The organism is Mycoplasmopsis agassizii, from assembly GCF_002272945.1.
Classification (GTDB): domain Bacteria; phylum Bacillota_I; class Bacilli_A; order Mycoplasmatales; family Metamycoplasmataceae; genus Mycoplasmopsis_B; species Mycoplasmopsis_B agassizii.
Genome location: NZ_NQMN01000001.1, coordinates 251,945 through 309,615, shown reverse-complemented (window position 1 = coordinate 309,615; position 57,671 = coordinate 251,945). Strand labels below are relative to the sequence as shown.

The window sequence follows — 57,671 nt, the reverse complement described above, 5'->3', positions numbered from 1 at the left end:
AAAATTGATGATGTAATTCATATAAATATTAATGACAAAAAATACAACTATATAATTAAAAATATTTTGTTAGATGATTCAAAAGAATTCGTTGTAAAAATTATCGAAGAATCAGAAAAAGCTCCTTTATTACCTAATACAAAAATTAATGTTTCTTTCACAAATGGTGAACAAAAAATTTATGAATTATTTTTAAAATAATTTTGAATAATCTAAAATTAAAACATGAATGATTATATTAATTTCTTAAATGAAACAAGCACTAGATTTAGTTATCGAAAACTTTTTATTGAACTTTTAAAAACAACTGAAAAAAAATTAAATAGTAAATTACCTTTTCAAGTTGATGTCTTAATTACTAATGCTGAAACGGTAAAAGAATTGAATAAAGAATATCGAAATAAAGATAAAACAACTGATGTTTTATCTTTTCCTTTTGCTGATCAAGAATTTTTAAGTTTTTTGAACTATTTGCCTCTTGGACAAATAGTTTTTGATATGGAAAAAGTTAAATCCCAAAGTATTGAATATAATCACAGTTTAAAAAGAGAGTTTTCTTATTTATTTGTACATGCTTTATTACATTTAAATGGTTATGACCATCTTGAAAAAGATGAAGAAGAAATTATGAATAATTTAACTGAAGAAATTTTAATGGTGCACAAAATAAGTCGCTAATTTAATTAAATATGTTGCTTAACAATTAATTATTAAATATATAATAGTTAAATGAAAAATTATTATAGTGAATTAAAAATCCTTTTAGAAAAATCATATAGTCCATATTCAAATTTTCCAGTTGCAGCAATTATTGTCTTTAATGACAATCAAATTTACAAAGGTGTAAATGTTGAAAATGCTGCTTATCCTTCAGGTTTATGTGCTGAAAGAAGTGCCTTATTTGGGGCAGTTGCAAATACAGACTTAAAAGTTGGAGAAGTAAAAGAAGTGCATGTTATTAGTAAAAATAATGAACCTGTTTCTCCTTGTTTAGGATGTCGCCAAGTTATGACTGAATTTATGAAACCAGATAGCAAAATATATCTTTATTCATATGATGGAAAAATTGTTAATGAATATTCATTAAAAGAACTTGCACCTCATCCTGTTGTCATGAATGATATTGCTTGAGCTAAAAAATAATGAAGATTTTATTTGTTTCAATTGTCGGTAGACCTAATGTTGGTAAAAGCACTTTGCTAAATCAAATCTTAGATTATGATTTAGCAATTGTCAATAAAAAACCACAAGCTACTAGAAATGTAATTACTGGTATTTTAAATACTGAAGATAATTATCAAATTATTTTTAGTGATACTCCAGGAATTCATAAACCAATTTCAAAATACGGAGATAACTTAAATAAAGAAGCACTTAATTCTTTAAAAGAAATTGATTTAGCTGCTTTTTTAACACCTGCAAATGAAGAAATTTCTACAGGTGATATTTTTATAATTGATCACTTAAAAAATACTAAAAATAAAATAGCTATTATTACAAAAGTTGATCTAGAAAATAAAACAGAAATTTTAAAAGCTAAGGCAGATAAATTAAGAGAATTAGGTTTTAAAGATATTTTCGCAATTTCTAAAAAAGACAATACATCAATTACAAAATTAATTGATGTTTTAAAATCGTTTGCTTATGAAGGTGAGCAACAATATGATAGTGAAATTTTTACAGATATTAATCAAAGATTTATGGCAAAAGAAATCATTAGAGAAGTTGCTATGAATCATTTAGATCAAGAATTACCTTATTCAATTTTAGTAGATATTGATCAATTTAGTGAAACTGATAATGAATTTGGTGATCAAAGTTTTATTGAAATTAGATCAACTATTTATGTTAATAAAGAAAGCCAAAAAGGCATTGTAATTGGTAAAAACGGTAAGTTAATCAAACTTATCGGAGAAGAAGCTAGAAAAGCCATTTCTGAGCGTTTCAGCGTAAAAACAAAGTTATTTCTAAATGTTAAAGTTAAAAAGAACTGAGTTAATAATGAAGAATTCATTAATAAAATGGGTTTATAAGTTATATTATTAAATATGAAGGAAATTTTATATAGTCAAATTGCTAACCAAAAGTGAGAATTAGCAAGAAGAGAACGCTTTTTATTGATCAGCATTATCTATCAATATTACTTGATGGATAGAAGTTTAAACTTAGATGATATTTTCACTAAATTTGATCTAGATGAACGTGAATTTAGAATCATGAAGATGCTTGTAAGTAATGAAGAAAAATTAATTTCTGCACTAGAATCTTTATTATCTGAAACCTGAAGTTGAACAAATATTAAACCACTGATTAGAGCAATTTTAATGGTGTCTGCTAATGAAATTTTAATTGGAATAAAAAATATTGTAATCAGTGAAGCAGTGGAAATTTCAAAAAGTTTATTAGATCAAAAAGAAGTAAATTTTGTTAATGCTTTATTAGATAATTTTGCTAAAAAAATTAATAAATAAATATGCATAATGAAATTATTTTAGCTTACAAAAATAAATATGATTTAGTGGCTTATTATAAAATTATTAATAAAAAAAACGCCTTCTTTTTTTCTTATGCATTAGAAGTTTTTTTGAATTCAAATATTCAATTATTAATTGAATTAGAGCATTTATTTTTTATTTTAATTCAACAATGAAGTGATGAAATTTTTCAAAATATTTTTGATCTAATTATTAAAAATATGAAAACAAAATTTCAAAATTTAGACTATAAAAATTTATTGCTTTTTTTATTTAATCATTGCAAAATAAAAAACCTAAAAAATTCAAAAAAATTTAAAGTTAATCAGGACTATTTAGATAACGTAAAAATAATGAGAAATAGTTACAGTGATTTTTTAAAAAGTATCGAAATTAATGAAGGTTTAAATAGTAGTATAAAGGAATTTTTATGGAGAATAAAATAATGACATTATTAGAATTTCTAATCAGTTTAGGATACAGCGAATTTGAAGCAAAAGGTCTTATTTTATCAATGAGAGTTAGAGTGAATAATTATTATGAAAATTCACTTAAATTTAAAATTAGTGCAAAAGATAAAATCATAGTTAAAACTTCTAAAGAATATGTTTCAAGAGGTGCAGATAAATTAAAAAGTGTGTTTGACAAATTTGATATTGATGTAGAAAATAAAGTTATTATTGATGTAGGTGCTTCTACGGGTGGTTTTACTCAATATCTTTTAACTAAAAATCCTAAAAAAATTTATGCACTTGATGCTGGCACAAATCAACTTGATTATTCTTTAAGAATACATGAAAAAGTTGTTTCTATCGAGAAGACACATTTTAATAAAATTGGTGAACTAGATTTTAAAAATGAAATTGAGTTTTTAATTGCAGATGTTTCTTTTATTTCCTTAAAAAAATTAGTTCCTATTATGAAAAATGATTTAGTAAATTGTAATGATTTTTTACTTTTATTTAAACCACAATTTGAAGCTAAAAAAGAAGATGTTTCTGAAGCGGGTTTTGTTGAAGAAGCATTGCATGAACGTATGATTAATGATTTCATAATGTTTGCAAATTCTTATGGCTTTGATATTGAGCGAGTAATTGAGAGTGAAGTAAAAGGCAAAAAATCAGGAAATCAAGAATATTTTATTTACTGTAAAAGAGGTAGTGGTGAAAGATATTAAAACTCATTTTCCAATGGCAAATAAAATAATCTATTTTGATTCAGCAGCAGCTAGTTTAAAGCCTATTTCAATGATTGAAGCAGAGCATAAATACTATACAGAATACGGAATCAGCACAAGAAGTGCCGATACAGAAATGGGAAAATTTCTTTCTTCCGAAGTAAATAGATTAAGAGTAAGAATTAAAAATTTAGTTTCAGCAAATGAAGATGATCAAGTCATCATTCATTCTGGAACTACTTTTGGTTTAAACCAAATAGCCTTCATGATTAGTGACAATTTAAAGGAAGATGATGAAATTATTTTGGCGCAAAATAATCATTCTTCAAACATTGTTCCTTGATTTAAATATGCTGAAAATAAAGGTGTTAAAATAATTATTTCAAAAAATATTTTGAATGATATTTCAGATAAAACTAAAGTTATTTCTTTAAGTCAATCTTCAAATAATTTTGATAATGAATTTGATTTTCATGAAGTTGAAAAAATAGCTTTAGAAAAAAATATTATATTGGTTAATGATGCTGCACAAGCAATTGTTCATGAAGAAGTTAAGTTAAAAAATAATCAAATAATTATTTTTAGTGCAAATAAATTTTTTGGTCCAACTGGTTTAGGTTTTTCAATTATTTCAAAAAATGTTTTTAATAAAATAAAACCTAAAATTTTTGGTGGTGGTTCTACAAATGACATTTTGTTTAAAAAAGATAGCAAAAATATTGACATTGTTTTAAAAGAAAATATTGATGGATATGAACCTGGAACATCTAATTTAGCAGGAATTATGGCAATGCATGGAGCATTAGATTTTGCTGATAAATTTAATACTTTAGAAGCAAAAAATAAAATTATTGAACTCTCAAATTATTTTGTGGAGCAATTAAACAAAATAGATAAATATAAAATTGACATTTATCAAAGCAAAGATAAATTTATAGTTTTATTTAATATTAAGAATTATCATTCTCAAGATATTTCTTCATATTTAGCAAGTAAAAATCTTTATGTAAGACAAGGAAAATTTTGTTCTTATTTAAGTTTTGATAATGAAAATGATAAATCATTTGTAAGAATTAGTTTTGGTATTTATAATACAAAAACAGATGTTGACAAATTAATTTATGAATTAAAAAATGGAGGTGATTTTTTTGTCATCTAATAAAAAATATTCTCGTGATGAAGCTAGAAATATTATTATGAAAAATTATTCTTCACAAGAATTAGAAAATAAAAATCTTAATCATGAAAACGCACATGTACAATATTCAGATACTTGTGCTGATAAATTAATTGCTACCTTTGAAATTGAAAATAATATTATTAAAAATATTGAAACCAATTTATCAGGTTGTGCAATTTTTAAATCATCTTCAAAATTATTTTTTAAAACAATTTTAAATAAATCTTTAGAAGAAGTTGAACAATTAAACGAAGAGTATAAGAAGATGATCGATGGTAAAGATTACGACCAAAATCTAATGGGAATCTTATCAATTTTTGATGATGTTAAAAAACATTTTAATCGCCATTCATGTGCAGTTATAGTTTCCAATTTTATCGATAAAAAAATTTTAAAAAAATAATAAATTTATTAAACAAGAAAAAGTTTTTTTGATTTTATAATAAAACAATATGAGCAATTATTCAGTTGACAATTTAAAAGTCTTAAAAGGTCTTGAGGCAGTCAGAAAAAGACCAGGGATGTATATTGGATCTACAGATTCAAAAGGTATGCATCACCTTATTTGAGAAATCTTCGATAACTCAATCGATGAGGTTTTAGCAGGCGTTGCTAAAACCATCAAAGTAACATTAACCAAAACCCAATCAATTATCGTTGAAGATGATGGTCGTGGTATCCCTGTACAAAAACATGATTCTGGAAAATCAGGAGTTGAATTAGTTTTTACAGAATTACATGCAGGTGGAAAATTTGGCGATGGCGCTTATAAATCTAGTGGAGGGCTTCACGGTGTTGGAGCCAGCGTTGTTAATGCTTTAAGTGATTATGTTAAAGTTAATGTTTACCGCGAAGGTAAGGAATACTTTACCGAATTTAAAGATGGTGGTAACATCAGCATTAAAACTAAAGAAATTGGTAAAACTAGTAAAAAAGGAACTAAGGTAGAATTTAAACCTAATTTTGAAATCTTTAAAAAGGTAACTTTTAATCAAGAAATAATTATTGAACGCTTACAAGAAGCTGCTTTTTTAAATTCTAATTTGACTATTATTTTCAAAAATGAAAATAATAGTTTTTCAAGAGAATTTCACTATTCAAACGGAATTAGTGCTTTTATTGAATTTATAAATAATTCAAAAAAGAAAGTTACACAGACTTTTGTTTTTAAAGATGCTGATAAAGCAACAGGAATTAATTTAGAGTGTGCTTTTCAATACACAAGTGATTACACTGAAGTTTTTGTTTCGTTTGTTAATAACGTTAAAACTCGTGATGGTGGAGTACATGTTAGTGCTTTTAAAAATGCTTTTACTAAAGTTATTAATGAATGAGCCTTTGAAAGAAAATTAGTTAAAAGTAAAAGTTTCTTTGATGGTGAAGACATTCGCGAAGGAATTTCAATTGTGCTTGCTTTGCAAGTACCTGAAAAAATTCTTGAATTTGTCGGTCAAACTAAAGATAAACTAGGTACTCCTGATGCAAAAGCAATTGTTGAAGATGCTGTTTATAAAAAAGTACGTTTTTGACTAAATGAAAACGTGCAAGATGCTGAACGCTTAATTGGTAAAATTAAGAATGCTTATGATTCAAGAATGGCAGCAAGAAAAGCACGTCAAGAAAGCCGTTCTTTAAAAAATCTGAAAAAAGAAAAGTTAATTTTATCTGGAAAATTAACTCCTGCTCAAAGTAAAAATCCTAAAGAAAAAGAAATTTTTCTTGTCGAAGGTGATTCAGCTGGTGGCAGCGCTAAAAGTGGTAGAGACCGTAAATATCAAGCGATTCTACCACTTAGAGGTAAAGTAATTAATACTGAAAAATCAAGACTAGTTGAGATCTTAAAAAATGAAGAAATTGCAACAATTATTAACACTTTGAACACTGGAATTGGTGAAGATTTTAACATCAATAATTTACAGTATCACAAAGTCATAATAATGACCGATGCCGATACTGATGGTGCTCATATTCAGGTTTTATTGCTAACATTTTTCTTTAGATATATGAGACAGTTAATTGAAGGTGGACACATTTATATTGCTCTTCCTCCTTTATATAAAATTTCTTTAAAAGATAAAAAGCAAACTGTTTTATATGCTTGAAGTAATGATGAATTAAAACAAATCACAAAAAACCACGCTCGTTATGAGATTCAACGCTATAAAGGTCTTGGTGAAATGAACGCCGATCAACTTTGAGAAACTACAATGGATCCTAAAACCAGAAGCTTAATTAAAGTAACTTTAGATGATTTAGCAATTATTGAGCGCCGTGTGTCTACATTAATGGGAGATAGCGTTGAATTAAGAAAAGAATGAATCTCAACTAACGTAAACTTTGATTTAGATGATGATTTTGAAATCAATGATGATAAAAATGAAGTAATAAGCGAGGTAATTAATGGCTAAAAAAGATAACGCTCCTGAAGGCTTAAATCCTCAAATTTACTTACAAAATCTTGATGAAATCATGTCAGAAAGATTTGGAAATTATTCTAAATATGTAATTCAAGAAAGAGCCTTACCAGATGCTAGAGATGGACTTAAACCTGTGCAAAGAAGAATTTTATTCTCAATGCATGATTTAAAACTTTACAATCATTTACCTTATAAAAAATCAGCTCGTGTAGTTGGTGATGTTATTGGTAAGTATCACCCCCACGGTGATACTTCAATTTATGATGCCATGATCAGACTGGCACAAGATTGAAAAATGGCTTTGCCACTAGTTCAAATGCATGGTAATATCGGCTCAGTCGATGATGATCCTGCTGCTGCAATGCGTTATACAGAAAGCCGCCTTGCTAAAGTCAGCGAATTAATGCTGAAAGGGATTGAAAAAAACATTGTCAAATTTGTTCCAAACTTTGACGATACCGAAAAAGAACCAACTGTTTTACCTTCGTTTATTCCTAACTTGTTAATCAATGGAAGCCGTGGAATTGCTTCTGGTTTTGCTACAGAAATTCCACCACATAATATTAATGAAGTGATTGAAGGTGCAATTGCTATGATCAGAAATCCTAATGTTTCATTAAACACATTAATGAAACATATTAAAGGACCAGACTTTCCTACAGGTGGAATAATTAGTGGTAATAAAGGTATTATTGAAGCTTTTGAAACAGGAAAAGGTCGTGTTTCAATTCGTTCAAAATATGAAATCGTTAAAGAAAATAAACAACACTATATTTCTATTAAAGAGCTACCTTATGGAATTGTTAAATCAAAATTAGTTTTTGAAATTGATCAACTGCTTGATAAAAATAATATCGCAGGTGTTGAAGAAGTTTTAGATGTTTCTGATCGTGATGGAATTGAAATTCAAATTAAACTAACTTCAAATGCTGATGCAAAAACTATCATTAATTATTTAATGAGTAAAACTCAATTGCGTGTTTATTATTCATACAATAATATTGCCATTTATAAAGGTTATCCAACCTTAATGAATTTGCACCAAATGCTTGGTGCTTATATAGATCACTTTAAAGATGTAAATAATAAAATTATTATTTACGATTTAAATAAAGCAAAAGATCGTCTTGAAATAGTTGAAGGATTCTTAATTGTTTCAAAAGTTACTGATAAAGTTATTAAAGTTATTCGTGAAAGTAATAATGCCAAAAAAGGTGTTATTGAAGATCTGATTAGAGAATTCAAATTCACAGAAAGACAAGCAACTGCAATTGCTGAAATGCAATTATATAGATTGTCTAAAACCGATTTTTATGCTCTTCAAGATGAGAAAACAAAACTGCTTGAAACAATTGCAGAATTACAAGGATTATTAAAAGATGAAAGTCTATTTAATAATCATTTAATTAAAATCTTGAAAGAAATAAATAAAAATTATGCAATCCCTAGAAGAACCTTAATTGAAGATTCTAATGATGCAGTTGATTACAATATTGAAGATCTAATTGAAGAAGAAGATATTCATATTAGTATGACAAAACAAGGTTACATAAAACGTGTTTCTCAAAAAATTTATGATTCAAATAATTATGAAACATATTCATTAAAAGAGGGTGATGAAATTGTATTTGCACAAAGTACAAATACAAAATCTAAATTAATTTCTTTTACAAATCAAGGTAATTTTATAAGCATTCCTTTATTCAAAATTAACTCAGGAAAATGAAAAGAAATAGGACAACATCTTAGTGAATTTGTTAAATTAAATGATTCAGAAAAAATCATTAATACATTTATTATTAATGATTTTAGCGACACGATTTATGTCAATTTTATAACTAAATTAGGACTTGGAAAACGTACTAAAATTGAAGCGTTTGATATTAGTAAATATTCAAAACCAGTCAGAGCAATTAAAATTAAATCAGGTGATCAATTAGCTTCTGTAAGTTTAAGTAGTGGAGGTTTTGTAAACCTAGTATTTACAAATAATGATCTTGTTTTAAAAATAAGTGAAAATGATTTTCCACTTTTAAATACTTCAAGTATGGGAAATATCATTATTAAATTAAATGCTGGTGAAGTTGTAAATCATTTACAAAGTGCTCAAAATAAATCCAATTTATTACTAGTTAGTCAAAGAAATTATTACATGTATTTAGATGTTAAAAAACTTAAATTTGCTAACCGTGGAAATAAAGGTCAAAAATATTTTGAACAAGCTAAAACAAATCAACATCTTGTTAAATCATCTTTAATTTTAGATTATGAAAATAAATTTAATTTAGTAGAAATTAATGATGTAGTAGTTTTTGATGAAAAATCAAATAACAAAAGAGAAAATCAATTTTCTACTTTAGGTAGAAATGTAAATTATGTTTTCAATGAAACTGAATCACAATTAGATTATTTAAATAAAAATAAATCTTTAATTGAAAGTAATATAAATAAAAAATTAACTCAAGAATTTGATAGTGAAAAAACACAATCATTACTTGAAGAAGATCAACCTAAAAATCAAAAAGATGATTCTTCTAAAACAGTTGAAATTGAAAAAACGAAAACTTATTCAGTTGATAAAAGTAAGATCAAAAATGAACTAAAAGAGAAGAAAAGTATTGATGCTATTTTAGATACAATTGATGATGCTTACGGCAGTTTTGATAGTAAATTTAGACCTGAAAAAATTAAAGAATTATTAAGTAAAAAGAAAAAATAATTCTGTCAATAAACATATAAATTAATCGCAAAAAGTTTTTGCGATTTTTATATTTATTTAATTCTGTTTATATAATAGAAATATGAATCAACATAGAGATTTACACACTAATAAATTTAATTCTTTTGATGACTTAAATAAAAAAATAAGGATTGCTTTTTACTACACAATTAGTGAAGTAATTTTCTTTATAATTGCTTTATCTTTTTTAATTATTAATATTTTCTTAACTAATGAATTTAAAATAAATTTTAATACTACTAATTCAGTTATTGCAATTATTCCAGGATTAGTTGTTGCAGGATTATGAATTATTTTTTATGCAGTTGGTTCTTATTTAAGATTTAATTGAATTGTTAAAAGTGATTATATAATTAAATCAAAAGATGAAGATTTAAATATTTATTTAAATAAGATTTCTATGTTTTTAAGATACCCAATTTTAAATATGATTTTTATAAATAGACTAAGAAAATTAATCAAGGAAATACCTAGTGAACGAAGATAATCAATCAAGAACTTCTGAAAGTTTATTTCACTTAATTAAGTTTGCTTTAATTGCAACTTGAATATTTTTATTCATCGTAATTCTTTGATCGCTTGTATTAGTTTTCTATATTATTTATTGAGTACATCTTAGTCAATTTTTTGAATTTCCAGTTTGATTAATAGTTACATCTTTAGCAATTTTGACTTTTGTTTTATCTATTTTTTGAGCATACATTTGAAAATATAAAAGAAAATTGTCTTACCGTAGAAACCACAGTAAGACAAAAATAAAAGATGAGATTAATGATTATTTAACTACCTATACAAATCAAAGTTATAAGGGGTCAATTTACAATATTTACTTATTAACTAAAATGTATAGATTACTTAAAAAATGGAAATTTTAATTTAAATAGAAATTGCTTTTGAACTTCTAAATCTTGTTCTTATGTAAAGCATAAATGATGCAAGATATCAAGCTAAAATTAGTGCAAAAATAATTTCAACTATGAAGTTAACATAAATAAATCCAAGTCAAATTAATAAGGTAACTGAATTTAAAAATTGAAATGGCGCAATTGCATTATGTAGGAAAATAAAAGCAGTAACTAAGGTTGTATTTAATAATACAGCTAGTGCTCCTAAGAACATAATATTAATTACTTTAGTAACATGTTTAAAACGATCTTTAATTAAAACTTGACTAGTTAAACCAATAATTAAACCTGTTAAAAATCTAGGTAAAACAGATACATCTGGAAAGTAAAACATTCCTGAAGCATCACCTCTAGTATGAGCTGCTATTAAGGCACCTAAACCAATACCAAAACCAACAATTGATCCACCACTTCATCCTAGATGTAAAGAAGCCACAACCATGATAATTGGTAAGGTTGTAAAATCAATTAAACCTAGTTTAATATAACCTGTGTAAGGTATAAAACTTAAAATCAAAATCAAAGCTAAATAAAAAGCTAAATATATTCAGGTCTTTATATAAAAGAGCCTGTTGGCACGAAATCTTTCGTGTCTATTTTTATATCATTTAATTATGTTCATCGAATTCCTCCGCTAATCCCTTTATTACCATATTATCGATAAATTCGATATTTTTATTAATTTTAGCAATTTCTTTTAAATAAATTGCATCGCCACCTGTGATTAAGATTTTACTTTTAGGATCAATATTTTTAGCAAGGCCTTCAATCATGTAATAAAAGCCATTGAGAAAGCCAATTGATAAGGCTTCTTCTGTATTATTACCTAAATTTTTTTCTAAATAATTAAATTTTAATAAAGGTAATTTAGGAGCAGTTTCAATTAAATTTAAATATGAATTATATAAACCTGGTGCAATGATTGCGCCTTGCAATCTTTTGTTTTTCACTTGTGAAATTACAGTTGCTGTTCCTAGAGAAACAACGATTGCTTTTTTATATAAACTAGCTGCATAAATTGCATTTGCTAAAATGTCAGCACCTACTTGAGATTGATTTGCATCGCCTAAATTTAACTTTGTAGTATTAGTTGCATTTAAAAAAGTTATTTCACATTGATAAAAGTTTTTAGCTAGTCTTTCGAATAAATAATTTTTCTCTTCTACAACTGAAGAGATAAAGATTTTTTCAACATCTTTAATGCCACAATTTTCATTGACATAAGAAAATAATTCAACTTCTGCTTGAATTAATTTCGTTTCAATTTGTTGAAAATATCATTGCTCTCTTGCTTTAGTTGCAAACTTTGTATAAGTGTTTCCTACATCAATATATAGAGTTACTTTCATGTTAAAACCTCTCTAGCAATTGTCTAGGCAACTTCATCGACAATACAATCAATTATTTTTAAGACATTCTCTTTAGTAATTAATTCTGCATTAATATTGTCTTTTTCGCTCTTGCTTAAATCATAAAATAATAAAGCCTGAATTTCACTTTTTTCTTTAAAAAATTCTTCTGCTTTTTGCTTATTATGATACTCAGTTAGAAAAACTTTAAGCAAAGGATTTTTGATTAAAGTTTCTTCAATTCAAGTAAATGAATTGAAGTTATCTTTTTTAAATAATTTACTAGTTAAGCGATTACTTTGATAGTTATAATTTGCTAGCGAAATTAAATAATCGTATTCACAAGCAATTTCTCTTAAAGCTTCGTCATTATAATTATTAATGTCAACTAAATCAGCTTTTATGCCATGGCGATACAGTTCAAAATTAACAAACGCTGCTAATAAATTACTATGATCATAAATTACTTTTGAAGTTTTAACTTTAGTGCGAAAACCATAAACTATTAAAACTTTTAAGTAAGCATTTTTACTTAAATAATCTGAAAAATAACCTAAGATTTCATTTTCAGATTCATTAGCATTTGCTATTGAATTAAATTTTGATTTAGGATCTGAATTAGAAAATTCAGATCTTTTAATTTGCTTCATCTCTTTGATATTTTTATCCAAGTTAACTCCAACACAACTATTTAAGAAATATTATTATTAAATTATAAGTTAACTTAATTAAGATAAAATAAAAACATGTCAAAAAATTTAGAAAAAATTAGTGAAGAAAAATTAAAAGCTTATGGCTTATATTTAGAAAAATGATTATTAAAGGTTGTCACTGATGCCAATAAAAAAGGTGTGATTGTCGGCTTATCAGGTGGCATTGATTCAGCACTTGTAGCAGCAATTGCTGCCAAGGTTTTTCCTAAAAACCATTTTACAGTTTCAATGATGATCAACAAACGAAAACAAGATGAATTAGATATCAATGAACTAGTAAGTAAGTTAAAACTAAAACATCAATATTTAAATTTAGAAAATGCTTATAAAGCAATGGTTGATGTTTTAAAAATTAATGATCAACTTGCTTTAGCAAATATTAAACCTCGCTTAAGAATGACAAGTTTGTATGCTTTAGCTCAAGAAAAAAATTATTTAGTTTTAGGAACTGATAATTTAGATGAATGACATCTAGGTTATTTTACAAAATTTGGTGATGGTGGAGTGGACTTATTACCGATTGTGCATTTAACTAAAACTGAAGTAAGACAACTATCAAAAATTTATGGAGTAACTAAAACAATTATTAATAAGGTACCTTCTGCAGGTTTATGAGATGATCAAAACGATGAAGATGAAATGCAAATTAAATATTCTGAAGTTGATGCTTATTTAAGAGGGCAAACAGTTGATCAAAAAACGCTAGAGCGCATCAACTATTTACACAGAATAAGCTCCCATAAAAGAGTGGGTGCTGCTAAGCCTCTTGACTTAGAAAACTTTGTTAAAGAAAGTTAATTTTTTTTATCACCAAAAACAAAATATTCTTTTATACTTTTACAAAGATTACTTTTAATTAAGGAGCAAAATGGCTGGACATTCAAAGTGAGCAAATATTAAACACCGCAAAGGGGCGCAAGATGCCAAGCGCGGTAAAATCTTTCAAAAACTATCTAAAGAAATATCTGTAGCCGCCACACGGGGTGCTGATATCAATTCAAACCCTGCTTTAAGGCTTGCAGTTTCAAAAGCTCGTTCGGCATCAATGCCAAAGAGCAACATTGAAAAAGCAATTGCTAAAGGTAGCGGTTCAGGCAAAGATGCAGTGCAATATACTGAGTTAACTTATTCAGGCACTGTTTCTAAGGGTGTACAAATCTTAGTAGTTTGCTTAACAGATAATTTAAATAGGCTAACAGCCAATATCGGTAGCATGTTTAGAAGGGCAAATGGAGCTTTAGGTAAGCAAAATTCTATCCCCTATGTCTTTGAAAGAAAAGGTTTAATTGAAATCGACAGTAGTTTAATTACTGAAGATGACATCACAATGATTGCACTCGATGCAGGCGCTAGTGACATCGTAGTTGAAGATAAATACTACTCAATCACTTGCGAACCTGAAGACTTTGTAGAAGTCTTAGATAAAATCAGGAGTGCCACCAATTTTGAAGAATTTCTGAGTGCAGAAATTTCCTACATTGCAAATTCCACGGTCGACTTGGATGAAGAAGAGGCTCAAAAAGTTTTAGACTTTATTGAACGCCTTGAATCAGATGATGACGTGCAAAACGTTTATCACAATCTTGGATAAAATTTAGGAAAAGGACTCATTTATGAATATATTAGAAATCTCAGATGTAATTGCTTGAATCGCTTCAATTTCAGTTGCAATTACAGGACTACCACAACTCGTTAACGTTTTAAGAAATAAAAAAGCAGAGAAAGTCAATATGTATAGTTGATGACTATTTGCAACGGCAATTATTTTATTCTCAACTTGAGGATTAATGCTTGATTCAGGTGGGCAGCAATTAATTATCGCTGAATTAATTGCGATGATTATCACCGCCATGACAATGTTTGCTTTCTTACATTATCGTAAAGATAAAGTAATTAGTTTCAAAGCCAAACTAAGTCAGCAAATTGCCTTATCAATTTATTTAATTATTATTTTCGCTTGAACCATTTGGTTTTTTGCTGTTGGCCAAAAACCATTTGCAGATAGCGAAGCAAAAACGGCAGTCTCTTCTGTATTTGCTAATTTAGGTCCAATATTTTCAATGGTAGCTTTTCTACCACAAACCATTATGGGAATTAGAAAGAAAACACTTTACTTTATTCCTTTATCATTCTTAATTAATTTGATTGGTTTCAATGTTTTATGAGTACTAACTTTTGCATTAAGAATCCGTTCAGTTGAAATCGGTTTATTACCTGATTCATTACTTGTTCCTTATATTTTAGGAACTTTATGACAAAGTATCAACCTAGCAATTGCCTTAATTCAAACAACGTTTTATGGCATTCAAATTCAAAAGAAAAAAATTATTTGAATTTAATTTAAACAAGAGTTTAAATTTAATCTTCTGCAACTGCAGAAGATTTTTTTTCAAAAAATAATTCAAAATAATTTCATCTAAATAGCTTCAAAAAGTAAATGCTATAGATATAATTAAAAATAAATAAGACAGTAATTAGGAATATAAATATGAAAAACATTAATACTTTCTTAAAAGAAATTAATCCAGAAGATATTAGATATGAAAAACTAAAAAATTTAATAGATTATGTTCAACCCACTAAATTTATTGTTAAAGATACTAAGTATAAAAATGAATATAAAATACCTGTTTTAACTGCAGGAAAAAGTTTTATTTTAGGATACACAAATGAAAAAGAAGGAATTTATAACGCTTCAAAAGAACAACCTGTAATGATTTTTGATGATTTTACAACATCAATGCATTGAGTAGATTTTGATTTTAAAATTAAGTCATCAGCAATGAAAATTTTAGTAAATAAAACTGAAGAAAATAATTTTAGATTTCTTTATCACTCGATGAAAATTATTGATTATAAAATTGCTAAAGAAAATCACGAAAGACATTGAATTTCAAAATATTCACAAATAGAAATAGCATTACCTCCTTTAGAAATTCAAAATAAGATAGTAAGTATCTTAGATGAATTCTCTAGGCTGGAAGCGGAGCTGGAAGCGGAGCTGGAAGCTAGAAACAAACAATATAACTACTACCTGAACTACCTTATGAATTTTGATGATAAAGAAAATAAAAAAGTTGAATGATATAAATTAGAAGAGATTGTAACTATCAAACCTGGAAGTAGAATTACAAAAGCGATGATGAATGATAGCTTTCAATATCCTGTTATGGGTGGTGGCGTAAAAGCAACTGGTTATTATAATGATTGAAATTTTGAAAATGTTGTAACTGTTATAAAATATGGTGCTGCAGGTCATGTTAACTGAATAGGTGAAAAGTTCTGAGCAATGGATGTTTGCTTTGTTTTACTTCCTAAAAACAATTCACTTCTTGATAAATTTTTATATTACTATTTAAAATCAAAACAACAAGAGTTAATTAATTTAAAAAGAACAACAGCCTTTCCACCTGCATTAGAAAGAAATGCCCTTGCAACATTTTTAGTCCCTATTCCTTCTTTTGAAGAACAAAATCGGATTGTCAATATCCTAGATAAATTCAGTAAATTAACTTCAGACATCAATGAAGGTTTACCTGCAGAAATCAAAATGAGAAGACAACAATATGAATATTATCGAGAAAAATTACTAACTTTTTCTCAATCATAAAACACGCTAATTGGTTCATTTTCTTGAACCAATTTTTATTTCAAATGTGAAAAAACTGAAAATTTTTTAAAGGAGATATTCTTTAGTTATAATTAAATTATTATGAAAAACAAAAAATTGAAAATTACTACCGACCAACCAACTAAAACACTTAAGGCATTAAAAGAAACTCACAATATGGAAGAAACAATTCATAGAGTTGATATTAATCAGGAAACAGGAAGGGCAAAATTACATTTTGAAGCAGAAGGCGATCCTAAACCTATTGTTGTTACACCACCTGGACCAATTGACCCACCACCAGGTTGAGATTGAGAAGAAGATGACTTGCCTTTTGATAAAAAATGGGTTATGATTAGGATTCAAAAATCAGCAGACGGAATTATTAAATCGTTAGGATCACAAATTAATGAAATAAGAGTGCAGAATATGGCAATCAATTCTAAAGTGGATACTTTATATTCTAAAGTAGATAATCTTGAAGCACAAAACAAAGAACTTTATTCTAAAGTAGATAAACTTGAAATTGAGGTCAGTGAATTAAAAAGTCAAAACGAGGCAATTGTTAAGCAAAATGATGAATTAAAAACACAAAACAATGCAATCGTTAAACAAAATGATGAATTAAAAACACAAAACAATGCAATCGTTAAACAAAATGATGAATTAAAAACACAAAATGAGATAATTGTTAAGCAAAACGAAAAAATTGTTGAACAGTTAAAAGAGATTTTAGAATTAGTCAAGAAAAAGTAAATTAGAAATAGTCATAACTATAAAGGTCAAATATTTTCTTTAATTTCTTTAAACAATTCAGCTTTTCAAAATTCATAAAAAGACATACAAATAAATAAAGCTACTACTTATATCTTTATTGATAATACTTAAATTTTAACTAGCCAAAGAACATCTGAAAAGAATTTAAAAAAACTGGTTAATTAAAATTTTGAACATTGAAAAAGATTATTTTATCAAGTTATTTCTAATTTAAATTACCTTAACAAAATCCTCTCTACTTGCTTTCAGCAAGCAGATTTTTTTAAAAATCTTTCAATTTTTAAAAAAATTTTTTGATATACTAAAAAGGCTTTTATTAATCTTTTTAAAAATCAAAATCAAGAAGATATTTAATTAAATTTAATTAAATAAAAAGCACATTTAGGAATTTTTTAGGGTGTGCTATCAGTATCAATGATAGTGCTTAAATTTTGAACTAAATGGAAGAATTAAACAAACTACAACTATTTTAAGGATCTTAATGGAAAATAAAAATCTAAACATTGAAACTGATAATTTAGTTTCAAATGAAATTGATGGTGAAAAAATTGTTCCTAACAATTTAGTACTTTCTGCAGGAATTTACTTTGGTCACCGTACACAAAATTGAAACCCAAAAATGAGTAAATTTATTCACTCAAAAAGAAAAGGGATTCATATTATTGATGTTTCAAAATCAATGAAAGCGCTTGAATTAACTTATAAAATAATTCAAAACGCAGCCGCTAAAGGGGCTACCTTTGTTTTTGTTGGTACAAAAAAACACGCTAAAGAAATTATTAAAGAAGAAGCAATGCGCTCAAATTCTTTCTTTGTTTCAGAGCGTTGATTAGGTGGAACTTTAACTAATGCTAAAACTATCTTTAGCCAAATTAAAGAATTAGAAAGATTAGAAAACTTAAAAGCTCGTGACTATGATTCTTACACTAAAAAAGAAGCATTAGAGCTTGAAAAGAAATTACAAAAACTACAACGTAACTTTGAAGGTATTCGTGAAATGCGCCGCCAACCAAACTTTATGATTGTAGTTGACCCTGAACACGATAAAATTGCTATTACAGAAGCACGCCGTAAAGGTGTAAAAATTATTGGTGTTGTTGATACTGATGGTAACCCTGATGATGTTGATTTAGCTATCCCTGCTAATGATGATTCAGTAAAATCAATTCGTTTGATTTTAACTGTTTTAGCAGATGCGATCGTAACTGCTAAAGGTGGAGTTGCTAAATTAGCATATAAAAATGATGTTAATTTTGATTTAGGTGGAACACCTTCACGCCGTGAAATTGATTTTAATCCAAATCAACAAAGACGTTTCTTTGAAGACAGAAGATTCACAAACTTTGAAGATAAGCCTGAGAGAAAATACCACCGTGATTCAGCAACTCGCCCTGAAAAACGTGAAAATAAACCAGCAACTTTAAGTGAGAAAAATAAACGTGTAACTTCAACTACAAATGATGAAAAACCAGCACAACGTAGAAGAACAACTAGCGATTCAAATACTCACAGTCAAAATGCTAAAGCAAAACCAAGAACAAGTGCTCCTAAAAAAGCACCTGTAAAGAAAGATTAATAATGGATGCATCTCAAAAAGCACAACTAGTTAAAGAACTACGTGAAAGAACAGGTTCAGGATTTCTAGATGTTAAAAAAGCACTAGAAGCAACTAACTATGACATTGAAAAAGCAATTGAATTCTTAAAAGATTCAGGTAAGGCAAAAGCTGCTAAAAAAGCAGGTCGTATTGCTGCTGAAGGATTAGTTTCAGTTGTTAAAAATGATAAAAAAGTCGTTATTTTTGAAGTTAATTCAGAAACAGACTTCGTTGCTACAAACCAACAATTTATTGATTTAGTTAAAAATATTGGTCAAGCATTATTAGCAAATGATTTTACTAATTTAGAATCTGCTTTAGCAGTTAAAATTGATGCAAATTCAACAATTTTACAAGCAACAGAAAATGCAACAGCAACAATTGGAGAAAAAATTTCACTGCGCCGTGCTGAATTTGTTAATTTAGAAGCAAATCAAGTTGCAGGAATTTATACTCATGCAAACGGAAGAGTTTCTTCACTATTATTAGCAGAAGGTACAAACGAAACTAATGCTCGTAACGTAGCAATGCATATTGCAGCTATGAACCCTGAGTTTTTAAGTAAAAATGAAGTTCCTGCAAATCGCCTTGAAAAATTAACTGCTGAATTCAAAGAATCTCCTTCATTAAAAGGTAAACCAGAAAAAATTCAAGAAAATATTTTAAGTGGAATGTTAAATAAAGCACTTGCTGAATTTACATTATTGAACCAACCATTTGTTATGGACCAAGGTTTCACTGTTGAAAAATATTTAACTGATAGTTCACTAAAAGCTTTAAAAATGAAACGTTTTGAAGTTGGTGAAGGAATTGAAAAAGAAGTTGTTGATTTTGCTGCTGAAGTTGCAGCACAAATGAAAAAGTAATTTTCTTTTCTTTATAAATAATTAAAAGCACTTATTAAAAGTTGCCTTTTTTTATTCTTGAAAGCCAAAAAATTGTTTTATTTCATAAAAACAAGTCAAAAGCGATTTTTTTGCAAAGTCTATCTTTTATTTATTATAATTTATAGGCAAAAGAAGAGAGATTATAAATATGAGTATAAAAGGAATTATCGCCTGAGCAGCATCAATAACATTACTAGCAGTTGCAGGAGCAAGTGCTTTAGGAGTAGTTGTCACTGTTCAAAAAGTTAATGCTGATAACGAGTCTAATTTAATAAATAATAAATCTGCTAATACAGTTTTAGTAGATGTTTTAACTGATTTAAGAAATCATAATTTTGATAAAAAACAAAAAGCAAATGAATTATTTAAAGGATCAATAAGTGATTCAGTTGCTTTAACTCCATTAGAATTAAATAGCTATGGACTAGGCAATTATAACAACAATATTGGAACTTGAAAAGTTAGTTTATTTGTGATTGCTTACACTGAAACAAGTGTAACTTTTAGAATTGAAGTTGGTGAAAATAATAGCGTTACAAGTAGCGATCAAGTTGTGATTAGCGGCTTTAATCAAACAACTTAAATCCTTAATTTTTTAGTTTCATAAAACGCAAAAATTTTGCGTTTTTTTATTCACATTTTATTTGAAACAAATCAAATAAAATGTAAAATTTTAATATGAACGAAAAGATACTATTAATCAAAACAACTCCTAATCCAAGTAATAATGCAATTGGAAAATACCTACTAGATGTAAGTAAAGAAATGTATACTAAATATAATGACAAGGCAGAATTTGAATATATAAATTTAAATAATGATAATGACTTAATGCAAATTCTAACTGAAAATAATTTCTCTACTTTTTATAGTGACGGTGTTTCTCGAAGATGAATTGAAAAAATTCAAGACGTTGATAAAATTATTATAAGTGCTCCAGTTATGCATATTTTTCCAGGAAATGTTTTAGCTAATTTTTTAATGAGAATTACTTTAACAGGAGTAACTTTTAAACATCATATTGATAAGGTAAATAACAAGGTTGTAATTGAGGGATTATTTTCTGATAAGAAAATTTTATTCTTAATTACAAAGGGTGCTTTTTCATCTGAAGAAGTAAATAATGACTTAATTAAAAGAGTTCAAGAACCACTTGAATTTATTGGTTTTAATTTTGATTCATTAATTTTTGATGGTGTAAATGCTAAAGGGAAATTTAGAGAAACACCTGAAGTAAGAATTGCTGAATTTGTTGATCAACTTGAAGAAAAAATATTTGAATTATCTAAACCACTAGAATTAGAATCAGAATAATGATTGAAACAGAACCGAGATTAGTGACTGAAAATGAGATAGTTGCTTTTTCAACTGATACAGTAAATGGCATTGCAATTAGTGCTAAAAATCGCTTAAATGAAATTCATTTATCAAGACTTAAAAAAAGAGATCTAAATAAAAAAATAATTATTTTAGTAAGTTCAATTGAACAAGCAAAACAATTTCCAGAATGAGACGAAAATGCCGAGAAATACGCAAGAATCAACTGACCTGGTAGTGTTTCTTTAATTGTAAATAATCAAGGATTTAGAATGCCTAAGCAAAAAAAATTACTAAAATTTTTAGAACTAAATGGACCTTTTTTTGCAACCAGTGCAAACATTTCTGATGAGTCTATAATTGAAAATTTAGAAGATATAAAAAAAGTTTTTCCAGAAATTAAAAGTGTTTTTAATTTTGGAAAAACTAGTAATCATCCATCAAAAATAATTGATGTAAATAGTAATAAAATTTTAAGAGATTAATTTATTAAGGTTTTAAATTAATAATATTAAAATCAAAAGTTATGCTTGTATTATTGTTATCACCTTTATATTTTAGTGTGATCTTTACAATAATTGCATTAGGGATTGTTTTGGATTCATCTTTTGAATTAATTTGAAAATCAACTAATTTTTCTTTTCAAATTCTGTCAAAGAAAAGTTTTAAAGTTGAAAAAGTTTGTAGTCTTTGATCAAATTTATAAAAGTTTTCTTCAAGTAATTCTTGCTTACTAAATTGAGCAGCTGTAATAGTCATATTTTGTAATTCATCTTTTAATTTATTAAGCATATCTAAAACAGTTTCTGTTTTTAAAGATGAAAGCATTATGAATGAATCTTTTGACATATTACCTGATGTAAAAGTTATATTTAATTTTAATTGTCGATTATCATCGCTAACAGAAGTTAGTGATTTTATTTCATAATTAATATTTAAACTAGCCAATGTTTCTAAATAAGTTTTTACAGTTGGCATTTTCAAAACAGTTGATTTTAAACTTTCAGGACTTAATTCTAATAAGTCATTTTTATTATAAGCACTCGCATTAACTGTTAATTGTTCACCTTGAGCAACGTTATCATAAAACTTACTTAATAAGCTATTATTTAATTCTTCTTCAGTGTAAAAATTATCAATTACAATTGCTTTTGAAAGTGCTTTAGTTGCATTTTCTTTATAGATAGTTAGGTTTAAAATAATTTGATTATTACTTTGACCTTGAGCTAAATTAAATGTAACTTTAATATCATTTTTAAGTTTGTCTTGTAGGTTTGTTTTACCTAAAACTTTGTTTAAATTATTCTGACTAATTGTAGTCAAAAATGTATAAAGATCATCTAAAGTTTTAACACCTGCTTTTAAAACTTCGGTAGTAGTGAATTTTTTTTCTAAAGTACGATTATAACTTAAAACCAAGCTACTTAAATTATTAATAACTCTATTTAGATCTTTATCAGCTTCAACTTGCAATTGTTTAACATTAGGATCAGCAATATTAGTACTATCTGTAATCATAAAACCTTTGATAGTTAAACTTAAATTTGCTTTGTTATTCTGATTATTTTTATCCCTAATTTGAATAACTAAGTCAACATCATTTTGTCTAGCACGAGTAGTTATATTTAATAATTCAAAATTATTAAGTTGACTTCCTAATAAATTATAAGAATTATCATCAACAATTACTTGTCCAATATAGTTTCATTTTTGAAGTACTGTCAGTTGATTTTCTAAATTAAGCACAAAATCAATTGCAGTTAATTTAGTTGTTTTATTTGTATCGTAAGTAAAATTAAGAATATTAACCAGTTTTTTTATTTCATCAAAAATCTGTTGATTATTTTGATCCCCTGAACCAGGATCTACAACTTTTTCTTCATTGGTAAAATTACTTAAACTAAAAGAAACAGTTTTTTGAACGCCATTTAAACTAATAATTGTAGAAATATTTAATTTATTTTTATCATCTGCAAATTCAATAATTGTTGGAGTTGCAGAAATTTTGTCATTAGTTGAAATAGATGCTAATTTTTGCTTAAAAATTAATTCACTATTATCATCAAGAAACTTACTAATTTTAGTATAAAAAACGGCTAATGAATAATTTGCCGAATTAATAATTTCTTTTTTAAAGTCACTAACTTTAAGATTTTCCTTAACATCAAAATTTACATTATTTAATGATTCGTTCAAAACATTTAATGTAATCTGCGTACCATTATCTAATTCACCATCGATAGGAGTAATTATTGAACTACATGAAATTGCTACTGCACTCGCTGTCATTGCAATTAAGGGTGTAGTTCCTAGTATTATTTTTTTAAATCTCATATATATCACCTTTTTTTACATATAAATTATAGCACTTTATTTTGTAAAACCCTATTTTTAAAAATTTTTTTGGTTTTTTTGAGAAAATTTAAAAAACTGTTGTTACACAAGAAAACAACAGTCTAAAATTTTTATAAGGTCTTTAAAAAATCACTATAAAGTTTAAATTCAGCTTCTGAATTTTGCTTTTTAGCAAAATATTCAGCTAATTTTTTGTCTTGATATATAGCATTTAAAGTTTGATCCTTAATTTTGCTTCTAACTTCTAATTCAGATCTATTATTAAGAATTGCTAATTGTTTAATCAATGATTCTTTATTTTCTTCTGATAAAGTAAAATCAATTAAGTTTTTTTCTTTTAAAAACGAAATAATTATAGACTTTTTGTAAGTATCAAGTAGTTGTTCTAAAGCAATACTTCTATATTGTTCAACACTTGTAAATCCTTGACCAACAATAATTTGTTCTAAAGTTACACCATTTTGAATTGCAACAGATCTCATCTCTGAAATTTCTCTATCAACTCTTCTATGAACTTCGGAATTAGCAACTTTTAATTTGTTTTTCTCTAAAAGTGCCTCAATTGAGTCTGAAATATATTTATCTAAATTATTTGTGTAAGTAGTTATTGTTAAATGCTTTTTAGCAATTTCATCTGTATACTCTGCTTTTTTGTTAGTAATTACTTTGTGTAAAGTAATTGTAAAAACTGTTTCTTTTCCTTTTAAATTTTCTGCTTGATAATTTTCAGGAAAGGTAACTTTAATATCAAAAGTTTCACCTTTTTTGTGACCAATAATTTGTTCTTCAAAACCTGGAATAAATTTTTTTGATCCTATTATTAATTGCTGATTGTTTGCAGCTCCGCCGTTAAAAGCAACACCATCTAGTTTTCCTAAAAAATCCATAATTACTGTATCACCATTTTTAACCTCTTCATCTGTTTCATTACTTAAAATGTAATTAGCAGCATTTTTAGTTTTTTCAGCAGTAACTTGTTCATCAGTAATTTTTACTTCAGGAAACTTTAGTCCATCAAGTTTTGTAAAAATATCTTCAGTAAAATTAGTTTTTAATCCGTATAAAAACCCCATTTTCAATTCTTCTTTTTTAATTGAAGAAATATAAGAAAAGGCAACATTACTTACAAAATCCTCTGGATTTTCATTAGCTAATAGAGCATCGATTTCAGGAGCAATTTTTTTATTAATTAAATTAAGTAATTCGGTAGTTCATTCAGATTCTTGTTTGCTAGTTCAGTCATCTTCTTTATAAGAAACTGTAATTCTTATGTCATTAGAATGTTCTAATTTTTCTTTTGAAATAGTTGATTTAGTTAAAATTGCTTTAGTTTTTAAATCATCAGTTTTAGTTTCAGGATTACCTTTTGATGGGTCTGAACCATTTTCTTGTGCTGATTTTTGCTCTAAATCAACGACTTTAATTGTCGCTGTTTCACTGTCATCTCCCTTATTAATAATCAAGTAAACTAATAAAGAACGATTCGTAGTATCTGCGCTTGCTAAAGTAACTTTAGAGATTTGATAACCATCTTTTAATTCATTTTCAAAAGATTTTTTATTAGATTCATCTAATAAATTTAAGAATGAAGTTTCTATATTACTACTCAAATTTTTCAGTGTTTCCTTTAACTTATCTAAATCTTTATTTGAATCATTAGTTTTTACTTCTTTAGGCAATTTATCTACAATTGCTTTAGCATTTACACTCTGTTCAGGATTATTTGGCTGAGCGCAAGCAATTGCTGTTGCTGTTCCTATTAATAAAACAGGTGCTGATAACATTCATAATAATTTAGATTTTTTCATAACTAAATAACTATAACAAAAGATAGTTAATAACTTTTTTATTAAAAATTTTTTTATTTTTTTGAAGAAAAATAAAAAAATGCACTTTGAAAATGCATTTTTGATTTGTTAATTAAGATTAGTTCAAGATTTTTGTAACTGAACCAGCACCAACAGTTCTTCCACCTTCACGTAGAGAGAACTTTGTACCTTCTTCAACAGCGATTGGAGAGATTAAGTTAACAATTAAGTCAACGTTATCCCCTGGCATAACCATTTCACGTCCGTCTTTGAATTCAATTCCACCAGTAACGTCTGTTGTACGGAAGTAGAATTGAGGTTTGTAGTTTGAGAAGAAAGGAGTATGTCTTCCACCTTCTTCTTTTTTAAGTGCATAAACTGCAGCTTCAAAACGTGTATGAGGAATAATTGTTCCTGGTTTAGCTAATACTTGACCACGTTCAACTTCACTTCTTTCAACACCACGTAGTAATAACCCAGCATTGTCACCAGCCATTGCTGATTTTAGTAATTTACGGAACATTTCAATTCCAGTAACAACTGTTTTCTTAGGTTTTTTAGTAAATCCAACGATTTCAACTTCGTCGTTAAGGTTTAATGTTCCTCTTTCAACTTTACCTGTAGCAACAGTTCCACGCCCTGTAATTGTGAAAACGTCTTCAACAGCCATTAAGAATGGTTTTTCAAAATCTTTAATAGGTTCTTGAATTCATTCATCAACTGCATTCATTAATTCACTAATATTTGCTTCGTATTTTGCATCACCTTCAAGTGCTTTTAATGCTGAACCACGAATAACTGGAGTGTTATCTCCGTCAAATTCGTATTGTGATAGTAATGAACGAATTTCTAGTTCAACTAGTTCGATCATTTCTTCTTCACCTTCAAGCATATCCACTTTGTTAAGGAAAACAACTAAACGTGGAACACCAACTTGTTTTGATAATAAGATGTGTTCACGAGTTTGAGGCATAGGTCCATCTGTTGCAGAAACAACTAAGATACCTCCATCCATTTGAGCAGCACCTGTGATCATGTTTTTAACATAATCGGCGTGTCCTGGACAGTCAACGTGTGCATAGTGACGTTTTTCTGTTTCGTATTCGATGTGAGCTGTGTTAATTGTAATTCCACGCGCTCTTTCTTCAGGAGCAGCATCGATTGAAGCATAGTCACGCTTTTCAGCTAATCCTTGTTTTGATAATACAGTTGCAATTGCAGCTGTTAAAGTAGTTTTACCGTGGTCAACGTGTCCGATTGTTCCGATGTTGACGTGAGGTTTTGAACGGTTAAATTCTTCTTTTGCCATTTTTAAATCCTTTCAAATTTAATGTGTATATTGTTTTAGCGCTAAAACCACCATGATTGTCTAGTCTTTCACCTAGAACCTGTCCTTATTTAGCCTTTTTTAGTTTTAAAATTACTGTATGTAAATTAAAAACAGCCTTTTTATTTTAATATAAAAAACTTAAAATAAGTATAAAAATTTTCAGCCATTTTTGAGTAATTTTTTAACACTTTTTCCTAGCTTTTAAAGACTGCTAAAAGTCTTTGTTGCAAGTTATTAACATTAGTTTTTTTAGTTGAAGAAACGAAAAAAACTTCATTTTCTAGTTGCTTTTTTAATAAATTTTGTTTTAATTGATGTTTTTCACTCTGATTTAACTTATCTAACTTGGTCGCAACTAAAATTAAGTGTTTGTCTTCTTGCTTAGCCCATTCTAGAATCTTTTCTTCATAATCACCTAGACCACGCCTTGCATCAAATAATAAGACAACTGTTTTTAAGTTGCTTGATTGATGAAGAAATTCATCAATCATTTCTAGCATTAATTGCTGATCTTTTTTAGACATCAAAGCATAGCCATAACCAGGTAAGTCAACATAATAATTATTATTTTCATCAATAAAATAATTAATCAATCGTGTTCTTCCAGGGGTGTTACTTGTTCGTGCAATTGTCGTTTTTGCTAAAGCATTAATTAAGGAACTTTTGCCAACATTTGAGCGACCAATAAAAACAACTAGTGCCTTAGGACTAGTCAATCAATTAGATTTATCAGAAGCACTTTGGACAAACTTTCACATATATAGAAAGAATTTTAACCTAATAAAGCACTTCTATAACTATTTTTTTAAAGCGTTTTAAAAAAATAATAAATTTATACTTTTTTTAAGTTATTTATGCACTCTTGTTACAATTTAAAAGACAAAAGTGTCGTAAAATTATTCTTAATTTTAACTAGTAATTTTTAACCTTAAATTACTTAGATCTAGCCCATTTAATTATTAAATCGGCATCGATTTATAAAATTGATAGCACCAATTTTATAAAATTTCTAAAAAAGTTAAGTTTTTTAGAAAAAAAAGTAAATAAAAATTTTTGTGGTAAATTTTACTAGTACTTATTCAGACATTCGTAAGGGGATATTATGAAAAAGAAAATTTTAATTATTGCGACTACAGCAATTGCTACTTTAGCCATTGGTGCTGGAGCAGCTACTGCAGTAGTTACTTTAAATAGACAAGAACAAAAGCAAATTTCAAACCCAATTTTAATAGATGGAACTAATCAGCCTGCTGATCCAGTTAAACCAGTTCAAAAACCTGGTAGTGATTTAATTATAGTTGATAAAAGTGGTCAAGCACAAAGCGAAGTTTCATCTTCAGAATTTTTAAATACTTATAAAAGTAATTTAGAAGCACAAAACTTTAAATTTCAAAATAGTTCATTTACAATTGATGAATTTGTTTCTTATTTAGAAAAAGTTAGTCTTTCAAATTCAAAAATCAATCTTGTAAAATCATTTAATACTGAATTTAATGATTATTTAAATAGTCAAAGTGCTGAAGTTGAATTTGAAATTTTATCACTAGAAAAACTAGATAATAATGACTTAAAAATAAATTTAGAGTTAATACTTAATAATGAAAAAGTTGCTTCTCATATTTTATTAAGTGGTTTTCATGTTGGTGAAAAATCAACAACTACAACAACTAATAACGAAGTTAATGATGAACCTGAATCAGGAATTGTTTTTGAAAAAGAAAATGAACCTCAAGCAAATAACCAAAATACAGAAGCCATTAATAAAACTAATGAGTTATTTTCTGAATTAAATACTCTTTATGCAAATAAATTAATTTCATTAGCTGATAAAAATAAAGGTGCACCTGAAATTTATGAGCAATTTAATCGTTTAAGTAATGTTTCTGAAAAAATTTCCTTACTAAATTCTTTCTTTTCATTTGCTAAATTAGATGCTTCACTAGTTAAAACTTTTGAAGTATTTCCACCTGAAAAATTCTCACGTTCATTAGGTTTTGAATTATTCTTGTCTCAAAATGATCAAGTTACCGTTTTAAAATTTGCCTTTACAGATTTAATTAGCTTAGCTGATGAATTTGAAAAAAACTGAAAAGAATTTCATGATTATTTTGCATTAAACCATTTACAAACAGATGGCTCAACAACTGCTTATTTATTTAATGAAAAGGTTAAAAATATGGATACAAGCGCTTTCTTAAATGAAGTATCAAAAATCCAAACTGTATCTGAAACTAACCAAGCAATTCTTGAAAAAATTAATCATGTTTTTGATTCAAAATACGAAAGTAAAAAAATACTTTCTTGAGAATATCAATATCCAGAAAATAATTTAGCACCAGGAAGTTTTTTAATTAATTTAACTGTTGAATTTAATGAAATTAATTATCAAGTAGCAGTTATAGTTGATGGATTTTTAACTGATGCTGATTATCAAGTTAAAGTTTCACAAGATAAACAAAAAGCACTTGAAGAAGAAAATCAAAAAGTGCAAGACAGTGCAAAAACCCAACTTGAACAAGATAAAAAAGCTTTTGAAGAAGCTAAAGTTTTATTAAAATCAAACCTAGTTTTTAAAACAACTTCAGATTCACAAGCATATTATAAAAAATTAAGTGCTTTGAACCCACAACAAATTATTAATGAAGTTGCAAGTCAAGTTCAAAATGAAAAAGTTAAAGAAAACTTACAAAAAGCAACAGTAACTTCTGCAGTTGTTAAATTTAATATTAACGCTAAAACTGAAGCAGAAATTGTTACTGTCAAAGTTTCATTAAAATACGGAGAAAATGTTTTAGAAACAACTTTAAAATTACAAACTAATTTAAAAGTTGAAGATGCTTCAGGAGTAACTTTTACACTTGATAATGCTAACGCAGAATTCTTATTAGATATGGCTTATCTAAATCGTTTTTCTGCTAATACATTTAAAAAATATCTCGGTGATTTAAATAATGTTGCTCCAGTTTGATGAACTAAATTTAATCAAGCTGATTTTCAAAATATTAAATTATTACCATTAACACATACAACAAAAGATTCTTTAGTTTTAAGAGTAAAACTAAAGAATGGAACTAGTTTTGATGTCAATATCAAAGCAGGAATTGCTTCAGAAAATAGCCTTGTGCAATTTCAGGCATTAGTATCTTTATATTACAAAATTATTAACGCTTTAGAAAGTAATTGAGTAGCAGCATATCCTGATACACAGGCTTTAAATAGTTGAACACCATTAAGAACAATCAATAATAAAGATGTAAATGAAATGCAAAAACGCTTATTCTTTTTCAATAATAAATTATCTAAAAAAGAATTAAATGGTGACACTGTACAAAGTTTATTTATGAGCAAATTTGTTGATAATGTAATCTTTTATTCAGCAGGTCAATATGAACAACATGAACGCATTAACATCGCTTTAATGCTTTATCGTATTGATGAAAAAGGTAATAAAAAAGAATGAAAATATATTGCTAGAAAATTATATTCAGCTAAACCAAATTTCAATGTTGGACCATTTGAATATATGCTTAGATTAGGACTAGTAAGACAATAAAAAAGTCTTTTTCAATTAAGGAGATAGATGATGAAAAAATCTTTAAAAATTTTGTCAATTAGTGCTGCATCTTTAGCATTAACAGGAGCCATTGGAATCGGCTCTTATTTTGCTATTTCTGCTAAAAATCATGAAGCAGAAATTAATCAAATTAATGCTTTAAATCAGGAAGCAAATTCAGTAACACAAAACGGAATCTTAAATGATGTTGCTAAATTATTGGACAATCAAAAATTTAAATTTAATAATACTTTAGCTAATGTTGAATTAATTACTCAACAAGTTTTATCACTATCAAATTCACTTTCAAAAACAAGTTATATCATGTATCAAAATGACAAACTTATTGAGATCCTAAATAATTATCGTGCAATTACTTTCGAAGTCAAAAACGTCGATTCTACCGATAAAAACAACATGATTGTAAAACTTAATTTAAAATTAAATGAACAAATTAAGGAAGTAAATTTTACTTTATTTCACGAAGCAAATAGCAGTCAAAATAATGGAAATAATAATGACAATAATGCAGATAAAAACTTATCTGTAAATCAGCAAGCACGCAAATTATTTGATACTTTAAAATCAACTTATGATAAAAAAGAATTTGCAGCAAAAGGATTAACAGATAAAAATCCAAGTGAAATTTATGCAATGGTTTTAACTGCTAAAACTTTAAAAGATAAACTAGATCTTATTAAAAAGATGATTGATCTAGATGAAAGAATTACACTAGATAATTTACAAAATATTAGTTTAGTAAAACCAAGCGAAAGAGACTCAACTTTAACACTAGAAATTAACCTTTCTAAATCAGAAAGTTTTCAAGTTTTAAGAATTAAAATTACAGGTCTAAAAAGTTTATATTTAGAATTTTTTAATTACTGAAAAACATTTTCAAATTATTTAGAAGTTCATCCTTTAAGAGTTAAAAGTTCAAAAACAAGTGACAGTTTTTATAACAGAAGAGTTAAAGATAATAAGGGTAATGTAAACTTTGAAAATTACTTTTCATTAATCACTGAAGACATCATAGATGAGCCTGAAAATCAACGTATTTACGAATACTTATTTTCACCTTTACCAATTGAATATTCATCATTAATTAAGAACAAATTAAAATATACAATTGAACATGAAACAGGTTTAACTGATACTCATCAAGGTCGTTTTAAAATCATTGTTTCAGTTTGATATGCTAATGTAAATTACACAGCTTATGGTTATGTTGAAGGCTTTACTTCACGCCGTGATTTTGAAAATGCTGAACGTATTAAACAAGAGCAAGATAAAGAAACAGTTGAACAAAAAATGAACAACTTAAGAACACTTGCTTCAAATAAAAAATCTCTTGTTGAAAAAGAAAAATCATTGTATTCAGTTTGAAATGAATTAAGAAAATTACAAAATCATGTTCTGTTAAATAAGTTATATCCATTAATTACTGATGGTGATAAATTAAGAACTTTTGTTAATCAAGGTGTTCTTAATAAAGCAGTTTTAAAAACTGATTTTATTAAAAATTCTGCAGGTGTTTATGATGCTTCAAAAAGCGTTATCAATCTAGAATTAGAAGTTGCTTATGAAGATCAAAAAATTAATCTTTCACTAGCATTTAATTCACAAAAAGTCTTTGCTACAACTAGTGAACAACGAGCTTTTGAGCAATCTTAAACTTAATACAAATTGCAGTTTGATACTAAAAACTGCAATTTTTCTTACAAAAATGTCAAAAAAGTAATTTTTACACTTTTTGGACTTTCCAATATATAATATAAACGTAAAAAAACGCCCTGTGCGTAGTCTCTCTAGATATTTGCAATTTGATCTAGTTAGACCATTTTTCGAGGAGAATATGAAAAAAAGAAATTTATTTATTGCCTCTGCGGCTTTAGCAGTGGCTATTGTTGCTACTGGCGCTTCAGTAACAGCTGTTTTAGTTACTAGAGAAAATCAACCTTCTTTAACAACTACACAAAGATTAATTAAGGAATTGGGTGAAAGAAAAGCGACTCTTTCACTAACTTCTGATGAGATTACAACATCTGCTTTAACTAATGAACAAGTAGTTGAAAATATCAAAACAATTTTAACAAACACAGTTTTTGGTAAAACTTCTACAGAAATTAATTTAACTGAATTTGTTAATTCAGCAAGCACATCAACTAGCGAAACAAACTTAAATGTTTTATACCAATTAAGTACTTCTTTTGAAGCTTTTTGCTAAATCAAATCCTAACGTAACTTGACAAGTAGGTGAAATTAAATTAAGTACTGATAATGGTTTAGAAGTTGTCTTAAGTGCTAAAATCGCCGACTTAGAAGCAAACGGAACTTTAAAAATTTCAGGCACAAGCACAACTGATATTAGAACTACAAATGAAGAATCTACAGCAAGTAAAACTGACCAAGAAAAAGTTAGTGAATATGCACTTAATTTATCAATTTCATCTTTTGAAATTTCTGAAGATAAAACTTTAGCAACTTTATTAACTGAAGTTAATGCAGCAGAAGGTGCTACTAAATTAGAATTATTAAAGTCAGCAAGTTCATTATTAACTTTTTATTTAAATGGTTTAACAGGTGTAGAAGTAACTGTTTCTCAAGCAACAACACCAATTGAAAACCGTTTATCAGCAAGTGTTAGTTTAAAATTAAATGAAGCAACTGCTAGTTCAACAATTAACTTAATTCCTAAAGCTGCTGAAAAAACTGAAGCAGAAAAAGATGTTACAGTTTCAGATCGTGCAACAATTGATGCAATTACAAAAGCATTAAATGCACAAACGTTTAAATCAGCAAAAAATGATATTAAATCAGGTTTAGTTTATGCAGATTACTTATTAAAATCACAAACTAATGAAGAAAAATTAAACCTAGTTAAAGAATATGTAACAACTTTACCAAGCGAATTAAAAGCTGAAATGATTATTTCACTTGTAATTGCACAGCCATCACAATTTAGTGATAAATTAACAGTGGAAATTGTTTTTGCAAAGGGAAATCAATTAGGAGTTACTGCTTTTGTAATCGAAGGATTTATTAATACAAAAGAACAATTTAATAGTTACTGAAAAAATGTTTCAGATACTTTTGATGCAAATCCTTTAACAGTTAAAGAACAAATTTCAGCAAAAACTTTTAATGAAAGAATTAAAAGTTTAGATACTGCTAATAAAATTTATGAACTAGCAAAACTAGTAAATGGTGAAGATGCTAATACTAAAAATTCTTTTGCAGAATTAGTTACACCAATTCCTACTCAATACGGTGCTATTAAAAATATTGACTTTGTTTATAATGAAGCAACTGTTGAAAGTGAAGCAGGTTCATTTTCAATTACTGTAACCACTAAATTTGATAACGTTGATCAATCAGCACAATTAAAAGTTACTGGCTTTTTAAGTGTTAATGCTGAAAGCGATATCAATAAAGGTAATAATGGTGAAGGTGAAGCAAAATCTGATCAAGAGCAAGGTGCACTTGATAAAGAAACTTTAGAAAACTTATTAACTGTTAACATGTTTAACCTAAAAAGTGGGATTGGAATTGTCAAAGCAGTTGATAGTTTTAAACAAATTGAAGCAAAAAATATTTCTCAAGCAGATAAAGTTAAAGAATATTTTGAAGTTTTAAAAACTTCAATTAATGCAAGTGAAGTTGTTAAATTATTAAGTAAAGAAACAGTTAAAGTAAAAAGCTTTAGTTTCATTAATGATTTAAAAGCAACTTCAAGTACAGAAATTTTATCAGTGTCTTTTGAAGTACAATTTGGTGAAGATCCTGCTAATTCAGTCAATATTACAAATATTCCATTAATCGGAATTAAATCATTATCTGATTTTGAAGATGAAAGCAATATGGTCGAAATTTTACTGCCTGATACAGCAGTTAAAAACTTCATTGAAACTGAAAGAGCAACCAATATTTGAAAATATTCACTAGATAAAACCAAAACTCTTTTAGCTAATTTAGAAAAAACAGATCTAGGTGCTTTTCTATTCAATTTAAAATGAACAGATCTTTCAATTGAACCTGCTGATGATCAAACTGAAGATACTTTAAAAGTTAGTGTTAAAGTAGTAAGTGGCACTGAAACTTATGAAGATGGCACAAGCAGCGATACTTATGCTTCATTATATTTCACTTTAAAATTTGGAACTTCTTTAGCAGCAAGTTATCCTAATGTAGCGATTACTAAATTTATCAAAGCAGTTGAATCACGCTTATTATTTATTAAAATCGCTGAATCAGGTTGAGCAAAATCAAAAGTTTCTTCTTCAACTGTGGCAGCACAATTAACTAATGCTGATTTAGCAATTGGATTATTTTATTCAAATGCTACTCCAGGAACTCAAGATACTGGAAAATTAATAAACTTATTCCAATGATATGACTTTATTAAAGCATCAGGAAGAGTTACAGGTGAAATCAATATTGATAAAAAAGAAATCTATAATTCATTATGAATTTTAGAAACACCTGCTTCAAAAAGAACTATCGGTGATAATGGTGCCTATAACTTATTCATGCGTGATGAAGTTGATAGACTTTACATTTTCTCAGCTGAAAATGACCAATTCTTTGGTTATGCAGGTCTAGGTGCAGACATTGTCATGTTTGATAAACAAAATCGCCGTGTGCCTTATTCAGAAAAAGGACTTGGTAGAATTGTTAAATACCAACACTATGACTGAATGGCTTGAACTTACCAATATCAGTTCTATACAGATGATCTTTACTACGCTGGCGTGGTTTATTGATAGTCATAATTTGAACGCCTTTTTCCAAAAAGGCGTTTTTTATTTTTAAAAGAACCATAAAAACTACTTTTTGAATAAAAGCAATTAATATTTACTTATTGCATAAGCATATTTTTAAAAATTTTTAAAAAATTGCAAAGAGATTATATTTTGCAAAAATGCAGGTATTATGGTAAAATTTACTTGAGAAAAAATACATATTCTTGTAAGGAAATATATATGAAAAAACGAACTTTAATTATTGGTTCAGCACTTGCCTCTGCCGCATTAGTAGCAGGGGCAGGTGTTGTTGCTGGTGTAGTTATCAGCAAACAGCAAGGACCATTAATCACTAATCCAGTCCAGAATTTATTACTAGCAAAATTTAAAAATATTCATGACAAAGGTGGAACATTAGTAATCAATAAAGATGAAGCAATTTCAACTGGTGTTTTAACTAGTGAAGAAATGATTGAATTAGTTACAAAAACTATTTCAACAACAATTTTTGCTAAGGGTCAAACTGATGCAGATTTTGCTCAAGTTGTTACTAGTTTAGAATCAACTACTCAAGCTGCTACTAAGTTATATATTATTAAAGCTTTAAGTAACAGTTTTACAACTTTTATTGATGGTTTCCCTTCATTAGAAATTTCAATTAGTAGTGTTAGTTTTAGTGATGAAGTACTTAAAGCAAGTGCTAAATTAACAGTTGCAAAAGCAGATGGAACTAGTTTAGAACGTGATGTTGTAATTAGAATTTCATCTACAAAAACAACTGATGAAACTACAGCGATTTTAAATCCAAATCCAGGAGGAGAAAATCCTGCAAACCCTTCTACTCCAGAAACACCTGGTTTAGATGAATCAGTTAATGATCGTGCTTTAATTAAAGAAATTACTGATGCTTTGAATGGAAAAACTTTTGCTTCAAAAGATAAAACTGTTAAAACAGGAGTTGTTTTTGCCAACTTTTTACTAGCAGGTGATGATAATGATAAAAAACTAGCATTATTAAAACAATATGTTGATTTACCTGAAAGTTTCACAGCAAATTTAGTTTTATCAATGGTTTTAGCACAACCAGCACAATATAGCAGTACTTTAACAGTTGAAATTATTCTAAAAAGAAATTCTCAACTAGGTGTTTTAGCATTTTCAATTAACGATTTTTTCAATACTGAAAAAGAATTTACTGATTATTGACAAACATATACTGAAACATTAAAAACTAATGCAATGAATGTTACAGGTAAAAGAACTGCTAAAGGTTTTTATGACTTAATTAAAGATATGACTTTTGCAAACCAACTTTATGCACTAGCAAAAGTTGTAAATGCAGATGATACTAATACTTTAGCTGCTTTTGCTGAATTAGTAACACCACTACCTTCAAAATTTGCAGCAATTACTAAAAACGAAATTACTTTAGTTGATGCAGAAACTACTACAAGTGCAGGTTCTTTATTAGTGACAACTAGTGTTACTTTTAATTCAAGAACTTACACAGCAACAAATGAAATTAAAGGTTTTGTTAGTGCAAATGAACAAGCAGATGCTGAACCTGGATTACCAAATTTAGGTGAAAAAACAGAAGAAGAACTAGCAAAAGAAGATCAAGCAACCTTAAAAGATATATTGACAAAAATGCCTTCAATTTCATTGAAATCAGACATTGGAATCGTGGCTTTCATTAGCAAATTAAATGCTATTAAAAACTCAGATAAATCTGAAAACGATAAGCAAGCTGAATATTTAAAATTACTAGCGGAATCATCAGGAAATAGCGAATTAAGTGCTTTATTAGCAAAAGCAAAAGCAACTAAATTAACTTTCACAACTGATATTAATGCAACAGATGCAAACAAAATTTTAAGTCTAAGTTTAGATGTTCATTTTTCAGATGATACAAAAATCAATGTAACAGCTAATAACTTAAATATTTTAGGTGTTAAACGTTTTGAAGACTTTAACGATGAAGCAAATCCAATCGATATTGCTCTTCCTGGAATTGAACTAAGAAACTTTATCGAAGTAGAAAGAAATGTTAGTTTAGCTGGGCCACCACTATTACAAAATGACCGTTCACTTTTAGCTAACATGGAAAGAACTGATCTAGGTGCTTATTTATATAACTTACCTTGAACAGGAATTAAACTTTCACCTCCAACTGATAAAACAGTTAATGACAAACTAAAAGTTGTCTTACAAATTAAAGTAAGAGAGAAAAATGCTCAAGGTGTAGAAGAAGATGTTTGAAAATTAGGTTACTTTAACTTGAAATTCACAAACCCACTTGAATACAAAAACGTTTCAATTGAAAACTTTACACGTGCAGTTGAAGCCAACTTCTTCTTCCATTTAATGACCAGAAGTGGTTGAATTAAATCAAAATGAATGTCACTTGCATTAAAATACAACCAACATGAAAATGAAAGAATGTATTTAGGTAAACAAGACATTTGAGCACCATTATGATTGCTAGAAACACCTGCTTCAGAAAGAACTTTAGGTAAAGATGGTGTCTATAAATTGCTAATGCATCCTGAATATAATAGATTATATCTATTTGCTGCAGATGGACCAAGTGACTTCTTCAGTAAAGCAGGATTTGGTGCAGAAATTGTTATGTTCGATAATGATGGTAAAGCGGTTCCTTATGTAAGAGCTGAAAATACAATCTACTACTTACATTACGATCACTTAGCATACACATTGCAATATGAATTCTACAACTACGATCTATACCACTACGGTGTAATCTACGATTAGAAACGAAAATACGAGTGAATAAAAACTCGTATTTTTTATTGTCATTTTTTTCAAATCGGTAAAGTTAAATTCACTATTAAAAGTAACTTTTATAAGTAGTTTATTGCTCTATCTAAAAAATACCAACCTGTAATATGTTTTCGAATATTTTTATTTTGAAACTATATACATATCGATACTTTTTAAAGTTTCTGAAAACATATACAGGTTTAACATTTTTCACTTTCTTGTCTATTAAGAATTTAAAAATCAACAGTAATTTGGTATAACACCCTTTTTCTGGACATAACAGGAAAAGGGTTTTTTATGAAATACACATTTGAATTTAAATTATCTTGTGTGAAAAAATATTTAAAAGGCGAACAAATTAAAGTTCCGAAAAACACAAAAAGAAAATCATTTAATAGTTTGCTTTACCTTTGAGTAAAACGATATAAAGCAAATGGCAAAAACGGTTTAAAACACAAACCGTTTAACTATAAATTTACTGAAATTGAAAAATTTGAATTTATAAAAGAAGTAATATCGGGTTATTCAATAAACCATGTTTCATTAAAGCATAACATTGACAATGGAGTGTTAAGAAAATGATTTCAATTATTTCAGGAAAAAGGAATTTCAGGTTTAGAATATTCTAAAAGAGGTAGAAAATCTCTGGAGGAAAGCATGAGAAAACCAAAAAAAGAAATTAATAATCTTGAAGAAGAAAACAAATTATTAAGAGCCAAAAATCTTTTTTTGGAAGCTCAATTGGAGTATTGAAAAAAGGTACGAGCCTTGGAGCAAGAATACAAAAAATCCCACTCCAAGGCAAAAAAGCGCAAATCATAAAATGACTAGTTGAAAAATATTCTGATCTTTCTGTATCAGTTTTTCTTAAAGCAGTAAATTTTCCTAAATCAACTTATTATTACGAAATCAGTAAAGATGATATTGATGACAAAAATCAAGAAATTATTGAAGAAATAAAGAAGGTTCTTTTAGAACACAGGGGTAATTATGGAATTAAAAAAATTGCAGAAGCCCTAAAAAAACGTGGATTTATTGTTAATCACAAAAAAGTCGCACGTTTAATCAAAAAATTCAATTTAAAACCAAAGGTTGCAAAAAGAAAAAAATACAACTCATATCAAGGTGAAGAAGGCACTGTTGCTGAAAATATAATAAATCGTGATTTTAAATCTGAAGCACCAAATCAAAAATGAACAACGGATGTTACAGAATTTAAGTTGCCATTTGGGAAGGTTTATTTAAGTCCGATTCTTGACATGTTCAACAATGAAATAATTTCTTTCAACATTTCTCTGTCACCAAATTTTAATCAAATTACAAAAATGCTGAATGGCGCTTTTAAAAAGTTTTCAACACTAGAAAATTTAATTTTTCATAGTGACCAAGGTTGACAATATCGCAATGAAAGATACGTCAAAAAATTGGAGGAAAAAAGAATTACACAGTCCATGTCAAGAAAGGGAAATTGCCTTGACAACGGAATTATGGAATCTTTTTTTGGTGTTCTAAAAAATGAAATGTTTTATGGATATGAAAGCAGCATCAAAACATATAAGCAATTCAAAAAAGAATTAGAAGATTATATTTATTATTACAATACAAAAAGAATTCAGAAAAAAACAAATTGAATGCCTCCTATAAAATACAGGGATGCATTCAATAATTTGTTATAATAATTTTAATGTCCAGAAAAAAGGGGACTTACCAATTTTAAACTGTTGATTTTTTATATTAAATTGGTTATTCCAAATCTGAAATAGATAAGCTGATTTTAACTTCCTCTAAATTTAATAACTTACTTTTATTAATTGGCATAAAAAGTGTTGCACCAGTATTCGGAAGTTTAATCTCTATAGGAATACCTTTTTCTTTATTTTTGCTTGAAGCGAATTTGATTTCTTTTTTTGCGTTATAACCAGGATCTTGATTTGCTACAAATGTTCTCTTCAGTAGTTTTATGTTAATGTTGTTACTAGAAATCTTAATATCATAGTCATCAACAAACCTTGAACTACCTTGCTTGAAATAATTAATCCAATCCAAAACTGATACAATTGTTAAAACATTATTTTGAAAAAAATAATCATCAAAATAACTAATAACTTTGTTAAATTCAATTAGTGCATTTTTATCATTGTTCACACTAGTAGAATATGATTTACTAGATTTATCTATAAGATTTTCTAGTTCATTTTTTGATTTTATAAATATTGAAGAATAAGATTCATCAACGGAATCAGTAAAAGGATTATATTTTATTTCTATTTTATTTCAACCATCACTATATTGAGATAAGTCAATGTTTAAATAAGAATTTGCATTAATTGTTCTTTCACTTTTTAGTGTCTTAATAGATGTATTCCAGTATTTAGAAATCTTATATTTTTCATTATTACTTATACCGAAATCACTGTTTTTTAATTCATAAATTACAGGTGAAAAAGTATGCGGATCAGAGCTTTCTTCAACCTTATCGTAAGTTATCTCAATTTCCTTTTCATTTTTTGAAAAATTATCTGGATATTGTTTCAATGAAATATTTTTAAGATTTGTTACCCTAGCATTTTCAAGAAAATAATCTATGCTTTTGGTTGAAACTTTTGGACCGATAAAACCACCATAATCAATTATTAAACTATTCTCTTTAAAAAAAGCATCAGAATAAAATTCATCAAGTTGTTTAATCGCTTTATTTACAATAGTTTCAAAATCAGTAAGTGATTTGAAACTGTTTTCTTGCTTTCCTTGGTAATTAAGGAAATCATCCTTTCACGAAATAATGGTTTCTTTTAAAAGAGATTTATTATTTATAATTATTGGTTTTTTAAAATCATTACCTTGATAGTTGTCATATTTTTCAAATAAATATTTAAAATACGTTTTTCCTAATGCCGTATATTTAACTACCTTTTTATCATCTAATGTTGCTAAACCTTTAGCTATATTTATAGGTTCTTCATAATTGACACACGAAACAAATGATACAAATGGTGCAATTGATGCAAATAATGTTCCAATGAATAGTATTTTGTTTTTAGTTAACCACATAGGTTACTGCACCTATAGTTCTTTCGCTCTTGCTTGTTCTAATTTGTAAACAACTACTCTATATCTACCGCTCTCAGTAACACTAACATTATTAAATAATGTAAGTAAAAATTTTTTCATATTTTTACTCCTTTAAATAATTTTATTTTAAGGCTATATTTAACAAAAAATTGATTTTTAAATAGGTATGAATAAAAAACAACTAAAGGTTTTGAATAAAATCATTTTTTTGTTCTTAATTTATAGCCATCAGTATATTAGCAAAATTTGAACAAATTTACAATTTTTTTTAATCTTTTTCTTACATTTAAAAAACAATCAAGAAAGTGATTCCAAATAAACTTATCTTTTTTATTTACTCCGTAACAATAATATAACAATTATAAATTATCCGCATTTTTATAAAATTATTGCGGCTAAAATGCTAATATATAAACAATAGTTGTTTTAGTGGGGTAATATGAATAAACTAAAAGTTATTGATTTATTTTGTGGAGTTGGTGGATTTTCATATGGTTTTGAAATGACAAATTTATATGAAGTTGTATTAGGTGTCGACCTTTGAGAAACTGCTCTAAACACATTTAAAAAAAATCACTCTTCAACAAATCTTTTATTAAATAATATCACTAAAGTTGAACTTAGCTACTGAGAACAATATAAAAATAAAATAGATGTAATTATTGCAGGCCCGCCATGCCAAGGTTTTAGCATGTCTGGAAAACGTGAAATAAATGATATTAGAAACACACTTTTTGAACAAGTAGTAAAAGTTGCTGAAGTAATTGAACCTAAATACATTGTTATCGAAAACGTTGTAGGTCTTTTATCAATGAAAAATGATCAAGGTGAAGATATTAAAGAACTCATTCAAAAGGGTTTTGAAAATATCGGTTATAGAGTAAATTATAAAGTTTTAAATGCTGCAGATTATGGAGTTCCCCAAGCTAGAAAAAGAGTAATCTTTTTAATTAGTAAGAACTATCCACTTGATTTTCCAGAAGCAATTTATGATAAAGAAAATTATATTACAGTAGGTGATGCCTTAGGAAATGTAGATCCTGATGGAGATACATACTTTTGCCCTTCAACTAAATATCAAAAATTAATGGAAGGTAATTCAAAGATAACTAATCATTCAAGAAGAAATTCAAATGAATTAGTAACTAAAAGAATGTCATATATACCTCAAGGTGGTAATTGACAAAATATTCCTGTAGAACTAGGTACAGGTGGCGGAACACATTCAAATGCTTATAAAAGATTAGATCCAAATAAACCTTCTATAACAATTAAACACGCTGCAAAAGCGATGATTATCCATCCATTAAAGGACAGAATTTTAACAGTTAGAGAAGTAGCCAGATTACAATCTTTTAATGACAATTTTGAGTTTACAGGCTCTAATTCTGATCAGCATCAACAACTAGCTAATGCTGTTCCACCTTTATTAGGTAAAGCAATTGCAGAGCAAATATATAAAAATATTTCGTTTGAAAAAGAAACTCAGTTAAAATTCATCGACCTATTTTCGGGTCTAGGTGGTTTTAGATTAGCTTTTGAAAAAAACAATTGTAAGTGTGTTTTTAGTTCTGAAATTGATAAGTATGCTATTGAAACATACAAAGCCAATTTTAATGAAACACCCAAAGGTGACATAACAAAAATTGATTCAAATGATATTCCAAATCACGATATTTTATGTGCAGGTTTTCCTTGTCAGTCTTTTTCTATTGCAGGAAAAAGATTAGGTTTTAATGATACAAGAGGTACACTATTTTTTGAAATTGCAAGAATTTTAAAAGATAAAAAACCTAGTGCATTTATTCTAGAAAATGTCAAAGGAATTGTTAATCATGATGGAGGAAAAACTTTAGAGACAATTTTAAACATTATTAATGATTTAGGCTATTCATATCAATATAAAGTTCTAAATTCAAAAGATTTTGGAATCCCCCAATCTCGGGAAAGATGATATTGTATCGGTATCAAAAACGGGCTAAATGTGACTGCAGATGATTTTGTTTTCCCTACAAAATCAGAAAGCAAAATCAATTTAAATCAAATAATAAAATCTAATAATGATCCAAAATATCAAATAACTAAAACAGCTAAAAAAAATATTGATTTTTTTGTTAATAAAAAAAATATTGATGTTAAAAATAATTCCTTAGCATATGAAATTAGACCTTCAAGATGTCAATTTAAACTAGATGGTATTGCACCAACTTTAACTGCAAAAATGGGTACTGGTGGAAATAATATACCTGTTGTTATTAAACAAAATAGAAAATTAACTGAAAATGAATGCTTACAAATAATGGGTTATCCTGATGGTTACAAAATAAAAGAAGGTTATCAATCATATAAACAAATTGGCAATAGTGTCGTCGTTCCTGTTATCACAAAATTAGCTGAAGAACTAGTTAGAATTTTAAATTTTAATAGAAATATCACTGATAAAGAAAAACAATTTAAACAATCGTTGATCTTCAATTAAAATTCAAAAAAAGATGAAACTCATCAAAGGTTTCATCTTTTAAATAGTCTAATTTGCCTAATCTGTGTTTTAGGATTATTAATTTATTTTTTAACTCAATATTCCACAGCAAAATCTGCATAATCATTTTTATAATCAAGTTTAAAATTATCTAAATTAAGATTTAAATAAACATCTCCTTGATGCTGATGTTTAATGCGTGAAATAATTAATTCATCTGCTTCATTAACATAACGCTCATAAATACTTTTACCACCTGAAATAAATAAAGTCTTATCGCTATTTCTAAATTCATTAAATAATGAATTTAGTTCTTGATCATTATGGATTACTTTGTCAGCTTTTTCTAAGCCTTCATCAGTAGTTGATAAAACATAATGAAAACGGTTTTTTAAAACTGCAGGCAGTCCTAAAAAAGTTGTTCTCCCAAATAATAAATAATGATTTAAAGTAGTGTTACGAAAGTGTTTAAATTCTTCGGGATAATGTCAAGGCATTTTATCTTTATTACCTATTAAATTGTTTTGTCCTACTGCTACTATTAACTTAATCATAATTAAACTGCTACCTCTGCTTTAATTTTTTCATGTGATTGATAATCAAGTAATTTGATATCTTCATAAGTAAAATCAAATAAACTTTTAATCTCTTTATTTAATTCTAATCTAGGTAGTTTTAAAGGTGTTCTACTTAGTTGTAAATCAACTTGTTCAAGATGATTTAAATAGATATGACTATCACCAATTGTATGAATAAATTCACCAACTTCTAAATTACTTACTTGTGCTACCATTGCTAGTAAAAGTGAATAAGAAGCAATATTAAAAGGTACACCTAAAAATAAGTCGCCACTTCTTTGATAAAGTTGTAGTGATAATTTATTATCACTAGAAACGTAAAATTGGAAAAATGCATGACAAGGTGGCAGTGCCATATCTTTTACTTCTGCTGGGTTTCATGCACTAACTATAATCCTTCTCGAAAAAGGATTATTTTTTAAATCATCTAAAGCATTTTGGATCTGATCAACTCCAAAAAATGATCTTCATTGCTTTCCATAAACTGGGCCTAGTTCACCATAAATTTTGGCAAATTCAGCATTATCTTTAATTTTTTGAGCAAATTCTTTTAAATTTTCACCTTGATAATCTTTTGATTTTTTATAAATTTCATAAGGTCATTCGTTTCAAATATTGACTCCATTATCAACTAAGAACTTAATATTGGTATCACCTTTAATAAATCAAAGTAGTTCCATGACAATTGCTTTTCAAGCCATTTTTTTAGTCGTTAATAAAGGAAAACCATTATCCAAAGGATAACGAGTTTGTGTTGCAAAAACACCTACTGTACCCGTATTTGTGCGGTCTGAGCGCTTTTGTCCTGTTTGTTTTACATGTTTTAATAATTCTAAATATTGCTTCATAAATACCTCTTTAATTCTTACTTATTTTATTTTATTGCAAAAGCCTTCTAAATCAAAATTAATTTAGAAATATTAATTTTGAAGAATCTATGATTTATTTTGACATAAAAAAATCACTAGAAACTAGTGATTAATTTGATGTTAAAACAGTTTTTTCTACTTCTCTTAATAAGAACATAATTGCCACTGCTAAACCATTATTAAATGGTGAAGTAGTGTAATCGCCTGCTGCTTTTTTCAGTGTATTAGAACTTGTTAAATTACCACCTTCACGAGTAATATAAAATTCTGCTTCACCAATTTTTAAGAATGTATTTCTAGTAGTACTTGTAGTATTAGTTGCTCCTGTTACTCAAGCATTACCGTTAGCATCACTTGATAATTGATCCTTAGATTGAAAACCTGCAATCATATATGTTTCACTATTAGCACCTGAATATTGAGTTGGTAAAGTGGTTTGATTAGATCAAGCCATTTTATTTCTTAATTCTTGTGGCATTGATTCTCTACCAAAAGTTCAAACAAAGCCATAGTATTCCATTGAGGTAGAAGTTAATTCACTACCTTTAATAGCCATTTGCTGATTAATGACATCAGCATAATTATTTGAAAACTGAATTAACTTTGCTTCATTTTCTTTATATTTATTAACAACTGCATCGATGAATAATTTAGTTTTTTCATATGTATCAATGCCTTGATATTTAATAATTATTAAATTTAAGGCTGTTTCACTATATTTTTCAACTGCGTCACTATTTAAAAGTCTTAAAAAGTAAACAAAGAAGGTATCAAAATCTAGTTCTTTAGAAACTGCTACAGTCACATTATTAGTATTTTTTAAGTTTAGATTTAAACTAGTTTTATTCTCTTTTAAACTAGTTGTTGCTGTAGTTAATTTAATATCGTTTTCTTTAGTTGTATCAAATTCTCAACTATTTATTAAACTTAAATCGATTTGCATTTCACTAGTTTTTGCAACCTTATTAAATGCTTCTACAAATGTTTTAAAGTCTGCTTTATCTTCAATTAATTTAGCTAATGCTTTAACATTAGTTGAATCATCTTTAGTTAAATCTTTAACTTCAAAATTCTTAAATTTATCTTCTAAGTATTTAGCATCAGTTACTAAGTTAGTTAATTTAACTTCAATACCTGAAGCATTAGCTAAACTATCTACAACATTAATAGTTTTTGAAGTAGGATTAAAACTTAAATATTTAACTACGTTTTTACTATCTGTATATTTTAATACTAGTTTTAAATTAACTACCCCTGTATCATAACTAGCATTATTTTGAACTTCATGAAGTTCAAAAGTATAACCCTTTTTTAAATCCTTATTAACTTCATCTAAATAAGTTTTAACTGAATTAATACTATTTAAATCTTTTAAAGCTTGTTTAACTGTTAAGTTAGAAGATGCTAAATCAATTGTATTAGTTTTCGAAGTATGTTTTTCAAATTCTGCTTTAGCATAATCAACACCTTTTTTAAAACCACTTAAAGTTACAACTTTACCTGAATCTCAAGTTCTTAAAAAAGTTTGTCCATTTTGATCATAATAAGATGTTCCATCTTTAGATGTAATTGTGACAATAGCATTAACTAATCCATCTAATTCTGAATAAGGATTTTGGCTTGTAAATCTTACACTATAATCAAATGCATCTGAAGGCATTGTTAAATTTAAATAACTTTTTAAATTTTGTCCTTCAACTTGTGAAGGTAAAAGATCTTTAACTGCTTCACTAGTTAAAGTTAAATAACTTTGATTAGGATCATTTTTTAAATTATTGCTATATCAAGTTTTAACTAAAGTAACTGCCTGATTAGATTCTAATAATCCTTGTAAAGTAATTTCCACTCCTGCATTAGCTTGTTCAACTTTTTCACCTTTAGCATTGTAAAATTCACCTAGTTTAGATAAAGTTAATTTAACTTTTAATGTCCCTTTTTCATCATTAGCACCATTTGCTAGTTTATCAACTTTTAAATTAAAAGATCTAGGAATTACAAATGTGTCATTTGTAATTAAAGTGTTTAGTTTTTGATCACTAACTGCAGAAGGGGCTACTATTGCAAATGATTTATCTTTTTCTACTAGTGAAAATTCAGTTCCTAAATTAGTAAAAAAGTTTTTAGCAGTATCTCTATCTAATGATGTTGCTTTTTTGAACTTAATAGTTACATTTTCTGTTTTAGTAGCACTACCATATTTTAGTGTCAAAGCAATAATGACTTCGCTAGCACTTTTATTAACTGTTGCTTGTTTTTCAAGCTTTGCTGCACCTATAGCATTTTCAATTGTTTTTTTATTATCTGAATTAAATAGAATCACAAAATCAGCAACCGTGGTTGCTTCATTTAATCCTTTTTCTAGTTGATCAATATTTTCATAAAGTGCTGATTCATATGATGTTTGTGATAAAAAGTTTTTAAAGACTTCATTTAAAACATTTTCATCAATACTTTTTTCAGGTACTCTTGGCTTATCAGTTTCAGGTGCACATGCAATTAATGCTGCTGAAGCAGCAACAATAGTTGCAGATGAAGCTGAAAGGATTAAAAATTTTTTACTTAGTTTCTTCATAAGTATTCCTTACTTATAAATATTCTCTTAAAGATATTTATATTTTCTAACTTTTTAATTATACCAAAACAATCACTACACTATTTGCAGAAAAAACTGTTAAAATTTTTTTAAAATTTTTGCTGTTTTTTAAAAACCAAAATCTTATAAAAACATCTGATTTTACTTTTAAAAACTAAGTTTTTGGCTGATGTGAATAATTTTTAGTTGTTTTGATGTAACTGTTTCAACTACAATTTTATGCTATTGCTAGCATAAAATTAAGCACTTAAAAATTGTTAGTAATTTGTTAATGATTTATACTTTTTATATTAAAATAAAAATGTTTTATTAAAAGCTTGGAATCTTTGATTTGAAAAAGTTTTTAAAGCTAAATTTAAAAGCAAATTTTAAATTTTGCGCTAGTAGCTCAATTGGACAGAGTACTTGGTTTCGGCCCAAGGGGTTAGGGGTTCAAATCCTCTCTGGCGCACCATTTCCAAGCAATTGGATCAAGTTATAAATAAAATTATAAGAAAGTGAAACTTAATATGCAAAATATCTCAGGTTTATCATCTGTACAAGAAATTATTTACCATCTATTTGAAAGTGGTGAAAAAAGATTTGAAGAAATCTTTGAAGTGATTGAAAATCATTTCAGAATTAAATGAGCAGCATGAGCTGAAGCAAATCAAATTGAATATGCTAAATTACTAGATAAAAAAAGAGGTGAAATTTTTACTCTTTTACTTTCTGATGGTAATGTTAGTGTTAACAATTTAGAAGATGGTTTCTTATTTAGTTTCAAAGAAACATTATAAAAGGAAGTTTAAAATGTCAAAATTAGTATCAGCATCAAAAATGCTAAAAGCTGCAGAACAAGGAAAATACGCAATTCCTCATATTAATATTAATAATTTAGAATGAACTAAAGCAGCCTTATTAGCAGCACAAAAAAATAATAGCCCAATTATGCTAGCAACTAGCGAAGGTGCTGTTAAATATATGGGTGGAGTTAAAACAGTGGTTGCTTTAGTTTCAGCCCTAGTTGAAGATTTAAAAATCTCAGTACCAGTTGCCCTTCATTTTGATCACGGTTCATATGAAGGTGTTAAAAAAGCAATTGAAGCAGGATATACATCTGTTATGTATGATGGAAGTCATGAAGAATTTGCAACTAATATTAAAAACACTAAAGAACTAATTACTTTAGCAAAAGCTAAAGGAGTTAGTTTTGAAGCTGAAGTAGGAACTATTGGTGGTGAAGAAGATGGGATCGTAGGTAATGGTGATCTAGCAGATCCTGAAGAAGCTAAAACTATTGCCGCTTTAGGTATTGATGTACTAGCAGCAGGAATTGGTAATATCCATGGACCTTATCCTGCTTCATGAAAATCATTAAACTTTGAAAGATTAGAAATGATTAAAAAAGCTGCAGGTGTAGGAATTGTTTTACATGGTGGTAGTGGAATTCCTAAAGAACAAATTCAAAAAGCAATTTCTTTAGGTGTTGCTAAAATCAATGTTAATACAGAATTACAACTAGCAAATGCTTCTGCTATTAAAGACTTTGTTATTTCAGGTAAAATTGATCAAGGTAAAAACTTTGATCCACGTAAAATCTATGCTCCAGGAATTGAAGCTATGATTAACACAGTAACTGAAAAAATGCAAGAATTTGGTTCAGTTAATAAAGCTTAATTAAATCGGTTTAAAAAAGATGAAACTTGTGAAGGGTTTCATCTTTTTTGTGTTGCAAACAATTATTTTTTCTTGTTTGTTTCAACAAATTTAAGTTTTTAAGATCACTAACAACCTTTTTATCTAGTTCTTGACTTTTTAAAACAAGTTGTTCAATATCTTGATTATATTCTGTAATTTTATTATTAAATTCTTCTTCAGTAATATCTATATATTCTATTTTTACATCAAAATATTGTCCAACACTTAGTGAATTATTTTTTTCAGTAACTTCCTTATAAGAAACTAGTTTTGAAAAATTTTCTTTCTCAATTCTATTAATAAATGTATTAATAATCAAGTCTTCTTCATCGTGCGAAAGAATAGTTTTTTGGTTTTTCCCTTCTTTGGTTTTCTCACCTAAATTTGAAGCATCCATTAAAAATATTTCATCTGATTTATTTGCTTTATCAATAAAAATTACAGACACATTTGTTCCTGTATTTGCAAAAATATTTGAAGGCATAGAAATGCTTCCCTTAAGTATTTTATTATCCACTAAATATTTACGAATTTTTGCCGAGATACCACTTTTTTCAGTTATAAAACCACTTGGAACAACTATTGCAGCTTTACCTTTTTCATTTAAGGAAAAAATAATATGTTGAATGAAAAGTAAGTAAATCGCCATACTTTCTTTTTTTGCATTCGGAACTTTAGGAACACCTGCAAAAAATCTGCTTAATCCATCTTTATTTTTAGCATCAAGCCATTTTAATTCAATGTTATCTCTAGTTGAACTAAAATCTAGTTTAAATGGTGGATTTGAAACAATATAGTCAAAAGATTTTAAGCCTGATTGTGGGTCATTTTCTTCAAAGTGCGAAGGATTTAGAATAGTATCTCCCTGTATAACATTGTGGAGAGATTCTGTCAGTCCATTTAAAAGAAGGTTTATTCTCAAAAATCTCGATGACTTTTGCGAGATATCCTGAGTATATACTAGTGATCTTGAAATTCCTTCGTCACTACCTAATTCATTAGCTAGATGTAAAACTAACGATCCCGACCCTGCACTTGGATCATAAATTTCAGCAGCCGCTTTCATTTCTGACATTCCGACTAATATTTTAGAAATTATTTTTGAAACTGGTTGAGGTGTAAAATATTCTGCATATTTACCACTAGCAACATTGTAGTCCTTGATTAAATATTCAAATATTCTTGAGTAGAAATCAAAGTTCTTTCTAAAAACTGCCCCATGATTTTGTTCATTTGAAACTTCAATAGAAAAGTCAAACTTATCCATAGTTATAGAATCAAAAATAGATGTAACAAAGCTATTTTTAGTTGTTTCATCAACTTCTTTAGATATTTCTTCAAACAATGGTTTTTTAGAACCATCTGATGTTTCAATATTAAAGTTTTCATTTCTTGGATTATTAGATATTCTAACTAGTGCTTTATCGAATTCTTTGTAAAACTCTTCACTAGATCTTTTTTTAATTAAAAACTCTATTGTGTCTTCATATGCAAAAGCCACATTTCCACTGTAAGTATCTAAAAATGCATTAAGTAATAATTTATCTTCGCTTTCTAGAATTTCTGATATTTTATAATCTTCTTTTTCTGCAAACTCTTTAATTTTCCACATGAATTTGTCATTTAAGAATTTATATAGAAAAACAGTTGTTATAATCCTTTCTTCTGCTGCAGTATTTCCAAGTCCGCTTTGGCTACAGATACCTTTTAAATTTTCAATAATTTCTTCAATATTTTTTTCAATTTTGTTATAGTCAATTTTCATTATTATCCTTTAGTAAAGTTGTAAATTAACAAATAATTTTTCCAATATAAAATCATATGTTTCAGGGGCATAGTTGAATTCTTTATACAAACCCTTTCGCATTAAAGAAAGTGTTGCTTTACTTTTAACACTGTCCTTAAAAGAAATTTTGTCTTTCATAAAAAATGGATTTATACTTTCAATTTTCATCACCTGTTCCTTAATAGTTTTTAAAATATCAACTAGCTTTTCAAATGGAAAGTTATTATATTTATTTAGTAGATCTTGAATAGTTTTGACATAAGCAAAATTGCCTTCAAATTCGCTTTTCAATAAATCATTTTCCTCATTAATTTTTAAAGCTTTCTCATGGATATTTTTTAAATCATTAGAAATGCTCTCGGTGTCATCCATATTCTTAATATTAAATTTTCTAAAAGTATTTTTTAGTAATTCATCTAATTCGTATACTCTTGGATCATCTTTATTTTGAATTCTATTTACTTCAGAAACAACTTTTTCAATTTGGTCTCTTATAATAAATATAACATTGTCAGCATCAATTTTTATGTCTAAAATAGTTGTTCTTATTTTTAAAAATGAAAAAGATATTTCAATTATAGCGCTACCATATGTTGACATTATATCTACAGGTTCATCAGTTAATCTAATAAAATCAATTCTTTTTTGCACAAGTGTTCTTAATTGTTTAAATTTGTCTGAATCAATTTTATTAGCTTCTTTATCGTTAAATGAAAGTTGATATTCTATTTTGCATTCAAGAATATTGTTAATTAATCTTCTTTGTTTTAATAATATATTTAAATCATTTGTAAGGTTTAAATTAAATATTTCCATATCATCAAACGGATTTATAAGTGTTAGTTCATTTAGCGATTTTTCATATTTAGAATTAATAGAACTTAAATCAAATATTAATTTATCAGGTTCAATTCCTACTCCATCTTTGTCAATTGTATCTTCACTTAATTCTTTTATATATAAATCTCTTGTTCTATCATATTCATCAGTAATATCGACAAAATCAGATATATAACCATATTTATAAGGTCTACCATCGGGACTTTTATAAGGTCTATTTACCCTTGAAATAGTTTGTAATAAACCATGTTCTCTAGGTTTTCTAAGTAAATACATTTTTTTTAGCCTATTTACATCGTAACCTGTCGTCAACATTAAATTAACAATTAAAATATCAATTCCATTTTTATGATCTTTAAAATCATTTTGTGATGTTTTATTATTCTCACTTATATCTGAATCACTAATTACAAGTCTAGTATTAAAAGAGGAATTTTTTTCAAATCATCTCTGTATTTTTCTTGCTTGCTTATTTGAAGTCGATACAATCATGGCACCAGTATATTTTGTTTCACTGTCTCCATTTATATCTCTAAAATTTTTAAAATCTTTTTCAATATATTTTGAAAGTTCTGTAATGTATTCATCCAATTCAAAAATATTAAGTTTGTCTTTTTTTCTTTTTTCAATTTGTAAATCTTCTTTAATTTTTGCCCTTACATTTGTTTGCATTTCTTCTTTTTTGATTTTTAAAGTATAACCATCAAGAATTGATTTATCATAAAAATATTTATGAATATAATCTCCGAATCGCAGGTTTGATCTTTCTTTTTTTGATAATAAAGGAGTACCAGTAAGAGCGATAAAAATTGCATCTCTATCGATTAACATTAGATTTTTATAAAACTCGCCAGTGTGTTTTGAATAACTTCTGTGAGCCTCATCTACAAAAAATACTCTTTGGATATTAGATTCGTAAGGATTTTTAATTTCTGTTAACTTATCAGAAAATTTATGTATATTAACTACAACTGTGCTTCCGTATGAATCTAATTTTTTATTTGGATTAAAACTTTTTTTTAGTGTTTTTTCAAATTCTGATTTTGAATTTACTTGATGAGCATTATAATTTCTTATTTCATATTCATGACTAACTTGATTAAGAAGCTCTAGTCTATCTACAACATAATAAAATTGTACATTAGTATCTTTTTTTGAATAATAGTCAGTAAGTATTCTGTTGCAATAAACTGATAAAGCAGTTTTACCGCTCCCTTGTGTATGTCAAATAATACCTCTTTTAATATTATTGTCAAGTTTTCTTAGAATTGCTTTAGTAGCAAAAAACTGAGGATATCTCATGATATGCTTTTCATATTCTGCTCGTTTCACATAAGTAATTCCATATTTTAAAATATATAAAAATCTTTCTTTTTCAAATAAAGAAGTAACGAATTTATTACATGGACTATCAGGTTTAAGATTTGTCCCAAATTCTTTAGTATCTAAAATATTTGTATTTTCATTATTATCTTCAAGAACATTTTTAATCATTTCATTGCTTACAGTAATAAATTTGGTAATGTCATATTCTTCCTCTTCTCTAAAAAAATTAAAAGTAGTCTTTTTGGAATTGGGTGTTGAATAAAATGAACCAGCTTTAGGTTCTCCTTCTCTTTCATCATCTGATTCATAACGCATATTATTTGAAAAGGCTGTAACTTGAATCATATTAAAATATTTTTTGTGCTCATCTTTTTCTAATCTATCATTGATCATGCGTTTGAATTCTTCTTGAATTCCACCATCATTATTTGGTATTTTAACTTCAAGAAATGCAAGTGGCATTCCATTAATTAAAATATTGATATCAGGTCTAAAATGGCCTTTTTCTTGGTCACCAAATTTTAACTCATTTACAACGTGAAATTTATTTTTATCGATGTTATCGAAGTCAATTAATTTTATTTTATCCACTGGCTTTATAAGCCAATCATAAAATTCTCTTCCTAAATCTTTTTTATTTTTTAAGACATTATGGATTTTATTAATTCATTCATTAATTTCATCATCTGAAAATTTTTTACCATTAATTTCTTCAATTGCATTTTTGAAATGATGTTTAAAAATTTTTGTATTTGAATCAATATTTCCATCACTTAATGCTTTATTAAATGATTCATATTCATATCCAAGTCTCATAAACTGAACAGTTGCAGGATATTTCACTCTAGTATCTTCATTATGTTTTATTTTCATATAATTCAACCCCTATGTAAACATGTAAAGTATTTCTTTAATAATTTTACCATTATCTTTATTTATATCTAATATAGTTTTGTTATTTATTACGCTAAAAACAGAAATATAAACATTAGAAAACTCACTATTCTTGTTATTCAAAAACAATTTTAACTAGACTTTTAAATAATTTAGCTAGTTTAATTAATTTTATAATTTAGCAACTAGCACAATAAAATAAAAAACCTGAAAAAATTTTTCATTTTTTTATATATTAGACCTTTTTTGTCAAAGTAGTAACATTTTTGTGTTAAAAGCACAAAAAAAGTTTTAACACTCAAAAACAAAGGTTTTGAGATATCGGAGATTAAAATGAAAAAGAAACATAAAAAAATTTTATTACTTAGTTCTTTAACTTTAGGATTTTTAACAAGTGCTTCTGTTGCAGTTGCTTGTTCAGAACAACAACCACCTTCAGATCATAATGATCAAAAAGCACTTGAACAAATTCAAAAAGGAGTTAATGAATTAAAAGATCTTGAACTATTTAGTTCTTACCCTAGCCAAGTAGATGCTACTAATGCTATTAAAGCTTTAAAAGCTGATGATCATTTAAAAACTAACCTACTTGCTTTATTTGCTAAAAAAAGCAATACAACTTTAAACAATATTTTAGGTACTCATACTAAGTTAACAGCCATTGCTGTAACTAATGGTGATAGTAATAATAAAGTTAATATTAAAATTACTATTAAATATGGCAACCTTACAAAAACAGCAGATGCTACTTTAAAAAATGTCAAATTCAATATCGGAGCACCTGCTAATGCTGATGTTATGCAAATCCGTTCTTGATATGAAGCTAATCGTAATTTACAAGTAATTGCTGCTAAATCATCACAACTTGCTTCAAAAGCATTAGCTACTTTTAAAGAAGCAGATCTATTACACACTTTAACAACTGTTCCAGTTGGTTATACTAAAACTTTTACAGCAGTTGCTAATTCAGCAAATGATGCTAAAAAGGTACTTTAGAAGTTAAACTAGTTCTTTCTAAAGGTAGTGACTTTTATAAAGAAGATGGAAGTAAAACCACTAATCAAGCTGAAGCAGGCATTTCTGCTACAGTATCAGGTTTTGTTAAAGACCAAAGTAAGTCAGTGCAACAAGAATTAGATAAATTGGCAGCCAAAGAAGTTTCTAAATTAGATGCTACTAGTTTAGAAAAAATTGCCGACTATGTTAATAAGGATCATAAAACTAAAACATCAACTTTAAGTGATTTTATTAATGCACTCGCTACATTAACTAACACTACTTTAAGTAGTGATCTAGTTAATAACTTAGTATTAAAACCAGGTACACAAGCATCTCAAACTTTATCAGTTACTAATAATAAATTAGTAACTAAGTTAGATGTGAAGTTACAAACTAAACAAGGCGTTGATCTAACATTTACTAAAGACATCAAAGTAGCAGAATTTGCACCATTATTTTTTGAAGATCATGATTCAGCTAAAACATATGAACCATTAGTTGTAAATCCAGAGGTTCCTGCTAATAAGAGTCATAAATATGCAGAGGTTCATGTGTCAGGTTTTGAAACTTATGATAAGTTCAAAACCTTAATTGATACAGCAATTGCTGATACAGATGGTGATAGTGCTAAACTAACTAGTTTTGCTAATTACTATGCTAACTTTATTAAGAAAAGATTTTCAACAGGTTTAGATGAAAAAGATCTATTTATCATCTATCCTTATGATTCATCTACATTACCTACTACAGTTACACCACATGGTAATATAGATAATAAGTTCGGTGCTATAGGATCTAATTCAACTACTAGAGTAATAGGTGGATGACAAAACTTTAGAAAGTTAACTTATTCAGCAGAAGGAACTGGTTGACCATGAAAAAATGGAGCAGATGGTACAGCAAAAGATTCGTATTTAGTATTAGATCAATATAAATATTATTTCATGGATGAACATTCTAAATTTAGAGAAACAGTCAATGCACAAAAAGCATGATCTACTTCACCTGAAGTTACTGACACACAAAGAAACTTATTCAATAGTGGTCTAGCGGCAGCAATTCGTTTCATGATTGAAGCAGCAAGAACTAGCGATCATATGCACGAATATAAGAAATAAAATTTTTAAATAGAGTCAAGATTTTGACTCTATTTTTTTATTAAATAGAGTCAAAAATTAATCAGTTATTTTATATAAACTAAAGCTATTTTTCTAGATTAAAAAAATCAAATATTTCTAACGAAATATTTAAAAAATATTACTCATAAAACCCAGCAAAAGATGCTGGATTTTTTCATAATATTTTCATTTAAATAATGATTTTAGGCTACATCAAGATATTTTAACTATTCTAGTTTATAATTAAAAAGAATCTAGATTAAGGAGACAAATGGCAAAAGATAAAAACGAAAATAAAATCTTAAAAGCTATTAAAAAAATTAAAGCATTACCACGTACTTTAAAAGCAATTAGAGATATCATTAGTTGAATATTTAAGTATTATGAGCAGACATCACAAAAAGCGAAGTTACACTACCTGCTGATGCTTCATCTATTACATATGATTTACAAATCAAAGGTAATATGAAAAAACCTGACATTGAAACAATTTTTATAGATGGTGGTGATGGCAAGGGCGCAACAGATAATTCAGGAATAGATCCTAAAATTGTTAAATATATTGATCAAAAGAATTCAGAATTAGAATCTAGATTGGTTGCTACTATGGATCAGAAAAATCAAGAATTAAAAAATGAGTTAATCAATATCATGGATCAGAAAAATCTTGTTCTAAAAAACGAAATAGTTCAAACAATCGATCAAAAAATTGATGAAGTTCACCAAGAATCTAGAGAACAAAACGAAAAATTAAATAAGAAAATTGATGACCGTTTTGATCAATTGCTTGAAGCAATTAAAAATATTAAGAAATAATTAGGAGACAAATGTCAAAAGATAAAAACGAAAATAAATTTTTAAAAGCAATTAAAACAATTAAATCACTTCCTGCTACTTTGGCTACAATTAGAAGAATAATTACTTGAATTTTTAAGCATTACAATGCTCAAATCACAAAAAGTGTGTTTACACAGTTTAATGATGCCTCAAGTGTTAAATATGATTTACAAATCATAGGTGATCTAAAAAAACCTGACATCGAAACAATTTTCACTGATGGTGGTGATGGCAAAGGTGGAACAGATAATTCAGGAATAGATCCTAAAATTGTTAAATATATTGATCAGAAGAATTCAGAATTAGAATCTAGATTAGTTGCAAGGATGGATCAAAAGAATTCAGAACTTAAAAATGAATTGATCAATACCATTGATCAGAAAAATTCAGAATTAAAAAATGAGTTAATCAATACAATGAATCAAAAAAATTCAGAATTGGAATCTAGATTAGTTGCAACTATGAATCAAAAAATTGATGAAGTGCGTCAAGAATCTAGAGAACAAAATCAAGTTCTAAATCAGAAAATTGAAGAAGTTAGACAAGAATCTAGAGAACAAAATTTGATTTTAAACCAGAAAATTGATGATGTCAGAAAAGAATCTAGAGAGCAAAACGAAAAATTAAATAAGAAAATTGATGATCGTTTTGATCAATTGCTTGAGGCAATTAAAAATATTAAAAAATAATTAGGAGACAAATGTCAAAAGATAAAAACGAAAATAAATTTTTAAAAGCAATTAAAACAATTAAATCACTTCCTGCTACTTTGGCTACAATTAGAAGAATAATTACTTGAATTTTTAAGCATTACAATGCTCAAATCACAAAAAGTGTGTTTACACAGTTTAATGATGCCTCAAGTGTTAAATATGATTTACAAATTAT

General features: G+C 27.2%; 51 protein-coding genes and 1 tRNA gene (1 of these 52 cut by a window edge). 39 read left to right on the top strand and 13 right to left on the bottom strand.

What is annotated here, in order from left to right; genetic code table 4:
• From CJF60_RS01175 to CJF60_RS01115, 12 genes are all read left to right on the top strand, one after another.
• On the top strand, window positions 1–201 hold the 3' end of the coding sequence (locus CJF60_RS01175; RefSeq protein WP_408633933.1) for an MAG1140 family protein. Its footprint begins 213 nt before the window's first position; the window shows 201 of its 414 coding nt (coding positions 214–414); its start codon lies beyond the left edge, outside the window; its stop codon occupies window positions 199–201.
• Between the two features lie 24 nt (window positions 202–225).
• On the top strand, window positions 226–678 hold the full coding sequence (ybeY, locus tag CJF60_RS01170) for an rRNA maturation RNase YbeY (protein WP_084231844.1): 453 nt from the start codon (window positions 226–228) through the stop codon (window positions 676–678).
• A gap of 51 nt (window positions 679–729) precedes the next feature.
• On the top strand, window positions 730–1,143 hold the full coding sequence (cdd, locus tag CJF60_RS01165; RefSeq protein ID WP_084231843.1) for a cytidine deaminase: 414 nt from the start codon (window positions 730–732) through the stop codon (window positions 1,141–1,143).
• Entirely contained in the window at window positions 1,143–2,033 is an 891-nt protein-coding gene (era, locus tag CJF60_RS01160) for a GTPase Era (RefSeq protein ID WP_084231842.1), read from the top strand. Before cdd ends, era begins: the two co-directional genes overlap by 1 nt.
• Before the next feature lie 15 nt (window positions 2,034–2,048).
• Window positions 2,049–2,471 (top strand): transcription antitermination factor NusB, encoded by a 423-nt coding sequence (locus CJF60_RS01155; protein WP_084231841.1) that lies wholly within the window; start codon window positions 2,049–2,051, stop codon window positions 2,469–2,471.
• A gap of 433 nt (window positions 2,472–2,904) precedes the next feature.
• Complete coding sequence (locus CJF60_RS01145; protein ID WP_084231839.1) at window positions 2,905–3,651, top strand: TlyA family RNA methyltransferase; 747 nt, start codon at window positions 2,905–2,907, stop codon at window positions 3,649–3,651.
• Complete coding sequence (locus CJF60_RS01140; protein ID WP_084231838.1) at window positions 3,638–4,810, top strand: aminotransferase class V-fold PLP-dependent enzyme; 1,173 nt, start codon at window positions 3,638–3,640, stop codon at window positions 4,808–4,810. Before CJF60_RS01145 ends, CJF60_RS01140 begins: the two co-directional genes overlap by 14 nt.
• Window positions 4,800–5,234 (top strand): iron-sulfur cluster assembly scaffold protein, encoded by a 435-nt coding sequence (locus tag CJF60_RS01135; RefSeq protein WP_084231837.1) that lies wholly within the window; start codon window positions 4,800–4,802, stop codon window positions 5,232–5,234. The genes CJF60_RS01140 and CJF60_RS01135 overlap by 11 nt, the downstream gene beginning before the upstream one ends.
• Before the next feature lie 49 nt (window positions 5,235–5,283).
• A complete protein-coding gene (gene parE / locus CJF60_RS01130; RefSeq protein ID WP_084231836.1) occupies window positions 5,284–7,239 on the top strand; it encodes a DNA topoisomerase IV subunit B in 1,956 nt (651 codons plus the stop codon).
• Window positions 7,232–9,967 carry a DNA gyrase/topoisomerase IV subunit A gene (locus CJF60_RS01125; RefSeq protein WP_084231835.1) on the top strand — a complete coding sequence of 912 codons (2,736 nt, stop codon included), beginning with the start codon at window positions 7,232–7,234 and terminating at the stop codon, window positions 9,965–9,967. The genes parE and CJF60_RS01125 overlap by 8 nt, the downstream gene beginning before the upstream one ends.
• A gap of 82 nt (window positions 9,968–10,049) precedes the next feature.
• Window positions 10,050–10,475: a hypothetical protein gene (locus CJF60_RS01120; RefSeq protein WP_084231834.1), complete on the top strand. Its 426-nt coding sequence runs from the start codon at window positions 10,050–10,052 to the stop codon at window positions 10,473–10,475.
• Entirely contained in the window at window positions 10,462–10,863 is a 402-nt protein-coding gene (locus CJF60_RS01115) for an insecticidal delta-endotoxin Cry8Ea1 family protein (RefSeq protein ID WP_084231833.1), read from the top strand. Before CJF60_RS01120 ends, CJF60_RS01115 begins: the two co-directional genes overlap by 14 nt.
• A gap of 1 nt (window position 10,864) precedes the next feature.
• Here CJF60_RS01115 and CJF60_RS01110 read toward each other — a convergent pair whose 3' ends face one another.
• From CJF60_RS01110 to CJF60_RS01100, 3 genes are read right to left on the bottom strand one after another with little or no spacing between them, the layout of a single operon-like run.
• Window positions 10,865–11,515, bottom strand: coding sequence for an ECF transporter S component (locus CJF60_RS01110; RefSeq protein WP_084231832.1), 651 nt, complete (start codon window positions 11,513–11,515; stop codon window positions 10,865–10,867).
• The gene (locus tag CJF60_RS01105) at window positions 11,502–12,242 is read right to left on the bottom strand and encodes a type III pantothenate kinase (RefSeq protein ID WP_084231831.1); all 741 of its coding nucleotides are present in this window, start codon (window positions 12,240–12,242) and stop codon (window positions 11,502–11,504) included. The genes CJF60_RS01110 and CJF60_RS01105 overlap by 14 nt, the downstream gene beginning before the upstream one ends.
• Before the next feature lie 23 nt (window positions 12,243–12,265).
• Window positions 12,266–12,892: a hypothetical protein gene (locus CJF60_RS01100; RefSeq protein ID WP_095279114.1), complete on the bottom strand. Its 627-nt coding sequence runs from the start codon at window positions 12,890–12,892 to the stop codon at window positions 12,266–12,268.
• A 96-nt stretch (window positions 12,893–12,988) separates the two neighbouring features.
• Between CJF60_RS01100 and nadE the strand changes: the two genes are divergently transcribed.
• The 10 genes from nadE (at window position 12,989) to CJF60_RS01050 (ending at window position 21,628) form a co-directional block, all read left to right on the top strand.
• Window positions 12,989–13,753 (top strand): NAD(+) synthase, encoded by a 765-nt coding sequence (nadE, locus tag CJF60_RS01095; RefSeq protein ID WP_084231829.1) that lies wholly within the window; start codon window positions 12,989–12,991, stop codon window positions 13,751–13,753.
• A 70-nt stretch (window positions 13,754–13,823) separates the two neighbouring features.
• A complete protein-coding gene (locus CJF60_RS01090; RefSeq protein ID WP_084231828.1) occupies window positions 13,824–14,546 on the top strand; it encodes a YebC/PmpR family DNA-binding transcriptional regulator in 723 nt (240 codons plus the stop codon).
• 22 nt (window positions 14,547–14,568) lie between these two features.
• Complete coding sequence (locus CJF60_RS01085; protein ID WP_084231827.1) at window positions 14,569–15,294, top strand: hypothetical protein; 726 nt, start codon at window positions 14,569–14,571, stop codon at window positions 15,292–15,294.
• Between the two features lie 149 nt (window positions 15,295–15,443).
• Complete coding sequence (locus tag CJF60_RS01080; protein ID WP_084231826.1) at window positions 15,444–16,565, top strand: restriction endonuclease subunit S; 1,122 nt, start codon at window positions 15,444–15,446, stop codon at window positions 16,563–16,565.
• Window positions 16,566–16,667: 102 nt separating this feature from the next.
• Complete coding sequence (locus tag CJF60_RS01075) at window positions 16,668–17,321, top strand: hypothetical protein (protein ID WP_084231825.1); 654 nt, start codon at window positions 16,668–16,670, stop codon at window positions 17,319–17,321.
• 502 nt (window positions 17,322–17,823) lie between these two features.
• Window positions 17,824–18,918 carry a 30S ribosomal protein S2 gene (gene rpsB, locus CJF60_RS01070; RefSeq protein ID WP_084231824.1) on the top strand — a complete coding sequence of 365 codons (1,095 nt, stop codon included), beginning with the start codon at window positions 17,824–17,826 and terminating at the stop codon, window positions 18,916–18,918.
• Between the two features lie 2 nt (window positions 18,919–18,920).
• A complete protein-coding gene (gene tsf / locus CJF60_RS01065) occupies window positions 18,921–19,805 on the top strand; it encodes a translation elongation factor Ts (protein WP_084231823.1) in 885 nt (294 codons plus the stop codon).
• A 169-nt stretch (window positions 19,806–19,974) separates the two neighbouring features.
• Window positions 19,975–20,409 carry a hypothetical protein gene (locus tag CJF60_RS01060; RefSeq protein WP_084231822.1) on the top strand — a complete coding sequence of 145 codons (435 nt, stop codon included), beginning with the start codon at window positions 19,975–19,977 and terminating at the stop codon, window positions 20,407–20,409.
• Window positions 20,410–20,504: 95 nt separating this feature from the next.
• On the top strand, window positions 20,505–21,140 hold the full coding sequence (locus CJF60_RS01055; RefSeq protein ID WP_084231821.1) for an NAD(P)H-dependent oxidoreductase: 636 nt from the start codon (window positions 20,505–20,507) through the stop codon (window positions 21,138–21,140).
• Window positions 21,140–21,628, top strand: a complete 489-nt coding sequence (locus CJF60_RS01050; RefSeq protein WP_095279113.1) for a Sua5/YciO/YrdC/YwlC family protein — start codon at window positions 21,140–21,142, stop codon at window positions 21,626–21,628. The genes CJF60_RS01055 and CJF60_RS01050 overlap by 1 nt, the downstream gene beginning before the upstream one ends.
• A 4-nt stretch (window positions 21,629–21,632) precedes the next feature.
• Here CJF60_RS01050 and CJF60_RS01045 read toward each other — a convergent pair whose 3' ends face one another.
• From CJF60_RS01045 to yihA, 4 genes are all read right to left on the bottom strand, one after another.
• The gene (locus tag CJF60_RS01045) at window positions 21,633–23,477 is read right to left on the bottom strand and encodes a hypothetical protein (protein WP_084231820.1); all 1,845 of its coding nucleotides are present in this window, start codon (window positions 23,475–23,477) and stop codon (window positions 21,633–21,635) included.
• 131 nt (window positions 23,478–23,608) lie between these two features.
• A complete protein-coding gene (locus tag CJF60_RS01040) occupies window positions 23,609–25,306 on the bottom strand; it encodes an FKBP-type peptidyl-prolyl cis-trans isomerase (protein WP_084231819.1) in 1,698 nt (565 codons plus the stop codon).
• A gap of 118 nt (window positions 25,307–25,424) precedes the next feature.
• On the bottom strand, window positions 25,425–26,615 hold the full coding sequence (gene tuf, locus CJF60_RS01035; RefSeq protein ID WP_084231818.1) for an elongation factor Tu: 1,191 nt from the start codon (window positions 26,613–26,615) through the stop codon (window positions 25,425–25,427).
• Window positions 26,616–26,830: 215 nt separating this feature from the next.
• Complete coding sequence (gene yihA / locus CJF60_RS01030) at window positions 26,831–27,394, bottom strand: ribosome biogenesis GTP-binding protein YihA/YsxC (protein ID WP_084231817.1); 564 nt, start codon at window positions 27,392–27,394, stop codon at window positions 26,831–26,833.
• A gap of 344 nt (window positions 27,395–27,738) precedes the next feature.
• Here yihA and CJF60_RS01025 point away from each other — a divergent pair, with 344 nt between their 5' ends.
• The 7 genes from CJF60_RS01025 to CJF60_RS00995 all read left to right on the top strand — a co-directional run bounded on the left by CJF60_RS01025 (window position 27,739) and on the right by CJF60_RS00995 (window position 39,388).
• A complete protein-coding gene (locus CJF60_RS01025; protein WP_084231816.1) occupies window positions 27,739–30,189 on the top strand; it encodes a hypothetical protein in 2,451 nt (816 codons plus the stop codon).
• Window positions 30,190–30,219: 30 nt separating this feature from the next.
• Window positions 30,220–31,863 (top strand): hypothetical protein, encoded by a 1,644-nt coding sequence (locus CJF60_RS01020; protein ID WP_143823372.1) that lies wholly within the window; start codon window positions 30,220–30,222, stop codon window positions 31,861–31,863.
• Between the two features lie 181 nt (window positions 31,864–32,044).
• On the top strand, window positions 32,045–32,416 hold the full coding sequence (locus CJF60_RS01015) for a hypothetical protein (RefSeq protein ID WP_084231814.1): 372 nt from the start codon (window positions 32,045–32,047) through the stop codon (window positions 32,414–32,416).
• On the top strand, window positions 32,400–34,955 hold the full coding sequence (locus CJF60_RS01010) for a hypothetical protein (RefSeq protein ID WP_084231813.1): 2,556 nt from the start codon (window positions 32,400–32,402) through the stop codon (window positions 34,953–34,955). The genes CJF60_RS01015 and CJF60_RS01010 overlap by 17 nt, the downstream gene beginning before the upstream one ends.
• 216 nt (window positions 34,956–35,171) lie before the next feature.
• On the top strand, window positions 35,172–37,703 hold the full coding sequence (locus CJF60_RS01005) for a hypothetical protein (protein WP_084231812.1): 2,532 nt from the start codon (window positions 35,172–35,174) through the stop codon (window positions 37,701–37,703).
• A 306-nt stretch (window positions 37,704–38,009) separates the two neighbouring features.
• A complete protein-coding gene (locus tag CJF60_RS01000; protein WP_084231811.1) occupies window positions 38,010–38,534 on the top strand; it encodes a helix-turn-helix domain-containing protein in 525 nt (174 codons plus the stop codon).
• Window positions 38,462–39,388 (top strand): IS3 family transposase, encoded by a 927-nt coding sequence (locus CJF60_RS00995; RefSeq protein ID WP_084231810.1) that lies wholly within the window; start codon window positions 38,462–38,464, stop codon window positions 39,386–39,388. The genes CJF60_RS01000 and CJF60_RS00995 overlap by 73 nt, the downstream gene beginning before the upstream one ends.
• A 67-nt stretch (window positions 39,389–39,455) precedes the next feature.
• Here CJF60_RS00995 and CJF60_RS00990 read toward each other — a convergent pair whose 3' ends face one another.
• Window positions 39,456–40,763, bottom strand: a complete 1,308-nt coding sequence (locus tag CJF60_RS00990) for a hypothetical protein (protein WP_084231809.1) — start codon at window positions 40,761–40,763, stop codon at window positions 39,456–39,458.
• Between the two features lie 460 nt (window positions 40,764–41,223).
• Between CJF60_RS00990 and dcm the strand changes: the two genes are divergently transcribed.
• Window positions 41,224–43,263, top strand: a complete 2,040-nt coding sequence (gene dcm / locus CJF60_RS00985) for a DNA (cytosine-5-)-methyltransferase (RefSeq protein ID WP_084231808.1) — start codon at window positions 41,224–41,226, stop codon at window positions 43,261–43,263.
• An 83-nt stretch (window positions 43,264–43,346) separates the two neighbouring features.
• Here the strand turns inward: dcm and CJF60_RS00980 are convergent, their stop codons facing one another.
• The 3 genes from CJF60_RS00980 to CJF60_RS00970 form a co-directional block, all read right to left on the bottom strand.
• Window positions 43,347–43,817: a dihydrofolate reductase gene (locus CJF60_RS00980; protein WP_084231807.1), complete on the bottom strand. Its 471-nt coding sequence runs from the start codon at window positions 43,815–43,817 to the stop codon at window positions 43,347–43,349.
• 2 nt (window positions 43,818–43,819) lie between these two features.
• On the bottom strand, window positions 43,820–44,689 hold the full coding sequence (locus CJF60_RS00975) for a thymidylate synthase (RefSeq protein ID WP_084231806.1): 870 nt from the start codon (window positions 44,687–44,689) through the stop codon (window positions 43,820–43,822).
• Window positions 44,690–44,819: 130 nt separating this feature from the next.
• A complete protein-coding gene (locus tag CJF60_RS00970) occupies window positions 44,820–47,282 on the bottom strand; it encodes a lipoprotein 17-related variable surface protein (protein ID WP_084231805.1) in 2,463 nt (820 codons plus the stop codon).
• Window positions 47,283–47,680: 398 nt separating this feature from the next.
• On the opposite strand from CJF60_RS00970, the gene CJF60_RS00965 reads away from it, so the two are divergent.
• The 3 genes from CJF60_RS00965 to fba all read left to right on the top strand — a co-directional run bounded on the left by CJF60_RS00965 (window position 47,681) and on the right by fba (window position 48,962).
• Window positions 47,681–47,757, top strand: a tRNA-Arg gene (locus CJF60_RS00965).
• Between the two features lie 55 nt (window positions 47,758–47,812).
• Window positions 47,813–48,082, top strand: coding sequence for a hypothetical protein (locus CJF60_RS00960; RefSeq protein WP_084231804.1), 270 nt, complete (start codon window positions 47,813–47,815; stop codon window positions 48,080–48,082).
• A gap of 13 nt (window positions 48,083–48,095) precedes the next feature.
• Window positions 48,096–48,962 (top strand): class II fructose-1,6-bisphosphate aldolase, encoded by an 867-nt coding sequence (fba, locus tag CJF60_RS00955; protein ID WP_084231803.1) that lies wholly within the window; start codon window positions 48,096–48,098, stop codon window positions 48,960–48,962.
• Between the two features lie 10 nt (window positions 48,963–48,972).
• Here fba and CJF60_RS00950 read toward each other — a convergent pair whose 3' ends face one another.
• On the bottom strand, window positions 48,973–50,748 hold the full coding sequence (locus CJF60_RS00950) for an HsdM family class I SAM-dependent methyltransferase (protein WP_084231802.1): 1,776 nt from the start codon (window positions 50,746–50,748) through the stop codon (window positions 48,973–48,975).
• A gap of 9 nt (window positions 50,749–50,757) precedes the next feature.
• On the bottom strand, window positions 50,758–53,808 hold the full coding sequence (locus CJF60_RS00945; RefSeq protein WP_084231801.1) for a DEAD/DEAH box helicase family protein: 3,051 nt from the start codon (window positions 53,806–53,808) through the stop codon (window positions 50,758–50,760).
• Between the two features lie 354 nt (window positions 53,809–54,162).
• On the opposite strand from CJF60_RS00945, the gene CJF60_RS00940 reads away from it, so the two are divergent.
• The 6 genes from CJF60_RS00940 to CJF60_RS05210 form a co-directional block, all read left to right on the top strand.
• A complete protein-coding gene (locus CJF60_RS00940; RefSeq protein ID WP_084231800.1) occupies window positions 54,163–54,825 on the top strand; it encodes a Vmc-like lipoprotein signal peptide domain-containing protein in 663 nt (220 codons plus the stop codon).
• Window positions 54,826–54,950: 125 nt separating this feature from the next.
• A complete protein-coding gene (locus CJF60_RS00935; RefSeq protein WP_084231799.1) occupies window positions 54,951–55,946 on the top strand; it encodes a hypothetical protein in 996 nt (331 codons plus the stop codon).
• A 271-nt stretch (window positions 55,947–56,217) separates the two neighbouring features.
• Window positions 56,218–56,445, top strand: coding sequence for a hypothetical protein (locus CJF60_RS00930; protein WP_084231798.1), 228 nt, complete (start codon window positions 56,218–56,220; stop codon window positions 56,443–56,445).
• Window positions 56,412–56,762 carry a hypothetical protein gene (locus CJF60_RS00925; RefSeq protein WP_084231797.1) on the top strand — a complete coding sequence of 117 codons (351 nt, stop codon included), beginning with the start codon at window positions 56,412–56,414 and terminating at the stop codon, window positions 56,760–56,762. Before CJF60_RS00930 ends, CJF60_RS00925 begins: the two co-directional genes overlap by 34 nt.
• Window positions 56,763–56,773: 11 nt before the next feature.
• Window positions 56,774–57,472 (top strand): hypothetical protein, encoded by a 699-nt coding sequence (locus CJF60_RS00920; protein ID WP_095279112.1) that lies wholly within the window; start codon window positions 56,774–56,776, stop codon window positions 57,470–57,472.
• Between the two features lie 11 nt (window positions 57,473–57,483).
• The coding region (locus tag CJF60_RS05210; protein ID WP_180737973.1) for a hypothetical protein at window positions 57,484–57,671 on the top strand (188 nt) is incomplete at its 3' end.